Source organism: Rathayibacter sp. VKM Ac-2759, assembly GCF_009834225.1.
Lineage (GTDB): Bacteria > Actinomycetota > Actinomycetes > Actinomycetales > Microbacteriaceae > Rathayibacter.
Genome location: NZ_CP047176.1, coordinates 3,455,372 through 3,509,922 on the forward strand (window position 1 = coordinate 3,455,372; position 54,551 = coordinate 3,509,922).

A 54,551-nucleotide genomic window follows, 5' to 3' on the forward strand; every position below is an offset into this window, starting at 1 on the left:
GCGGACCGGTCGAGGGTCTCGTGCTCCGAGAGCGAGAGCAGCAGCCCGTCGGTGCGCTGGGAGTCGAAGCGCTGCAGCAGCCGACGGGAGCCGTCGATCCCGTCGTCGGGGTAGGTCGTCACGTAGACCGCGAGGCCCATGTCGCGCGCCGTCTCGATGACGGCCTCGGCCAGCTCGGCGAGGTACGCCGCCTTGAGCGTCGGGACCGCCAGGGAGACCGCGTCCGTGCGCCCCCGGGTCAGGCTGCGGGCGGCGATGTTGACCGTGTAGCCGAGCTCCCGCACGGCCGCCTCCACACGCGCGCGCGTCTGCTCCGACATGCGGCCCGTGCCGTTGACGGCGTTCGACGCGGTCTTGAGGGAGACGCCGGCGCTCTCCGCCACCGAGGCGAGGGTGGCCCTCCTGCGGGGTTGTGCCATGTCGTCCTGTCTCCGCTGCCCCGGACCTCCGGCCCGAGTCCTCCAGTATGGCGAAACCGTCGCGTTCGCCCCGGGTCAGCGCGTGAGGGCGCTCCCGGAGTCGCGGCTCAGCCGGGCCGCCGCGACCAGCGGCACGAGCGTGAGCGCGGCCATCGCGAGGAACGCGAAGCGGTAGGGCACGAGACCGGGGCCGAACGCCGAGCCGACGGCCAGCGCGATCCCGCCCGCCGCGACTCCGAAGCCCGCCGCGACCTGCTGGGTCGTCGCGCTCAGCGTGTTCGCGCCCGACATCCCCTCGGGCGGCACCTCGGCGAAGGTGACGGTGTTGTAGGCCGTGAACCCCGCCGAGCGGGCGACGCCGCTGAGCACCAGCAGCGCGACGATCGCCGGGATCGGCACGTCGTCGGTAAGGAACGCCATCGCCGCCATGCAGGCGACCCCGACCAGGTTCGAGACGACCAGCACCGCGCGGAACCCCGCGGTGCGCAGCAGCCAGGTCGTCGCCGGCTTGATCGCCAGGTTGCCGACGAACAGCGCGAGCACGACGGACCCCGCCTGCACCGCGTCCCAGCCGAAGGCGTCCTGGAACAGCAGCGGCAGCAGGAACGGCACCGCGCTGATCGTCGCGCGGTAGAGCGAACCGCTGGCGTTGGCGACGCGGAAGGTGGCGAAGCGGAACGCGTCGAGGCGGACGAGCGGGTGCGGAGTGCGTCGCAGGTGCCGCACCGCCACGAGCGTGACGGCCGCGCCGGCGACGGCGAGGGCCGGGGCGAGCGGGTCGATCCGGTCGGCCGAGACGAGACCGGAGGCGCCGACCAGCGCGCCGAGGCCGACGGCGACGAGCACGAGGCCCGTGACGTCGAGCGGCGGCGGCACCGCCTCGGCCGTCGCCGGGATGATGCGCCGGGCGATCACGAACGCGACCACGCCGAGCGGCAGGTTGATCAGGAAGATCCAGTGCCACGAGGCGTAGGTGGTGAGCAGCCCGCCGACGAAGGGCGCGACGATCGGAGCGACGAGGCCGGGCCAGACGAGGATCGCGATCGCGCGGATGATCCCCTCGCGCGGCGTGACGCGGAGCACCGCGAGCCGGCCGACCGGCACCATCAGCGCACCGCCGACCCCCTGCAGCACCCGTGCCGCCACGAGCAGCGGCAGGGTCGGGCTGAGCGCGCACAGCAGCGACGCGATCGTGAAGACCGCGATCGCGAGCGTGAAGACGCGGCGCACGCCGAAGCGCTCGCTGAGCCAGCCCGAGGCGGGGATGAGCACCGCGACGGTGAGGAGGAACGCGGTGACGGTGATCGCGACCGCCGCGGAGTCGACGCCCAGGTCGGCGCCGATCGCGGGCGCCGCCGTGGTCACGATCGTCGCGTCGAGGTTCTCCATGAAGAAGCAGCCCGCGACGAGGAGGGCGATGGCGCGTTGGCGTCGGGGATCCAGGAGTGCCTCCTCGGCGTGTCGGACAGGGCGAGCGGGAGCCCGGCCTCGGGTAGCGTCGAGCGCATGAGCGACACCGACGAGACCCGGACCATTCAACTCCGCCGCTACGAGCTCGTGGACGGGGTGATGGACGACTTCCTCGCCTGGTACCGCGCGAAGATCATCCCGGCGCGCGAGGCGCACGGCTTCCGGATCGAGTTCGCGTACGCCGATCGCGAGGTGAACGAGTTCGTCTGGGCGGTCAGCGCCCCGGGCGACGCCGCGGCGTTCGGCGAGATCGAGTCGGTCTACCTCGCCTCCCCCGAGCGCGAGGCCGCCTTCGCGGGCGAGCCGAAGCGGGTGGCCGTGCACCACGTGCGCCTCATCGAGCGGATCGTCTGAGCGTCAGGCCCGCGCGCGCCTGACCGCCGCGCTCACCGCGCGCAGCGCGAGCGAGCCCACGGCCACCGAGGCGATCGTGCCGAGCGCGCGCGGCAGGAGGTGCTTCTTCACCGGCATCCCCTCGCGGTCGCGCGGCGAGGCGAGCGCCGCCGGCTCGAGGGTCCGCCCATTGGCGCCCGCCTCGGCCATGTGCGCGAGCCGGCGGAGGGTCTCGATGTTGCGGATCCAGAGGAACGAGTGCAGGAGCGGCTTGGGGATGAGCGTCCCCGGGCCCTTCACCGCGGTCTCGTGGATGCGGACCCGGGAGCCGCGGGCGTGCTCCTCGACCTCGAGCAGCACGCGCGCCTCGCCCATCGGCCAGCCGGCCGCCTGGATGAGGAAGCGACTCGACGGATCCCACTCGAGCACGGTGGTCTCGTCGTCGATGACGAGCGGCCACACACCGAACGAGTGGTGCAGCTTCGAGCCGACGTGCGGCCAGTCGCGGCCGACCTCGCGCATCCTCGACGATCCCACCACCCAGCCGGGGAACAGCCAGCCGTTGGCGAAGACCGCGAAGACGGATTCGGGCGGGCAGTGGAAGACGCGGGTGTTGCGGGACATCGCGGGCTCCTTGTCGTGAGGACGAGCGGGTTCTGGTGTGTGTTCAGGGTGCCAGGTCGGGAGAGCGCCGGATGCCGAACTCGTGGCGCAGCGCGCTCCGGGCGGCGTGCCAGCCGGCCATCCCGTGCACGCCGGGGCCCGGCGGGGTCGAGGACGAGCAGAGGTAGAGGCCCTTCGCGGGCGTGTGCCACGGGTCCGGCGAGGGGACCGGCCGGGAGATCAGCTGGGCGACGCTCGCGCCTCCGGCGGCGATGTCGCCCCCGAGGTAGTTGGGGTTGTACGCCTGCATGTCGCGCGCCGTCATCGACGAGGCGGCGAGGATGCGATCGCGGAACCCGGGGGCGAAGCGCTCGATCTGCGCGGTGATCGCCTCCTTCTGGTGCGCCGGCGAGTGCCGGGGCACGTGGGTGTACGCCCAGAGGACGTGCTTGCCCGCGGGCGCACGACCCGGATCGGCGAGGGAGGGCTGTGCGACCAGCACGTAGGGGTTCTCGCTGTGCCGGCCCTGCGCGACGTCGCGCTCGGCCGCGGCGATCTCGGCGCGCGTGCCCCCGACGTGCAGGGTGCCCGCGCGGGCGAGTTCGGGGTTCGTCCACGGGACGGGCCCGTCGAGGGCGAAGTCGACCTTGGCGACACCGTTGCCGTAGCGGAACATCCGGAGCGCCTTCGCGTAGGCGCCGGGCAGGCGGTCGCTCGCGAGCGAGAGCAGCGCGTCGGGTGTGAGATCGAGCAGCACGGCCTTCGCCTGCGGCAGCTGCGAGAGCGAGGTGACCTCGACGCCCGTCTCGATCGTGCCGCCGTGGGCGCGGAGGTCGTCGGCCATCGCGTCGACGATGGACTGGCTGCCTCCGATCGGCACCGGCCAGCCCCGAGCGTGCGCGTAGGAGCCGAGCGCGAGAGCCGCGGCCGCCGTCGACAGGCTCGGCATCGGGCGGATCGCGTGGGCCGCGACCCCCGCCAGCATCGCCGGGGCGGTGTCCTCGCTGAAGCGCAGGTTCCAGAGGGGCGAGCCCTGCTCGAGCACGCGCAGCCCGAAGCGCAGGAGCACCGACGGATCGGTCGGCACGCGCAGCAGGGCGTCGTTGGTGAAGCCGGCGACGCGGTCGGCCCGCTCGGCGAGCGGAGCCATCAGCGAGCGCCAGGCGGCGCCGTCGCGCCCGAGGCGCCCGGCGGTCCGCTCGATGTCGCGGTAGGCGATGCCGGCCCGGCCGCCGTCGAGCGGATGCGCGTACGAGATCTCCGGCACCCGCAGATCGATCCGCTGATCGAGCGCGAAGCGGCGGAAGAACTCGGACGCGAGCGCCATCGGGTGCACCGCCGAGCAGATGTCGTGGTGGAACCCGGGCAGGGTCAGCTCGGCCGTGCGCGCGCCGCCGCCGATCGTGTCGTTGCGCTCGAGCACGGTGACCGAGAGACCGGCCCTGGCCAGGGTGACCGCGGCGGCGAGACCGTTGGGGCCCGCTCCGACGACGACCGCGTCGACCATGCTCACTTCCTCCGCAGTGCGGCGACGGCCCCGACGGCGCCCGCGGCGACGGCGACGGCCGCTCCCGCGTAGCTGAGGGCCCGGTGCCTGATCATCCAGATCTGCGGAGTCATGGTGTGCGCGCGATCGCTGAACAGCCCGCGGGCGCCGTGGTCGCCGGCGACCGGCTCGTAGACGTTGTTGGGGAGCATCGGCTCCGTCTTGTCGGGAGCCTGCTGCCCGTCGAAGGCGCTGCGGGCGAGGAACCAGTCCATGAAGGCGCCGGCGAAGCGGTCGCCGAGGATCGTCCCGGCCGTCGGCTCGCCGACCCAGGTGCGGCGGCGCGGCTTGTCGGCGACGTCGGCGATCGCGATGGCGCCCACCTCGGGCTCGTAGATCGGCGGCACCGGCTGCGGGTGGTGCGGCAGCTGCGACTTCACCCAGTTGAACTGGATGGTGTTGAGCGCCGGCATGTCGACCTCGGAGAGCTTCACGCCGCTCCTGGAGTGCAGGAGCTCCGCGGTCACCGACTCGGTGAAGCCGCGCGCACCGAACTTGGAGGCGCAGTAGGCCGCCTGCAGCGGGATGCCCCGGTGCGCGAGGGCGGAGCCCACCTGGATGACGTGCCCGCGGTCGCGCGGCGTCATCCGCGAGAGGGCGGCGCGGGTGCCGTTGACGAAGCCGAAGAAGTTGACGGCCACCGCGCGCTCGAAGTCGGCGGGCTCGGTCGACAGGAACTCGCCGAAGACGCCGACCATGGCGTCGTTCACCCACAGCTCGATCGGGCCGAGCTCGGCCTCGACGCGGTCGGCGGCAGACTCGACGGCCTCGCGGTCGGCGACATCGGTCGGGATCGCCAGGCCCCGGCGCCCCGCCTGCTCGATCTCGGCCAGCGTCGCGGCGAGTCCGTCCTCTCCGCGCGCGAGCACGGCGACGTCCCAGCCGCGCGAGGCGAGCTCGCGCACGGTCGCCCGGCCGAGCCCGGCGGTGCCTCCGGTGACCACGGCCACGCCGCGGCTCATGCGGAGACTCCGGAAGCGGAGGGGCGGAGGTTCTGCGTCATGGGTCGAGCTCCTTCGTGAGGGTGCGTCTTCTGCGTCCACGCTAGGCGGGCGGAGACGGGCGCGCGCGGGGTTGCGCGGCGTCTGCCGGTCTGTCGCAGGCTGCGCCGCCTGTGGCGGAGGCGGAGCCGAGCGGACAGCTCTCCTCCGACGCTCAGATCTCCCCCAGAGAGCCGGGCCAGACTGACCGCCGCCGCGCGCCGCGGCGCCCCGACGACTCGACCGGACCGACGCATGACCACACTCCTCGGGCTCAGCCTGCTCTCGGGCCCCCTCGTGATCGGCGTCTACGCGGTCGCCGCGCTCGCCTTCCTCCTGCTCGCGATCGCCTTCGTCCGGGCGCGGCGCCACGGCCGCCGCCGCCGGCTCGTGCTCGCCGCCTCCGTCCTCGTCTCCGCCGCGATCGCCGGCGCGGCCCTCGCCGCGCTGCTCGACGGCACCGACGGGCCGTTCGGCGTCGACTTCACCCCGGTGACGCGGGTCTGGATCGGTCTCGGCCTCGGCGGTCTCGCCCTGGTCGCGGTCGTGCTCGTGCACGCGCTCGCCACCCGGCGCCCGCTCCGGCTGCTCGCCTCCCTCGGGGTCGGCGTGCTCGTGATCGCCACCGCCGCGATGTCGGTCAACATCGACTTCGGCCAGTACCCGACGGTCCGCAGCGCCCTCGGCATCAGCCCGTACCCCACGGTCGGCGATCCGATCGCCGTTCCGAGCGGCGAGCACGCGAGCCTCGCGGAGTGGACCGCTCCGGCCGGGATGCCCTCGGTCGGCACGGTCTCGACCGTGAGCATCCCGGGCACGACCTCGGGGTTCGCCGCCCGCGACGCCGTCGTCTACCTGCCTCCCGCCGCGCTCACCGACGATCCGCCGCTGCTGCCCGTGATGGTGATGCTCTCGGGCCAGCCCGGCTCCCCCTCCGACCCGCTCTCGACCGAGAGCCTGCAGGCCTCGCTCGACGCCTACGCCGCCGCGCACGCGGGCCTCGCGCCGATCGTGGTCTCGCCCGATCAGCTCGGCGACCCCTCCGCGAACCCGATGTGCATCGACTCGCCGCTCGGGAACTCCGCCACCTACCTCACCGTCGACGTCCCCAACTGGATCCGCGCCAACCTGCCGGTGATGAGCGACGCCCACGACTGGGCGATCGGCGGACTCTCGCAGGGCGGGACCTGCGCGATCCAGCTGGGCGCCGGGTACCCGCAGCTGTTCGGCAACATCATCGTCGCCTCGGGCGAGCTCGCGCCGACCCTCGGCGACGACGCGACCACCATCGCGAAGGGCTTCGGCGGCAGCGCGGCGGCCTACGAGGCCGCCAAGCCCGCGAGCATCATGGCGGCGAAGGCACCCTACGCCGACACCTTCGCGCTGTTCGGAGTCGGAGCGAACGACACGTCGTTCCTCTCGGGCGTCAAGACGCTCTACGCCGACGCGCAGGCGGCCGGCATGGACGCCTCCTACATGGAGGTCCCGGACAGCGCCCACGACAAGACGGCCTGGTCGGCCACCTTCGACAAGGGCCTCGAGCTGCTGACCGCGCGCTGGAACCTGGTGCCCGCCTCCTGAGCCGCGCGGAGCCGCCTCAGGAGCGGGCGGCGCTCTCGACCGCGGCGACGGCCGCCGCGACCCCGCCGTTCCACGGCGCGCCGTGACCCGGCAGCACCCAGGTGGCTCCCGTGGGCAGGAGCAGCCGCAGCGAGGCGAGCGCCTGCTCCGGCTCGTCGGTGAACGGAGCCGGCTGCGGCCCGTCCGCGCCGGTCAGCACGTGGCGAGTGGTCAGCCCGTCGCCCACGAACACGGCGTCGGCGAGCGGGACGTGCACGGCGATGCTCCCCGCGGAGTGGCCCGGCAGGCCGATGATCCGGGGCGATCCCGGCAGATCGAGGGTCTCGCCGTCGTTCACCTCGACGACCTCGGTGAGCGGGTGCGACCGGACGCCGCCCTTGCGGAGCGAGTAGGCCGCGAAGCCGAGCACCGGCCCGAGCTTCATCGTCTGCTTGGCGTTCGCCGGCTTGGGGCCGCCCTTCGCGCGGTCGGCGTCGGCCGGGTGCACGAAGACGGGCACGCCGTGGTCGCGGCGGATCCGCTCGGCGAAGCCGAGGTGGTCGGAGTCGCCGTGGGTGAGGATCACGCCGCGCACGTCGTCGATCGAGCGGCCGATCAGGCGGAGCTCGGCGAGGAGCTCCGCCCAGTGACCGGGCAGCCCGGCGTCGATGAGGGTCACCCCCTCCGGCGTGTGGACGAGGTAGAGGGCGACGATGTCGTTGCCGATGCGGCGGAGATGAGGTCCGAGTTCCATGATGGCTACGGTACATAGCCTTCATGGCTACTGTCAATAGCTATACTCGACGCATGCCGACTCCCGAGCGCACCTCCCTCGACGCGATCGTCCGCGCCGCCGCCGACCTGCTCGAGGAGGAGGGACTCGCGGGCGTGACGATGCAGGCCGTCGCCGAGCGGGTCGGCGTGCGCGCCCCCTCCCTCTACAAGCGCATCGAGGGGCGCGACGCCCTGATCCGACGGGTCGCGGAGGCGACGCTGCGCGACTACGCCGACCGCCTCGGCGCGATCGAGACGGCCGAGGGGCTCGCCGACGCGATGCGGACGTTCGGGCACGAGAGGCCGGCCGCGTTCCTCCTGGTGATGGCGCCCGCGCCCCGCACCCCGCTCGCGGCGCAGGAGTACCGCGACGCCGCGAGCGAGCGGCTCCTCGAGATCACCGCGCGGCTGGCCGGCGAGGAGCACGCCCTCGACGCGGCGCGGACGCTGACCGCGTGGGCGACGGGCTTCATCGGCATGGAGATCAACGGAGCCTTCACGCTCGGCGGCGATGTCGACAGCGCGTGGCGGTTCGGCGTGAGCCGGGTCGTCGAGGCGCTGCGCAGCGCCTGATCAGCGCTGCGGCCGCCGCGTCGACCAGAGCGCCCAGGCCACGAGGACGGGCTGGAAGAGCAGGCGCACCGCGCGCTTGCGGTCGGTGTCGAGTCCGAAGGCGCTCGTCTTCGTCAGCCACTGCGAAATGTTGCCCGGGAAGATCGCGGTGAAGAACGCGGCCGCGGCGGCACCCGCCAGCGGGGCCCGGCGACGCGCGAGCACCAGCGAGGCGCCGAGGCCGATCTCGACGACTCCGGAGGCGAGCACCACCGTGTCCTTGTCGAGCGGCACCCACTCGGGGACCTGCGCCTGGAACTCCTCGCGCGCGCGGGTCAGGTGGCTCACCCCGGCGAAGACGAGGGCGGAGCCGAGGAGCACCTTGGCGCCGGTGCGGAGGACGGAGATCGTGGAGGTCGACATGGCCTCCATCGTGGCGGACGCCGCGGGGGCGACTCCGGCGTTCGGGCGATGTCGCACGAACGTGCTCGCTGCGGGCGTGCGGTCTGCAGGACTTGGTGCGGTCTGCAGGACTTCGTGCGGTCTGCAGGGCTTCGTACGATCTGCAGGACTGGGTGCGGTCTGCAGGACTTGAGCTGCGAATCACGCCGATCACGCGGCGATCCGGACACTTCCGGCGCGAAGTCCTGCGAACCGCACCATCTCCTGCAGACCGCACCATCTCCTGCAGACCGCACCGGCACCTGCGAACCGCACCGACGCCCGACACCGTTCCGCGCCGCGTGTCGGAGGGTCGTCCTAGTCTGAGCGCGTGACAGACCGCATCCTCCTCCTCACCACCGGCGGCACGATCGACAAGGAGTACTCGCTCGCGGGCGAGCTCGAGATCGGCGAGCCGACCGCGCCGCGCCTGCTCGAGCCCGTGCTGTCGACTCTCGAGTTCCGCATCGAGCGGATCCTCGCGAAGGACAGCCTCGATCTCGACGACGAGGATCGCGCGCTCCTGCGCGACCGCGTGCTCAGCGCGGAGGAGGACCGCATCGTGATCACCCACGGCACCGACACCATGACGGCGTCGGCCGAGGCGATCGGCACCGTCCGCGACCGCGTCGTCGTCCTCACCGGGGCGATGCAGCCGGCGCGGATGCGCGACAGCGACGCCTCCTTCAACCTCGGCGCGGCCGTCGCCGCCGTCCAGCTCCTCCCCCCGGGCGTCTACATCGCGATGAGCGGCCGCGTCCTGCCGGCCGGCTCCGTCGTCAAGGACCGCGCCGCGGGCGTGTTCCTGCCCGCGTGATGCGAGCTCGCCTCGTCGCCGCGACCCGGCACGGCCGCCGTCTGACGACCGCCGCCGGTCTGATCCTCGTCGTCAGCGGCGTCTGGCAGCTCGGGCTCGCCGTCGCCTACGGCCGTCATCTCCTCCACATCGCCCGGGGTGGCTTCGTCGCGACCATCGGCACGTCGTGGCCCGCGCTCGATCTGCTGGCCGCGACGCTCCTCGCGGCGGCCGCCTGGCTGCTCGTCGGGATCGCGGTCAGCAGCCGCAGCCGGTGGTTCTGGACGGGCCTGCCTGCGGCCCTCCTGCTGGCCACGGTGAGTGTGCGCTGGCAGGCCCGCGACTCCGGCCTGCGACCGATCACCGCCGGCCTCTCCCTCGACGGCTCCGACTCCGCGGAGATTATCGTCGCCGCCGGTGCCCTCCTGGCGGTCGGCATCGCCGCGTTCTCGGCCGTGGTCCTCGCGAGCGGCCTCGTCCTCGGCAGGTGGCGCGCGATCGCCCTCGGCGCGCTCCTGCTCGGCGCCGTGGCCTTCGCCCTGATGCAGGCCCTGCCGCGCGACGACCTCACCCCCGCGATCGCCGCTGCGACGGCCGCCCTCTCCCTCGGCGAGCCTGTCACGACCGTGGTCCTCGGAGTCGTCCTGATCGCCGGAGTGCGCAGCTCCCGGCAGACAGGGCCCAGCAGTGCTCGCCGCATCGTCCCGGTGGAGGTCCTGTCGTGACGGCCCGCCGCATCGGTGTGCTTGTAGCCTCCGCCGCGCTCGCCCTCACCGGGTGCAGTGCCAGCCGAGGTCACGCTCGACGCCACCGTCCTCGACACGGGCTCGGGCCCGATCCTCTGCCGCGGTCTGATCCTCCAGTCCCGCCCGCCGCAGTGCGACGGGTCCGCCCTGCGCGGCTGGAGCTGGGACGCCGTCGAGGGTGCCTCGACCGTCGACGACACCACGTGGGGGGAGTACGCGCTGACCGGCGCCTGGGACGGCGACACGTTCGTCGTCACCCGCCCGCCCGCCGAGAGCGGAGCGACCCCGTGAGGCGCATCCTCCCCTGGATCGTCCCGGCCGCCGGGCTGGCCCTGATCGCGGCGGGCCTGGTCGTCGGCGTCACCGCGCCCAGCGCCGTCAGCTTCGGCTGGTTCGCGTACGCGCCGCTCTCCGAGACCACCTTCTCGCCGGACACCGTCGTCCTCGCGCGTGGCGTCGCCACCGCCTGGGCACTCGCCGCACTCGGCGCGCTGCTGCTGGCCTTCTCGGCCGGCTGGCTCCTCGCCCTCCGCCGGGAGCGGCGACGACTGCCCTGACCCGGGCGCGACGTTCTACGCTCGAGGAATGGCCGCGATCTTCGACTCCCTCGATGGAGTTGTGCACATGCAATCGGCAGTCCAGCTCACTGTTGGTCCTCCCAGGTAAAGGTTTGGCAACGATCAACATCCAGCAGGAATCGGGTTCCATCAGTTGTCCTGAAACCTACGAAGAAGGTCCGCGGACATCTTCCGGAACCTCGGATCTTGCCGGAGTCAAGAACAGCTCAGTCGAACTCCTCGCCGACCATTTACTTCCGTCATTCAGCAGGGCCATATATCGTGAGTGTCCCCAGGGCCAGCGGAGGCTCAACCGATTCCTCTAGAAGCAGGCGGAAACCGGTGTCGTGCGTAGCGCCTGGAAATAGCACAGAAGCAGAAGTCATTGAACCCTGACCAAGCCACTGAAGCGCATCGTCTAGCGCAACCTCAATAACTCCGGCGACCTGCGAATGCATCGAACCGAATGCGCTAGGGCCGGCTTCGAGCCGCCGGGGAGCGAGCAGTGCGCCATGCTGAGCATGCGGCCGCAAATACAAGGACGGCACGCAGTATCGGAGATCCACAAAGCGCACGTCCTCAGAAATCTGATAGCCAGGTATTTCTGTTGGCTGCATGGCTCCCGTGGAAATGACAAGGACGTACGCCATCGCTCCACGTCCTTCTTGCGCTATCGATCGACGGGCATGGTGTGCGTAGCGACCAACACTGACCTGCTTATGGCAGGCAAACCATAGAGCCACCCAGATATTGTCGACGACATCGATCCAGCGGGTGCGCAGTCCGTAATGTTGAAGTAAAGGTTCTACCGCCGCCCGATAGGTTTCATTGAGAAGGGCTCCCCTCGCGGAAACGACCTCCTTACACTCGTGCGAGTGTCCATATTTTCTTACATGCGATCGACAACTACAGGGAGCGCCAACAATCTGATCTATATAGGATCGTAGTGCGGCGGCATGCTTCTGCACGGTCGCCGCTCCAACATTTCCGCTTGCAGATCGAAAGGCCGTTGCAAGCACGTCTGAGTAAAGGATCGACTGCCCTCGAAAAAGGGCAAGTCCAGTCTTGCCCCGAAAACGCAGATAGCCGGAAACCTGCGTAAGTTCCTGCGGACTCCTGACCGTCCAGACATGCCATCCGTGTTCAACACGATGTTGCATGCCGACTGCGAAGTCGGGGAATGAGGTGGAAGCCATAAATAGCGATCTCCTGTGAGCTTTGACCATGAGTGTGAACCAATTAATGCACGCCGATATCGCCGCTTTGTCGCCGCATGATCGCGGTCATCCGCCGGCCTGCACTTCAGAACCACTGCCCAGCATCCCACGAGCGTCTAACAGAAAGAAGAGTGATTGAGCCAGGGAACCACGCTGAACAGCAGCGCCGTCTCCGATACATGCCGACCACACGCGAACACGACCACCAAAGTTTAGACCTAGTTGCCAGAGGCGGAGGGCTGTGACGTCGGTAGATCCTGCTCATCTATCGCAAACCCTAGGTGACAGACACGTTCTAGTTCCCGGATGAGCGAATCGCAGTTGGTGTAGTCCTCTTCACCAAGAGTGGCGGAGCGCCGACGGCTGCCCTGACCCGGGGGCGACGTTCTACGCTCGGAGGATGGCCGCGATCTTCGACTCCCTCGACGAGAACCTGACGACCTGGATCCAGGCGCAGCCGATGTGGTTCGTCGCGACGGCGCCCCTCGGAGCCGAGGGGCACGTCAACATCTCGCCGCGCGGGCTCGACTCGTTCTCGGTGCTCGGGCCGCGCCGGGTCGGCTGGGTCGACTACACCGGCAGCGGAGTCGAGACGATCGCGCACCTGCGCGAGAACGGGCGGGTGTGCCTGATGTTCGCCTCGTTCGGGAGCCGTCCGCGGATCGTCCGGCTGCACGGGCACGGCTCGGTGCACCTCCCCGGCACGCCCGGGTTCGACGAGGTCGTGGCGCTGCACCCCGAGAACCCCAGCACGCGGGCCGTCATCACCGTCGACCTCTCCCGCATCAGCGACGCGTGCGGCTGGGGCGTGCCCGTCATGGAGCTGACCGGCGAGCGCGATCTGCTCCGGCTGCAGGCGGAGAAGAAGGGGCCGGAGGGCATGGCGGAGTACCGGGCGACCCGGAACGCCGTGAGCATCGACGGTCTGCCCGGATTCCCGGTGGAGGGCTGACCCGTGTCCGATGCGGCCGACCGCGCCGCCCGCTACGCCGCGGGCGGGGGCTCCGGTGACGAGCCGGGGCCGACGATCCCCGAGGACGCCCAGGAGCGGGCCGCGTTCATCGAGACCGCGATCCAGCAGGCGATCCGCCGCGGCGACTTCGACGACCTGCCCGGCGCGGGCAAGCCGCTCGAGGGGCTCGGCCAGGTCCACGATCCCGACTGGTGGATCCGCCGCAAGATCGAGCGCGAGAACCTCACCGGTCTCGGCCCGGCCGCGTTCCTGCTGCGCGCCGAGGACCGCCGGCTGAACGACGAGCTCGACCGCCTCGTCCGCGAGTCGGAGGTGCGCGCGGCGCTCGTCGACTTCAACCGCCGCGTCGTCGAGGCGCGACGGCAGCTGCTCGGCGGGCCGCCGGTCGTGACACCGCTCCGCGACGTCGACGCGGAGGTCGCCGCGTGGACCGAGCGGCGCGCGTCGCGAGCGCGCCCCCCGGAGCCGCCGCCGATCCGACGCCGCTGGTGGCGCCGAGCGCAACCCGGCTCCTGATCCGCCCGGCGCTCGTAGGCTCGAGCACATGACGGCATCGCGGACGGACGTGCTCGTGGTCGGCGGCGGGCCGGTCGGCCTGTTCGCGGGCGCACTGCTCGCGGCGGAGGGCCTCGACGTGCAGGTCTGGGAGCGGCGGACCGCCGTCCCGGCCGGCTCCCGCGCCATCGGGATCCACCCGCCCTCGCTCGACGCCTTCGCCGCGATCGACGCCGCCGCGCCGATCCTCGCCGAGGGCGTGCGCGTGCGTGAGGGCGTCGCGCGCAGCCGCGGGCGCATCCTCGGGACCCTGTCGTTCGCGCGCGCCTCGCGGACGCATCCGTACGTCGTCACCCTCGACCAGCACCGCACCGAGCAGATCCTGCGCGACCGGCTCGGTGCCTCGGCCCCCGGGGCCCTGCGCACGGGCGTCGCGATGACCGGGCTGCAGCGGTCGCGCGACCACGTCGACGTGACCGGCACCGCCCGGGACGGCCGACCGGTGTCCCTCCGCGCGTCGTTCGTCATCGGCGCCGACGGGGCGCGGAGCACCGTGCGCGAGCTGCTCGGGATCACCACCAGCGGCCGCGACTACCCCGACCGCTACGTGATGGGCGACTTCGCCGACCCGGAGCCGGCGTCGCGCGAGTCCTCGGCCCTGGTCGACGTCGGCCCCGACGGAGTGGTCGAGTCGTTCCCCCTGCCGGGCGGGCGCCGACGGTACGTGGTGCTGCGCGGCGCGGCCGAGCTGCGCGATCCGGCCGAGTCCGTCGACCCGGAGGCCGCGACGGCCCTCGCCGCGGTCGTCCGCGAGCGGACCGGCGCCGACCCCGACCCGGCGACCTGCACGATGACGAGCGGCTTCGGCGTGCGCCGCCGCGCCGCCGACCGCATCGGCGTCGGGCGCGTCGTGCTGATCGGCGACGCCGCGCACGAGATCAGCCCGATCGGCGGGCAGGGCATGAACCTCGGCTGGCTCGACGCCGCCGAGCTCGCTCCGCTGCTCACCGGCGCCGTCCGCGCCGGCACCGCGGGGCCGTGGCCCGGGTTCGCCCGGCGCCGCACGGCGGTGGCGCGGCGGGCGGCCGACCAGGCGGAGGCGAACATGGCGCTCGGCCGCCCCGTGAGCGGTCTCGGCCGACTCGCTCGCGAGGCGGGGCTGCGCACGGCCCTGGCGCTCCCCTCCGCCGATCTGCTCGCCCGCGTCTACGCGATGCGCTGGTCCTGAGGGCTAGGCGACGAGGCGCGCGCCCGACAGGCCGAGCTCGACCACGAGCACGAGCGACGCGATGATGACCAGCCGGAACAGCGTCCTGCTCGGCGGCCCCGTCAGCACCAGGCGGACGCCGACGGCGGCGAGGGCGATCACGACCAGCGTCCCGGCCACCGCGATCGCGACTCCGGCACCGCGCACCGGCTCGTCGCCGACGACCTGGCCGATCAGGACGAGCACGGCCGCGACGACCAGCGAGCCGAACGCGACCACGCCCGAGAGCCGGAGTCCGAGCCGGTGCGGGAACCCGCGCACGCCGGTCGCCGCGTCGTCGACCAGATCGGGGAGCACGTTGGTGCAGTGGATCGCGATGCCGAAGACGGCTCCGGTCGCGATCGCCCAGGCGGCGGGAAGCTGATCGCCCCCGGCCGCGACGGCCACGACCGGCAGCAGGCCGAACGCGACGACGAACGGAGCGACCGAGAACGCCGTGCGCTTGAGCCCGGCGTCGTAGGCCCAGCCCGCGCCGACGAGCACCAGGTGCGCGACGGCCGCGACCGGCCCGAGCAGGAGCGAGAGCACGACCGCGACCGCCGCAGTGCCGACGGCGGCGGCGCGCACCTCGCCGACGCTGATCGTCCCCACGGCGACCGGCTTGTCGGTGCGGCCGACGGCCCGGTCGCGGTCGGCGTCGATCCAGTCGTTGGCGAGGCCGATCGAGAGCTGCCCGGAGAGCACGGCGAGGGCGACGAGGACGACGATCCCGAGCGCGTGACCGGAGGCGGCGGCCAGCACCGTCGCCAGCACGGTCACGGTGACGGTCGGGCCGGGATGCGAGGACGCCAGCAGGAGGCGCACCCGGGAGGTCATCGGACCAGCCTACGGGCGCACGTGTCATCCCTAGGTGCGCCCGCGCGCTCGCGCACGGAATGCCTCCGCGTCCGCCATCGTTAGGGTCATCGTTCTGAGGAGGACCGCAGTGGACATCGTGAACTGGCTGTTCGACGCGCAGCTCGTCATCGGTGACCAGACGATCCTGTGGCGCGAGGTGATCGGCAACGTCTTCGGCCTGCTCAGCGCGCTCGGCGGCATGCGCCGGAAGGTCTGGGCGTGGCCGGTCGGGCTCGTCGGCAACGCGCTGCTGTTCACCGTGTTCATGGGGGCGCTGTTCGACACTCCGAACCCGGTCAACCTGCTCGGCCAGGCCGGCCGGCAGGTGATGTTCATCATCGTCAGCATCTACGGCTGGTACCGCTGGACGCACCGCCCCGAGGCGGCGACGAGCACGATCGAGCCCCGCTGGGCCTCCTGGCGCACGCGCGGGCTGCTGGTGCTCGGCATGGTCGGCGGCACCGCGGTCCTCACTCCGCTGTTCCGCGCGCTCGGCTCCTACGAGCCGGTGTGGAGCGACGCGTGGATCTTCGTCGGCTCGCTGCTCGCCACCTACGGGATGGCCAAGGGCTGGGTCGAGTTCTGGCTGATCTGGGTGGCGGTCGACCTGGTCGGCGTGCCGCTGCTGTTCTCGGCCGGCTACTACGCGTCCGGGCTGATGTACGTGTTCTACGGCGCGTTCACGCTGACCGGCTTCTTCGTCTGGCTGCGCCAGGCGCGCCGCCCCGTGCCGCCGATCGTCACGGTCGGCTAGCCGGCGTCTACACCGTCGCGCGCGTGCAGTCGGCGCAGAGGCCGAACACGTCGACCACGTGGTGCGCCTCGGTGAATCCGTTCTGCGCCGCGACGGAGCGGGCCCACGTCTCGACCTCGTCGGCCGCGATCTCGACGGTCAGCCCGCAGCGGCGGCAGATCAGGTGGTGGTGGTGCGTGCCCGGCGTGCAGGCCCGGTAGAGGCTCTCGCCCTCGGGCGACTGCAGCGAGTCGGCCTCGCCCTCGCCGGCCAGATCGGCCAGCGCGCGGTAGACCGTCGCGAGCCCGATCGGCGATCCGGAGGCGTGCAGCGCGCTGTGCAGACCCTGCGCGCTGACGAAGTCGTCGCGGCCCGTCAGCGCCTCGCGCACCGCCTCGCGCTGCCAGGTGTTGCGCTTGACCACGGGCGTCCCGTCCTTCTTCTCCACTCGCCCCACGCTACGCGCCGACCCTGAGCCGCACGCCCCGGCGGACCCCGTTGCGGCCGATGATCCGGCAGACCACGTAGATCGCGAACGAGATCGTGGTCACGTAGGGGCTGATCGGGACGGAGCCGCCGAGCGCCAGCAGGATCCCGCCGACGAGCGCGCCGACGGCGAAGAGCACGCTCAGCAGCGGGACGAGCACCGGCGACGCCGAGACGCGCAGCGCGGCGGCGGCCGGAGTGACGAGGATCGCGAGCACGAGCAGCGAGCCGACGATCTGCACCGAGACGGCGACCGCGAGCCCCAGCAGCAGCATGAAGACGATCGACAGCGCGCGCGTCGGGATCCCGCGGGCCGCCGCGACATCGGCGTCGACGCTCGCGAACGTCAGCGGCCGCCAGATCAGCGCGAGCCCGATGACGACGACGACCGAGATGGCGATCAGCCAGCCGAGCTGCGGGTCGTCGACGGCCACGATCTGCCCGGTGAGCAGGCCGAACTTGTTGGCGCTGCGCCCCGGGTACAACGCGAGGCAGAGGATGCCGAGGCCGAGGCCGAACGGCATCAGCACGGCGATGATTGAGTTGCGGTCCCGCGCGCGCGAGCCGAGCAGCCCGATCAGCAGGGCCGCGATGAGCGAGCCGACGATGGAGCCCTGCACGACTCCGACGCCGAGCAGCAGACCGGCGGAGGCGCCCGCGAACGACAGCTCGCTGATGCCGTGGACCGCGAAGGCCATGTCGCGCGACATCACGAAGACGCCGATGAGCCCGCCGACGACGCCGAGGACGGCTCCGGCGATCACCGAGTTCATCAGCAGCGCGAGCAGCGCCCCGTAGTCCGAGAAGTCGAAGATCTGCGACCAGACGTCGTCGGTCATGCGCGCTCCTCCCCGTGCTCGTGCTCGTGGACGTGACTGTGGTCGGGTGCGCCGACCACGATCACGCGGCCGCGGGCGCGGATGACGTCGACGGGCGCGTCGTAGAGCTCGCTGAGGACCTCCGAGCGCAGCACCTCGTCGGGCGTGCCGACGCGGAACCGGCCGCCCGCGAGGTAGAGCACGCGGTCGACCATCCCGAGCACCGGATTCACGTCGTGCGTCACGAAGAGGACCCCGAGCCGGCGCTCGCGGCGGTGCCGGTCGATCAGCTCGCTCACCGCGCGCTGGTGCGCGAGGTCGAGGGCGATCAGCGGCTCGTCGCAGAGCAGGAGCGCGGGATCGCCGGCGAGGGCCTGACCGACGCGGACGCGCTGCTGCTCGCCTCCGGAGAGGCTGCCGATGGGGGCGTCGCCGAAGCCGGTGGCGCCGACCGACTCGAGCAGCGCGTCGACCTGGGCGCGCCGCGAGCGGGAGGGCAGCGGGAGGCCGAAGCGGTGCCCGTCGATGCCGAGGCCGATGAGGTCGCGCGCGCGCAGCGGCGTGCCGTCGTCGGCGAGCTTCTGCTGGGGGATGTACCCGATGCGGCGGTTGCCGCGGTGCACGGGCGCGCCGAGCACGCGCAGCTCGCCCTCGCTGAGAGCCTGCTGGCCGAGCACGGCCTTCAGCAGGCTCGTCTTGCCCGAGCCGTTCGCGCCGAGGACCGCGACGAACTCCCCCGCCTGCACGTCGAGGTCGACGCCGCTCCACAGCTCGCGGTCGCCGAAGCGGAGCCCGGCCCCGCGCAGCTGCAGCACCGAAGGGCCCGCCTCCGGAGAAGCGGGCCCGAGGGTCGAGTCGGTCGGGGTCACGACGAGAGGGCTCCCTCGATCGCGTCGAGGTTCGCGGTCATCCAGCCGACGTAGCCGCCGGCGTCGTCGGGCAGCGTCTCGGTGACGCCGACCGCGGGGATCCCGGCCGCATCGGCGGCGTCGAGCAGCGCGTCCGTCTGGGCGCTCTCGGTCTGCTCGTTGTAGACCAGGGCGTCGACCCTGCCGCCCGTGAAGAGGGCGAGGGTGTCCTGGAGCGTCGTCGCGGGCACGTCGGTGCCCTCCTCGACCGCCTCGCTGAACGCCTCCGGAGTCGCGTTGACGAGCCCCAGCGCGTCGGTCATGTAGAGCGGCACGGGCTCGGTGATCGCGATCGAGCGGCCGCCGAGGGTGCTCGCGAGCGACGCCTCGCGCTCGACGAGGGCGTCGAGCTGCGCGTTCAGGGTCGCGACGTTCGCCGTGTAGGTCGAGGTGTGGCCGGGGTCGATCGTCGAGAGCTGGTCGCCGATCACGGTGACGACGTCGCGCACGGCGGCGAGGTCGTACCAGACGTGCTCGTTGAACTCGGCGTGCTCGTGGGCGGCGTCGGTGTCGTCGGCGGTGTCGTCCGCGGACTCGCCCTCGTGCTCGTGGTCGTGCTCGTCCTCGAGACCGGCGGCGACGGTGGCGGTGATCACGGAGGCGTCGGAGTCGGAGGCGTCGAGCATGGTCTCGATGAACGGGTCGTAGCCTCCGCCGTTCTCGATCACGAGCGCGGCGCCCGAGACGGCGAGCTGGTCGCGGGCGGTCGCCTCGTACTCGTGCGGGTCCTTGTCGGGGCTGTCGATGATGCTCGTGACCTCGACGAGATCGCCGCCCACGCTCGCCGCGAGGTCGCCGTAGACGTCGGTCGAGGCGACGATCTGCACGGGCCCGTCGGTGGCGGCGTCGGAGGCGGATCCGGTGCCGGAGCAGGCGGTCAGCGCGAGGGCGGAGGCGCCGAGCAGGGCGGTGAGCGAGAGGGTGCGGGTCTTCACGGAGGAGCCAATCCAGGGCCGGAGTCGGACGGTCGGTGTGTCCACACGGTACCGGCTATTGATAACGATTGTCAAAATCGCGAGCTCGAGACCCTCCGCCCCTTTCATACAACGTTGTAGGTTGGGGCGATCCCGGCCGACGGCGATCCGGGTCGGCGGAGGAGGAACGTGGCGGTCACCCTGCACGACGTCGCCCGCGCGGCGGGGGTCTCGATCAAGACGGTCTCCAACGTCATCAACGACTACCCGCACATCCGGCCCGCCACCCGCGCGCGGGTCGAGGCGGCGATCGCCGAGCTCGGCTACCGCCCCAACCTCTCCGCCAGGAGCCTCCGGCGCGGGCGGACCGGCGTGATCGGGCTCGCCCTGCCCGAGCTGAGCCTCCCGTACTTCGCCGAGCTGGCCGACAGCGTCATGCGCGCCGCCGACCAGCGCGGACTCACCGTGCTGATCGAGCAGACCGAGGGCGATCCCGCGCGCGAGCGCAGCGTGCTCACGAGCGCGCGCCGCCAGCTCACCGACGGGCTCCTGTTCAGCCCCCTCGGGCTCGGAGCGGCCGACGAGGAGGAGCTCGCCGTCGAGTTCCCGCTCGTCCTGCTCGGCGAGCGCCTCTTCACGCCGCACCTCGACCACGTCACCATGCAGAACGTCGCGGCGGCGCGCGCGGCGACCGCGCACCTCCTCGAGTCGGGGCGCAGGCGCATCGTCGCGCTCGGCTCCTACGGCGGCGAGGGCGTCAGCACGGCCTCGCTCCGTCTGCAGGGGTACCGCGAGGCGCTCGAGAGCGCGGGGCTCGCCGTCGACCGGGCGCTGATCGGGAGCTCCGGCCCCTGGCGCCGATCGGGCGGCGCGGAGGCGATGCGCCGTCTCCTCGAGGCGGGAGTCGACTTCGACGGGGTCTTCGCCCTCAACGACACCCTGGCGCTCGGAGCGATGAGGGCACTGCAGGACGCCGGTGTGCGCGTGCCGCACGACGTGGCCGTGATCGGCTTCGACGACATCGACGAAGCGCGGTACTCCTCCCCCAGCCTGTCGAGCATCGACTCGGGCCGCGACGAGATCGCGCGCACCGCCGTCGACGTCCTGCAGGCCCGCATCGACGGCACGGCGACCGAGCCTCCGGCGCTGTTCGAGGCGTCCTTCCGCGTGGTCGCCCGGGAGTCGTCCGCGCGGGCTTGAGCCGCTCCGGCCCGGACAGCTCCGGCGCGAGCCGTCAGCCGCCGGCGCAGATCTCGCGGCGGATCCACTCCGCGGCGTCGGCGACGGCCAGCTCGCGGCGGCGCAGCAGACGGCTCCACTGGGCCGCGCGCCGGGTGAGCCGGTCGTCCGCCGAGCCGTGGGCGTCGCCGCCGACCGTGCGCATCAGCAGATGGGCGAGCCCGCCGCCGAGGTAGAGGGTCGCACCGGCCACCCCGGCGAAGTGCCGCGCCTGCCCGCGGGTGCCGTCGTCGTAGCGCCGGTGGAAGCCGCGGCCCCGGACGCGATCGGATCCGCCCCCGGCCAGGTCGAGGAGGCCGAGCGGGAAGCGGCGGATGCCCGCCACCTCCTCCGCGAGGGCCGCGATCAGCGCGCGGGGGCGGGGATCGGCGGCGGCGAGCGCGTCGACGCGATCGGCGAGGATCGAGCAGGCATCGGCGGGAGGCACCCTCCCAGTCGAGCACACCGCGGCTGAGCGGAGGCGGACAGTGCCGCGCTTGACAGCCGGGCGCCGACCCCGGAGCATCTTCTCTACAACGTTAGAAACGACGGGCGGCCTCACCGACGAGCGCCTCCTCCGCACTCGCCGGAGCCCGCCGACGCCCCGGAGAGGCCCACCATGACCGACGCCCCCGCCGCCGCCTCGGCGCACATCGCCCTCGACCCGGCCGCCGTGGTCGCGCCCGTCAACCCGCGGCTGTTCGGCTCGTTCGTCGAGCACCTCGGCCGGTGCGTCTACGACGGCATCTACGAGCCCGGGCACCCGACCGCCAACGAGGACGGCTTCCGCCTCGACGTGGTCGAGCTGGTCAAGGAGCTCGGATCGACCACGATCCGCTACCCCGGCGGCAACTTCGTCTCGGGCTACCGCTGGGAGGACGGCGTCGGCCCGCGCGCCGAGCGCCCCCGCCGCCGCGACCTCGCCTGGCACTCGCTCGAGACCAACGAGGTCGGCCTCGACGACTTCGCCAAGTGGGCGAAGCTCACCGGCAGCGAGATCATGTACGCCGTCAACCTCGGCACCCGCGGGGTGATGGAGGCGCTCGACGTGCTCGAGTACGCGAACGGCCCCGCGGGCACCGCCCTCGCCGACCAGCGCATCGCGAACGGTGCGACCGAGCCGCACGACATCCGGATGTGGTGCCTCGGCAACGAGATGGACGGCCCCTGGCAGGTCGGCCACATGAACGCCGACGACTACGGCAAGCTCGCCTCCCGCACGGCCAAGGCCCTCAAGATCGCGGATCCGTCGCTCGAGCTGGTCGTCTGCGGCTCGTCCGGGTCGAGCATGCCCACGTTCGGCGAGTGGGAGCGCGTGGTCCTCGAGCACGCCTACGACGACGTCGAGTACGTCTCGTGCCACGCCTACTACCAGGAGTACGCCGGCGACCTCGGCTCGTTCCTCGCCTCCTCCCTCGAGATGGAGTACTTCATCGCCACGGTCGCCGCGACCGTCGACCACGTGAAGTTCAAGCTCAAGAAGACCAAGGACATCAAGCTCTCGTTCGACGAGTGGAACGTCTGGTACCTCGAGGAGTGGCAGGCCAAGGAGAAGGCCGACGCCGAGGGCGACCAGAGCACCCGCGAGTGGGAGTACGCCCCGCGGCTGCTCGAGGACGTCTACTCCGTTGCCGACGCGGTCGTCGTCGGCAATCTGCTGATCACCCTGCTGAAGAACTCCGACCGCGTCACCTCGGCGTCGCTCGCGCAGCTCGTCAACGTGATCGCGCCGATCATGACCGAGCCCGGAGGTGCCGCGTGGCGCCAGACCACGTTCTTCCCGTTCGCGACGACCGCGCGCCTCGCCTCCGGTTCGGTGCTGAAGCCCCGCGTCGAGGTCGGCACCTACTCGACCGCCCGCCACGGCGACGCACCGCTCGTCGACGCCGTCGCGACCCTCGACGAGGGGCGCGCGTCGGTGTTCCTGGTCAACCGCTCGATCGCCGAGCCGCTCGAGGTCTCGGTCGACGTCAGCGGCCTCGGCGTCTCGAGCGTCGCGGAGGCGGTGGCCCTCTTCGACGAGGACCCGTACGCGAAGAACACGAAGGACGACCAGGAGCGCGTCGGCCTGCGCGACGCCTCCGCGACGCTCGCCGACGGCGTGCTGACGATGACGCTGCCCCCGGTGTCGTGGACGGCGGTCGCGCTGACGGCGTGATGCGCACCTCCGGCTCGTGAGATCGCGTCCGGCTCGTGGGAATCCTGAATTCCTGCGAGCCGGACGTGTTTCTGCGAGCCGGACGTCGTGTCGCCGATCTTCGGCTCGTGGCATCCGGTTCGGCTCGTCAGAACCCGTGGATTCCGCGAGCCGGACGTGTTTCTGCGAGCCGGACGTCCGCCGGAGACGGAGAGGCGAGCACCGCCGTCCTCACAGATGAGGCTGAACGGCCGATTCCTCCGAATTCCGGGCGATCCGCGCGCCTCAGCCTCAGTTGTGAGGCCGTCAGCGACGTGCCTCGACCAGCTCCACGAGATCGCGCACCCCGCGCCCCGCGAGCGTCGGCCAGATCGTGCGGCCGGCGCCGGGGGCGAGCACCGCGTCGTGCGGCACCCCGATCGGGACGGCACCGGAGGCGACGGCCGCGGCCAGTCCGGTCGGCGAGTCCTCGATCGCGACGCAGCGCGCGATGTCGACGCCGAGGGTCGCGGCGGCCAGGAGGTAGGGCTCGGGGTGCGGCTTGCCCCGCGTCACGTCGTCGCCGGTGACGAGGGCCGCGAGCGGCACCTCCGGAGCGAGCGCGTCGGCCACGACCTCGGCCATGACACGCGACGAGGTGGTGACGATCGCCTGCGGGACTCCCCCGCGGTGCACCTCGCGCAGGAGCTCGCGGGCGCCCGGCCGCCAGGAGAGCCCCCGGCGCATCTCGGCGAGGACGTCGCGCTCGAGGGCCGCCTCGATGTCGGAGTCGGCGAGCGCGACGCCCGCGGCCTGCAGGGCCCGCACCGTCTGCTCCATCGTGCTGCCGATCAGGGCGAGCGCGTCGGCCGGCGTCCACGCGCAGCCGAACCGGGCGGCGAGCGCCCCCTGCGCCCGCACCCAGGCGGGCTCGGAGTCGACGATCGTCCCGTCCATGTCCCACAGCACCGCCACGATCACGCGGCGGCCCCCGCTCGGCGGCGCGGGCTGAGCACTCCCGCGAGCAGCACGGCCACCATCCCGGCGAGCGGCACCACGAGCAGCCCGGCGCGCAGGCCCGCACTGTCGGCGACCAGGCCCACGAGCGGTGGCGACAGCAGGAAGCCGAGCCGCATCAGCCACGAGACGAGCGTCACGCCCGTTCCCGCGCGCAGGCCCGGGATCTCGTCGGCCTCGTGCATCGCCGCGGGCACCGTGGTCGCGAGCCCGAATCCGGCGGCCGCGAAGCCGAGGATCGTGCCGGGGACGGAGGGGAGTGCCAGCGCCGCCCCCATCCCGATCACGGCGATCGCGCCGCCGACCCGCACGACCGTGCGCTGCCCGAAGCGGTCCACGAGCCGGTCGCCGATGATCCGGCCGACGAACTGGGCGCCGACGAGGGCGACGAAGCCGTAGGCGGCGACGGCCGCGGTCGCTCCGAGGGAGCCGTTGAGGTAGACGGCCGCCCAGGTCGACGCGGCGTCCTCGACGAGGGTGCCCGCGATGGCGACGGCGACCAGCGCGGCCAGGAGGAGCACCACGCGGGGCCCGACCCGCCCGCGCACCGGCGTCGCCGCGGCACCGGGCCCGGCCTCGGTCTCGTCGTCGCGACCCGGGAGGCAGAACCGCAGCGCCACGAGCGAGACGACCGCGAACAGCACGCCCGAGATGCTCAGGTGCACCGCGCGCGGCAGTCCGAGCGTGATCGCGCCGGCCGCCATCGAGCCGCCGAGCACCGCGCCGATCGACCAGATCGCGTGGAAGGAGTTGATGATCGAGCGTCCGTAGCGGCGCTGCACCCGCAGGCCGTGGGTGTTCTGCGCCACATCCGTGATCGCGTCTGTCGCCCCCGCGAAGGCCAGCGCAACGGCGAAGACGAGCAGGGACGGAGAGAACCCGGCCAGCACCGTGCCGATCGCCGTGAGGATCGTGCCGGCGACGGCCGCGCGCCCGCTGCCGAGCCTGCGGATCACGACCGCCGCGGCGAGCCCCGCGACGACCGCTCCGGCCGGGAACGCCGCGATCGCGACTCCGTAGGCCGCGTTGTCGAGCCCGAGATCGGCCTTGATCTCGGGGTAGCGCGGGACGAGGTTGGCGAACAGCGCGCCGTTCGTCAGGAACAGCGCGGCGACGGCGCCGCGGGCGCGGCGGACCTCGGGGGTCGGCGGCGCGAGATCGGTGGCGGTCATGCGTACGAACGTACACGTACTGTGTACGATCGTGCACATGGACCACTTCGCCGGAGACGACCGCACCAATCGCGAGCGGATGCTCGCCGGCGACCTCTACATCGCCGACGACCCCGAGAACGCCCGCCTCGCCCAGCGCGCCGTGCGCCTCGCCGACGCCTACCACCGCGCGGCCGTCGAGGACGAGGCCGCCGCCCGCCCGCTGCTCGACGAGCTGATCGGGTCGCTCGGCGACGGCGCGTTCGTGAAGCCTCCGCTGTTCGTCGACTACGGCGAGAACATCACGATCGGCGCGCGCACCTTCGTCAACTACAACCTCACCGCGCTCGACGTCGCCACGATCACGATCGGCGAGGACTGCCAGATCGGCCCGAACGTGCAGCTGCTGACCCCGACGCACCCGGTCGAGCCCGGCCCGCGCCGCGACAAGCTCGAGGCGGCGCTGCCGATCACGATCGGCGACAACGTGTGGCTGGGCGGCGGGGTGATCGTCTGCCCCGGCGTGAGCATCGGCGACGACAGCGTCATCGGGGCGGGCTCGGTCGTCACGCGCGACATCCCCGCCGGGGTCGTCGCGGTGGGCAACCCCGCCCGCGTGCTGCGGAGCATCGCCGAGTGAGCGCGGAGCGCTCCCCGCGGCGCACCGACCCGCACCGGCGCGACCGGATCATCGACGCCTGCCTCGACGTGATCGCGGAGGCGGGGGTCACCGGCACCTCGCACCGCCGCGTCGCCGCCGCGGCCGACGTGCCGCTCGGGTCGATGAGCTACCACTTCACCGGCATGGACGAGCTGCTGCACGAGGCGTTCACGCGCTTCGCCGACACCGTCGCCGCGCAGACGCAGCGCCGGATGGACGACGCGAGCACCCCCGACGAGGCGCGACAGGCCGTGATCGACGTCGTCGTGCACGACATCTTCGGCAGTCGGCGCGAGCTCGTGCTCACCCACGAGCTCTACACGCTCGCCGCGCGGCGGCCGGAGTACCGCGTCATCACGCACACCTGGATGGCCCGCTCCCGCGCCGCCCTCGAGCAGCACTTCGACCCGCTGACGGCGAGGATGATCGACGCGCTGACCGAGGGCCTGACGATCCACCGCGCGCTCGACGACCAGCCCGCCGACGACGCCGTCGTCGAGGAGGCGGTGCGCCGGATCATCGGCTGAGCCGCACCCAGCCGCCCCTGTCACAGTGGAGCGATGAGCGCACTCCCCGATCCCCTCGCCTTCGACCTCGACGAGCTGCGGGAGCGCGTGCTCGAGGAGAGCGGCGGCGCCGTCGACGACAGCATCCCCGAGCTCGCCGCCGCGGACCCGGGTCTCTGCGCGCTCGCCCTCGCGCTCCCCGACGGCACGGTGCGCACCAGCGCCCAGTCCGACGCGCCCTTCAGCATCCAGTCGGCGGTCAAGCCGTTCCTCTTCGCGCTCGCGCTGCTCGACACCGACGGCGGCGCGCTCGATCGCGTCGGCATCGAGCCGACCGGCGAGGCGTTCGACGCGCTGAAGCTCGAGAGCGGCACGGGCCGCCCGCCGAACCCGATGGTCAACGCGGGCGCGCTGCTGACGGCCGCTCTGGTCGACGGAGGCGACGAGCGCGGCCGCAGCGCCCGCATCCTCCGCGGACTGTCGGCCTTCGCCGGCCGTCCGCTCGACGTCGACGAGAGCGTCGCCTGCAACGAGCACCTCCTCGGCGACCGCAACCACGCCCTCGCGCACCTGATGCGGGCGGAGGGGACGCTGCACCTCGGCGCCGACGACGCGGTCTCCGCCTACGCCCGCGCGTGCGCGGTGCTGGTCGACGCGTCGGCGCTCGCGGTCATGGGCGCGACGCTCGCGCTCGGCGGCGTTAACCCGGTGACGGGCGAGCGCGTGGTGCCCGCGCGGGTCGCCCGCGACGTCGTCTCCGTGATGGCGACCTGCGGCGTCTACGACGGCTCCGGCCGGTGGATGCGCGCCGTCGGCATCCCCGCCAAGTCCAGTGTGTCCGGGGCGATCGTGCTCTCGGCGCCCGGCCGCCTGGGCGCCGCCGTGGTCAGCCCGCCGCTCGACGAGCAGGGCACGAGCGTCCGCGGCGCCCTCGCGAGCGAGCTGCTCAGCGCCGGGCTCGACCTGCACTCGTTCGGCACGGCCACGGACTGATCCTCGCGCAACATCAGCGGAGACGACCCGGCCTCCGCTGCCGGCCGAGCGACCCGCTTCTCCGCTGATGATGCGCCGGCTAAGCGCGTTCGAGCGATTCGTCGTGCCGATACGCGACACGCCCTCGGGAGCGTCACCACCTCGAAGAGCCGACCGCGCGGAGATCGACGAGGAACGAGGAGACCGACCTGCGAGCTCAGTCCAGCAGCAGCGCCGGCTCCTCGAGCACGCTGGCGACGTCGGCGACGAAGCGGCTGACGACGTCGCCGTCGACCACGCGGTGGTCGAAGGATCCGCCGACCGTGGTGACGAAGCGGGGGCGGACCTCGCCGTCGACGACCCAGGGCTTCTGCTTGATCGTGCCGAGGGCGATGATCGCGACCTCGCCGGGGTTGAGGATCGGGGTGCCGGTGTCCATGCCGAACACGCCGATGTTCGAGATGGTGATGGTGCCGTTCTGCATGTCGGCGGGCTGGGTCTTGCCGTCGCGGGCCGAGAGCGTCAGCGACTCGAGGGCGCTCGCCAGCTCGAGGAGGCTCATCGACTGCGCCTCCTTCACGTTGGGGACCATGAGTCCCCGCGGGGTCGCTGCGGCGATCCCGAGGTTCACGTAGTGGCGCACGATGATGTCGGAGTCGGTCCACGCGGAGTTGACGGTCGGGTTCCTGCGGACCGCCCAGATCACGGCCTTCGCCATGATCAGCAGCGGCGAGACCTTGACGCCGGCGAAGTCGGGCGAGTTCTTCAGGCGCTTGACGAACTCCATGGTGCGGGTCGCGTCGACGTCGACGAAGACGCTGACGTGCGGCGCGGTGAACGCGCTGTGCGACATCGCGGCGGCGATGGCCTTGCGGACGCCGCGGACGGGGATCCGCTCCTCGCGGGAGTCGCCCCACTCCGGGGTCTGGATGTTGCGGAACACGCTGGCCTGCGACGCGTGCCGGATGACGTCGTCGCGGGTGACCTCGCCGGCGAGTCCCGTCGCCTGCACCTCGAGGAGGTTCACGTCGAGGTCCTTCGCGAGCTTGCGGATGGGCGGCTTCGCGATGACGGGGAGCGCTGCGGCCGCGGGGACCGACGCGGGCCGCACGGGAGCGGCGGGGCGGGCCGGTGCCTCCGGAGCGGACGCGGCGGGGCGGCGCCGGCGCGTCGCGACGTGCCCGCCCGCGGTGCCGTAGCCGACCAGCGCGGCCCCGGAGCCCTCGCCGGGCTCGGTGGTCGAGGGCGCCGGCGGAGTCGCGGGTGCCGCCTGGGCGGGCATCGCCGGGACCTCGGATCCGACCGTTCCGGCACCGGAGCTGACCGTGATGATCGGCGTGCCCACATCGACGGTCTGGCCCTCGTCGACGAGCACGTCGACGACGGTGCCGCTGAACGGCGAGGGCAGCTCGACGAGCGACTTCGCGGTCTCGATCTCGACGAGCACCTGGTTGACGGCCACCTCGTCGCCGACCTTGACCTTCCAGGCGACGATCTCGGCCTCGGTGAGACCCTCGCCGACATCGGGGAGGAGGAACTGCTCTGTCATCGTCGGGACTCCTGGCTGTGCCGGTCGTTCATGAAGTGGGGGCGCGTCAGTACGCGAGCGAGCGGTCGACGGCCTCGAGCACGCGGTCGACGTCGGGGAGGAAGAGCTTCTCGACCTTGGCGGGCGGGAACGGGGCGTCGAAGCCGGCGACCCGGAGGACGGGTGCCTCGAGCGAGTAGAAGGCCTTCTCGGTGACCGTCGCGGCGATCTCAGAGCCGAGGCTGACGTTCGCCGAGGCCTCCTGGGCGACCACGAGTCGGCCGGTCTTGCGCACGGAGGCGAGCAGCGGCTCCCAGTCGATGGGAGCCAGCGAGCGCAGGTCGACGACCTCGACGCTCGTGCCCTCCTCGCCCGCGAGCTCGGCGGCCTGCAGCAGGACCGAGACCATCGGGCCCCAGCCGACGAGCGTGACCTCCTCGCCCTGGCGCACGACGCGCGAGGCGTGCAGCGGCGCGGCGGAGGAGCGCAGGTCGACGTCGCCCTTGGGCCAGTAGCGGCTCTTCGGCTCGAAGAACATCACCGGGTCGTCCGAGGCGATCGCCTCCTGGATCATCCAGTACGCGTCGTTCGGGGTGGAGGGGCTGACGGCCCGGAGCCCCGCCGTGTGGGCGAAGTAGGCCTCGTTGCTCTCCTGGTGGTGCTCGACGGCGCCGATGTGCCCGCCGTAGGGCACCCGGATGACGACGGGCATCGTGAGACCGCCCTCGTGCCGGTTGGTCATCTTGGCGAGCTGCGAGGTGATCTGGTCGAACGCCGGGTAGATGAAGCCGTCGAACTGGATCTCGCAGACGGGCCGGAACCCGCGCATCGCGAGTCCGATCGCCGTGCCCACGATCCCCGACTCGGCCAGGGGCGTGTCGAGCACGCGCTTGGGTCCGAACTCGGCGTGCAGGCCCTCGGTGATGCGGAACACGCCGCCGAGCGGGCCGATGTCCTCGCCCATGAGCAGGACGCGGTCGTTCTCGGTCATCGCGCGGCGGAGGCCGGCGTTGAGCGCCTTGGCCATGGACATCGACTCCAGCTGGACCTCGGAGAGGGCCGGCTGGAGCGTCGTGGTGCTGGTGTCGATCGTCATCACTCGCCTCCGAACGATTCTTCGTAGCGCTGGAGCCACGCCTTCTGCTCCTCGAGCTGCGGATGCGGCTCGGAGTAGACGTGATCGAAGATCACGTCGGTGGGCGGCGCCTCGAGCGCGAGGAGCCGGCGGCGGATGTCGGCGGCGAAGTCCGCGGCCTCCTCGTCGACCTCGTCGAAGAACGACTGCGGGGCGCCCTCGGAGCGGAGGTAGGCGGCGAAGCGGGTGATCGGGTCCTTGGCGACCCACGAGGCGAGCTCGTCGTCGGTGCGGTACTTGGTCGGGTCGTCGCTCGAGGTGTGCGCGCCGATGCGGTACGTGAGTGCCTCGATGAACTGGGGACCGCCGCCGGAGCGCGCGTCGTCGAGGTGCTGGGCGGTGACGGCGTAGCTCGCGAGCACGTCGTTGCCGTCGATCTGCACACCCGGGATGCCGAATCCGGAGGAGCGGAGGTAGAGGGGGCTGCGCGACTGGGTCGCGACGGGCACCGAGATCGCGTAGTGGTTGTTCTGGAGGAAGAAGACCTCGGGCGTGCGGTAGCTGGCGGCGAAGACCATCGCCTCGGAGACGTCGCCCTGGCTCGAGGCGCCGTCGCCGAAGTAGACGACGACCGCGGCGTCCTTCTCGGGGTCCCCGGTGCCGGTCGCGCCGTCGAAGGTGAGGCCCATCGCGTAGCCGGTCGCGTGCAGCGCCTGCGAGCCGAGGACCAGCGTGTAGAGGTGGAAGTTGCCGTTCGCCGAGTCCTTCGGGTCCCAGCCGCCGTGGGTGACTCCGCGCAGCAGCGCGAGGACTCCGAGGAGGTCGATGCCGCGGATCTTGCCGACGACGTGCTCGCGGTAGGAGGGGAAGACGTGGTCCTGCGGGCGCAGCGCGAAGGCGGAGCCGACCTGCGCCGCCTCCTGGCCGTGGCTCGGGACCCAGAGCCCGAGCTGGCCCTGCCGCTGCAGGTTGGCGGCTTCGATGTCGAACCGGCGGACGACCGCCATCTCGCGGTAGAAGGAGCGGTGCTGCTCCTCGCCGATCCCCTCGAGCCGGGACGCGTACTGCTCGGCGGCGGGGGTCGGTGCGAAGCGACCGTCCGCGGTGAGGAACTGGACCGTCGGCGACTGCGTGCTGGTGGCTACCACCCGACTAACCTATCCGCCTGGCCGGATGGCCCTCGGGGAGGGTCTCGACAATGTCCGCCGCCGCGGAGAGGAGCTTGTCGACAGAACTCGCCTCGCCGACGGACACGCGGATGCCCTCCGGCGGGAACGCCCTGACCACGACGCCGGCCCGCTCGAACACCCCGGCGGCCCACTCCGTCTCGTCGCGGGTGTCGAACCAGAGGAAGTTCGCCTCGGACTTCGGGAGGGTCCAGCCCTGGTCGAGGAGCGCCTGCCAGAGCTGGTCGCGCAGCAGCACGATGCGGTGCACCCGCTCGAGCAGCTCCTCCCGGTGCTCGAGCGAGGCGATGGCGGCGGTCTCGGCGAAGCGGGTCACCGAGAGCGGGATGGCGGTGGAGCGCGCGGCGTCGAGGATGCGCGGGTGCCCGATCGCGTAGCCGACCCGCAGGCCCGCGAGGCCGTAGGCCTTCGAGAAGGTGCGCGCGATCACCAGGTTGGGGTGGCGGGCGAGGAGGGTCGTGCCGTCGACGGCGCGCTCGTCGCGGACGAACTCGGCGTAGGCCTCGTCGAGGAGGACGAGGACGTCGGAGGGGACCCGGTCGAGGAACGCCGCCACGTCGTCGGCCTGCGCGACGGTGCCGGTGGGGTTGTTGGGGCTGCAGATGATCACGAGTCGCGTGCGCTCGGTGATCGCCTGCGCCATCGCGTCGAGGTCGTGGGTGTCGTCGGGGCGGAGCGGGACGCGGACGCTGGTCGCTCCCGCGGTGGTCACCAGGGACGGGTAGGCCTCGAACGAGCGCCAGGCGTAGAGGACCTCGTCGCCCTCTCCGGCGGCGGCGCTGATGAGCTGGGCGATGACGGCGACGGATCCGGCTCCGACGATGACCTCGTCGATGCCGACGCCGTAGCTCTCGGCGAGCGCCGTCCGCAGCGCGGTGGCCGCGGCGTCGGGGTAGCGGTTGAAGTCGTCGACTCCGCGCACCCGCTCGAGCACCGAGGGCAGCGGATCGAACGGGTTCTCGTTCGAGGACAGCTTGAACGCGTCGGCGGAGGCCGCTCGGCCCTGGCGGTACGCCGGGAGGGCGAGGATCTCGGGACGGAGTCGGACGGGAGGCCCCTGCTGATCGGTCACCCGCCCCATGCTAGGCCGAGGGGCCGACAGGGCCGCGGCGCGCTCGGCGCGAGGATCACGATCGGGTGTCGAACGCTCGGCGTCCCCCTTCGAGGGGCGCCCGCCGGCGATCCCCCCGATTAGGGTTCAATGATGCGGAGTCGATGGCGAGCCGAGCGGCAGCACCCTGTGCGGGGACCGCTCGCGCGCGCCACTGCCGCCCTGGTCGTCGCGGCGGTCGCCGTCTCCCTCGCCTCCTGCGCACCCTCGAGCGACGGCGCCGAGCCGACTCCGACCGCGCGCGTGGTCTCGGTCGAGGTGTCCGCCACCGCCGAGTTCACGGCGGCGAAGGAGCAGGGACTGGCGACCCGCGACGACGCGCTCGCCCTCCTCACCGCCACCGACTCCACCGTCGAGGGCGCGGTGCGCAGCACCCTGCTCTCGGCCGTCGCCGCGCTCAACTCCGCGCTCGGCGGGGTCTCGGCCGAGGCGATCGTCGAGGCGACCACGGCGACCACGGAGGCGGAGCTCGCGCTCGCCGACCGGGTGCGCGGTCTCGGCGAGGCCGCTCTCGCCACCGGCCGCGGCTCCTCCGCCCGGCGCGCGGCGCTGACCGCCGCCATCGACCGGCTCGAGGCGGCCGTCGAGGCGCGCGCCGGTCTCTCCGGTGCGGCGCAGGAGGTGCTCGACGCTCGCGATCCGCTGATCCCGCCTCCCGGGAGCGGTGGCGGCCCGCCCGCGCCGCAGGCCCCGCAGCAGCCCGCGCCCGCGACGACCGCGCCCGCACCGACCGTCCCTCCGGAGCCGGTCGAGCCGCCACCGGCTCCCGCGCCCGCCCCACCGCCGGCGACCGACGCCCCCGCGCCCACGGCGGCCCCGACGCAGCCCGCGCCGGAACCCGAACCGGAGCCCGAGCCGACCGCCGTGCCCGTCCCCGACTGCAGCACCGATCCCGACCTCTGCGTGCCGGCGCCGACTCCGTCGATCGACGACCCCGTCACCTGAACCTCTCGCGGCCGGCCCGTCCGGCCGCGATAGTGGAGGCATGCGCAGACTCCTCCTCGGACTCCTGACCAACGCCGTCGCGATCTGGCTGACCACGCTGGTCGTATCCGGCGTCCGCGTGGATCCGTACGAGGAGGGGGCGACCGCCGCGATCCTCACGTACCTCCTGGTCGCCGTGATCTTCGGAGTCGTCAACGCAGTGGTCGGCGGCGTGGTGCGCGTGGTCGCGTTCCCCCTGTACATCCTCACGCTCGGCCTGGTCGCCTTCCTCGTCAACGGGCTCCTCCTGCTGCTGACCGCGTGGGTCAGCGGGCTCTTCGGCTTCGGTCTCGTCGTCGACGGCTTCTGGTGGGGCGTGCTCGGCGCCCTCGTGCTCGCGATCGTCAACTGGTTCATCGGGCTGCTCGTCCGGCCGTTCCTCGGGCGTCGCGAGGACTGACCGGCACCGTCGTCAGCCGCATCGCGACCCTCGAGTCGGGTGCCGCGCGCCAGAGTCCGAACAGAGCGGCACCGGTGGCGGCGAGCCGCGGCTCGGCGTCGAGCGCCTGCGCCGTCGCCACGTAGGAGTCGAGCGCGTGCGCCGGCACGGCCCCCTCCTGCAGCGTCGAGTCTGGTGAATCGCGCTCGACGACGATCACCCCGGGCTCCTGGGCGGCGGTGCGGCCGAACCCGCTCAGCGCGGGAACGAGGTCGTCGGAGTGCTCGATCGACACCGAGCGCGTGCCGCTGGGCAGATCGAGACCGCGGATCGGACTGCCGAACGCGACCACGTCGTGCACGTCGTAGCGCCCCGACTGCGCGACCCGGAGCGCGACGAGCCCGCCCTGGGAGTGCGCCGCGATCGTCACCGGGGCGCCGTCGGGGATCCCCGCCGCCTCCATCGCCGCGAGCGTCCCCGCGACCGACGCCGAGCCTCCGCCGCTCATCGCCTTCAGGTTCGACGCGGCACCGAACGCCTGCTCGGGGTCGCTGCTCCAGTCGGTCGTCCCCGAGACCGTCACCAGCCACTCCTCGCCGAAGCGCTCGATCACCACCTGGGGCCCGTCGGGGTCGCTCGGCGGGATGCGGCCGGCCAGCTCGCCCCAGCTCGCGGGCGGCGTGGCCGCCGACCCCAGCCGGACCGGGGGCGGATCGACCGACTCGACGCGCACCCGGCGCTCCCCCGGCGCCGGGATCGCGCCGAAGAGGGTCGCGAGGACCACGAGCACGCCCGCCGCCGAGCTCACGCCGCCGCCGATCACCTCGTCGGCGGGGCGTCCCCCGAGGGCGGCGCTGACCGGCGGCGGCAGCAGCAGGACGCCGATCTCCGTGCCGAGCCCGATCCCCGAGATCATCGCGCGCAGGCCCTCGACGACGAGCGGATCGCCGAGCAGCGCGCGCACGAGCTCCTCCTTCTCGGCGGAGAGCTCGGCGCGGGCGCCGTCCTCGCCCGCCAGCACGCGCACCGCGGCGCCGATCGAGCCGAACACCGCCTCGGCCGTCGCCCCGACCAGCACCGCGGCGTCCTCGCGCGCGCCGGGCACACGGCGGGCGAACGACTCCGCCGCCCGGAGGCCGGAGCTCACGACGGCGACGAGCGGCGCCACGCGGCCGGGGATGAGGACCGGCCGCTCCTCGAGCCCCTCCTCCGCCCGCGTGTACGCCGACGCGGCCTCGCCCAGCGCGTCGCGCAGCAGCACCGCCTCGGCCTCGAGCCCGTGCAGGCGCCGGGCGAGCATCTCGAGCTCGCCGGCGCGCTCAGGAGCGGCGGAGGCGACGGCGGGAGCCGCCCGCGCCGCGGCACCCGTGCACTCGCCGAGGCCACGGAGCACCGCCTCGAGCGCCCTCCGTCGCTCGTCCAGCTCGCCGGTGTCGACGCGGCTGAGCAGGGCCGCCCTCACCGCGCACCCCCGCCCATCAGGCCCCGCGCCGCGCCCTCGGCGACCGCGAGCCCCGCGAGGAGCTCGCTCGCCCGTTCCGCGAATCCGCGCGCCGCGTCGTCCTCCCAGTCGGCGTCCGGCAGGAGGCCCGCCGCCGCCGCACGGACCCCGCCGATCCCCTCGGCGAGCGCGGTCAACTCCGCGCTCGGCCACGCCGTCGCCCCCGCCGGCTGCTCGATCACCATCCGCACCGCCTCCGTTCCGTCCTCGTCCGGGCCAGCTTCGACGGGAAGCGCCGGGCCGCGGGGCCGCCTCCGCCCGACCCGTGGACAGCGGCCGGATCGGCCGGGTGTGGAGGAGCCGCGGTGCGCCACAATGGGCGGGTGACCCCCCGCTCCTCGACGCCCTCGGCCTTCGCCGTGTGCTTCGTCTGCACCGGCAACATCTGCCGGTCCCCGATGGCCGAGGTGGTGCTGCGGTCCCTCGCGGAGCGCGCGGGGCTCGCCTCCGTCATCGAGATCAGCTCGGCCGGGACGGGCGAGTGGCACCTCGGCGAGCACGCCGACCACCGCGCGCTCGACGCGCTCGAGCGGCGCGGCCTCGACGGCGGCCTGCACCGCGCGCAGCTCTTCGACCCCGCCCGCTTCGACGAGTTCGACCTCGTCGTCGCGCTCGACCACGGCCACGAGCGGGCGCTGCGCTCGTGGGCGCGCACCGATACGGACCGGCAGAAGGTGCGCCGCCTGCTCGCCTTCGAGCCGTCGCTGTCGCCGCAGGGCGACGTCCCCGACCCCTACTATTCCGATGCGGCGGCGTTCGACCAGGTGCTCTCGCTCATCGAGAGCGCGTGCCGGTCGCTCTTCGCCCAGATCGAACCGGGGCTGCGCGGCAATCGCGCGACCCGCCCCGACTCCCCCGACGCGCGCTCCGCCGCCGTCGCCGGCTCCGCGGCCCGCGCGGACCACCGTCACCCGGAAGGCCCCACCGCATGACCTCGCTCCCCACCCAGCCGCTGAGCCCCCTCGACGGCCGGTACAGCGGCGCCGTCTCGTCGCTCGGCGAGTACCTCTCCGAGGCCGGCCTCAACCGCGCGCGCGTGCACGTCGAGGTCGAGTGGCTGCTCGCCCTCACCGACCGGAGGCTCTTCGGCTCCGAGCCGGTCGACGCCGCCACCGCCGAGGAGCTGCGCCGCCGCGCCCGCGACTTCGGCCAGGCCGAGATCGACGAGCTCGCGACCCTCGAGGCCCGCACCCGCCACGACGTGAAGGCCGTCGAGTACCTCGTGCGCCACTGGCTCGCCGACCTCGGGCTCGACCGCATCGCCGAGCTGACCCACTTCGCCGCCACCAGCGAGGACATCAACAACCTCTCCTACGCGATCGTGGTGCGGCAGGCGGTCGGCGAGATCTGGCTGCCGAAGCTCCGCTCGGTCGTCGACTCCCTGCGCGGGCTCGCCGTCCGCTACCGCGACGAGGCGATGCTGAGCCGCACCCACGGCCAGCCCGCGACGCCCACCACGATGGGCAAGGAGTTCGCCGTCTACGCGTTCCGGCTCGAGCGGGTCATCACGCAGATCGAGGCGACGGAGTACCTGGGCAAGTTCAGCGGAGCGACCGGCACGTTCGCGGCGCACCTCGCGGCCGACCCGGACACCGACTGGCCGGCGCTGGCCGCCGAGTTCGTCTCGTCCCTCGGCCTCGTCTTCAACCCGCTGACGACGCAGATCGAGTCGCACGACTGGCAGGCCGAGCTCTACGGCAGGGCGGCGCACGCGAACCGGATCCTGCACAACATCTGCACCGACGTCTGGACCTACATCTCGCTCGGCTACTTCCGGCAGATCCCGCAGGCGGGGGCGACCGGCTCGTCGACCATGCCGCACAAGATCAACCCGATCCGCTTCGAGAACGCCGAGGCCAACCTCGAGCTCTCGAGCGCCCTGCTCGACTCGCTCGGTCAGACCCTGGTCACCTCGCGGCTGCAGCGCGACCTCACCGACTCGACGACCCAGCGCAACATCGGAGTCGCGTTCGGCCACTCCCTCCTCGCACTCGACAACATCGCGCGCGGCCTGCTCGAGATCGACCTCGACCCGAAGGCCCTCGCCGCCGATCTCGACACCAACTGGGAGGTGCTCGCCGAGGCGATCCAGACCGTGATCCGCGCCGAGGTGGTCGCCGGCCGCTCCGACATCACCGACCCGTACGCGCTGCTCAAGGACCTCACCCGCGGCAAGCGCCTCGGTGCCGAGGACCTCGCCGCGTTCGTCGGCTCGCTCGACATCGGCGAGGCCGCGCGGGAACGGCTGCTCGCACTGACCCCCGCCGCGTACACGGGCGTCGCCTCCGCCCTGGTGGACCGCCTGCCCTGACCCGCTCCTGCCACGAGGACGCGGTGTCGGAGGTCGCGCGTAGCGTCGGAGGATGAGCGGCTGCGCGATCGACGGGTGCCGGGCGGGCGCCGACGCGCGCGCACCGCTCCCCCTCTGCCCGGGGCATCTCGAGCTCGCGCACGACTGGGTCGCCCGCGAGAGCGGCGTGGTCGACGCCCTGCCGTCGCCGTGCCCCGTCTGCGGCTCGCGGCTCGGCGTCCACCTCCCCTCCGCGTGGCTCTGCGCCGCGTGCGAGTGGCGGTTCGGCGACGTGCCCGACGGCGAGCTCGCGCCGCCGCGGATCGACGTCGTCTACTACATCCGCTTCGGCGAGCGCATCAAGATCGGCACCAGCGGCAACCCGCGCCAGCGCCTGCACCGGCTGCGGCACGAGGAGCTGCTCGCCTTCGAGCGGGGCGGCCGCGCGCTCGAGCAGCACCGGCACGCGCAGTTCGCCGCCGAGCGGCTCGAGCGCACGGAGTGGTTCACCAGGAGCCCCGCGCTCGACCGCCACATCGAGGCGGTCGCCGCCGGCGAACCCGACCCGTGGGCGCTGCACCGCCGCTGGTGGAGCGAGGCGCTCGCCCTGCGCACCTGAGGGCCCTGCGCACCTGAGGCCCGTGCACCCGAGCCGTCAGTGCACCCGAGCCGTCAGCGGGTCCAGGAGGCGACCAGCAGGTCTCCCCGGATCAGCCGCAGCTCCTCGAGCACCCGGTCGACCACGGCGGCCGAGACCCCCGAGGCGGTCACGTCGTGCGGTCCGAGCGGCAGGAGGCGGCCGGTGCGGATCCGCACGACCTCCCAGCCCGCCGACCGCAGCGCGCGGTCCTTCCGCCGGTCCGCCTCCTCGCGGCGGCCGACGTGCTCGAGGCCGTGCCGGCCCGTGGAGTCGTACTCGATCGCGACGCGCAGCTCGCCGAGGACGATGTCGGGCCACGCCTCCAGATGGTCGAAGAACGGCCGCCCGAGGCGGACCGCCGTGAACCCGGCCTCGAACTCGAGGCGCGCGGCGAGCATCGCCCGCAGCCGCGCCTCGACGGCCGAGGCGGGCGGAGGCGCGCACCGGCTCGCGAACGGCTCGCCGACGGGGAGCTCGGGCGTCTTCGCGCAGATCCGCGGCCCCCTGGCGGGTCTGCTCGGCGGCGCGTCGCTCTGCGGCGCCCGCGGGGTCCGCGGCTGGGCGAGCGCCGCGCACTCGGGGCACCAGGAGGAGCGGCGTCGCTCGCGGCCGGGACGGTGGCGCTGCTCGTCGGGAGTCGCGACGAAGAGGTGTCCGGAGTCGCAGAGCCAGCAGAGGTAGACATCGGCCGCCGGCGGGATCTGGCTCAGCACGATGCCGTCGTTGTACTCGGGCCGGTACTGCCGCACCAGCACGGGGAACGACGACCACGCCTCGCGGTACCGCCCGACCTCGTAGGGCACGTCGACTCCTCGCGAGAACCGCCGCCGCTCCCACCACCGCCCGATCGCCTCCGCCATCCCCGCACCGTACGTCCGACCACCGACGCCCGCCGAGGGACGAGGCCGCACACCTCGCCTCCGGCACTGGTGGATCTCGATACGCCCGCTGCGCGGGCTACTCGATCAGCAAGTAGCCGCACACCGTCGATCGCGGTTGCGCTGTCATCGAGGGAACCCCGAACCGTCGAGGGAGACCGGGTTTCCAGGCGGCCTCGACGCTCCGCGGTTCCCTGGCTGCCGCCACGAGGCCCAGGCCCGACCTGCCGCGCAAGCCGGCCCCACGAGCGCATCGCGGAATCGCGTGCCAAGCGATTCCGCGCAGCGGACGCAGGACGCTCTACGACACCCGGCCACCTGCACGAGCCGACCGCGGGACAGGGCGGCGATGCCGCCCTGTCCTAATGAGCGGAGTCCTGCTCGTCGAGGTCGGCGATCTCGGCGTCGTCGGGCTTGAAGGTCAGCGAGAACATCGCGATGGCGACGAGGACGACGATGAACGCGACTCCGAACGAGACGGCGGCCACCACCGGCTCGCGGGTCGACAGCAGCACGACGAGGCCCACGAACGCCGCCATGCCGGCCGAGAACCCGATGAGCTCGAGGGGGCGGAGGCGGTCCTTGCGGGTCGGCTGGAAGGTGCGCGGCGTGAAGTCGTCGGGCTGGCCTTCGGGGGTCTGGCCTTCGGCGGTCATCGGTCTCCTCCGGTGGTCGGTGTCGAGGTGTCGACGGCATCGGCACCGGCGGCCCACTTGAGAGAGAACGCGGCGATCGCGAGGTAGACGCCGACCATCACGGCGTAGGCGCCGAGCAGCCCGACCGTGACGACCGGGTGCGGCGGGAGCAGGGCGAACGCGGCGCCGAGCAGCACGGTCCCGGCGCCGACGACGACCGCGTCGCGGGCGGCGAGGCCCTGCCCGCGGCGTCCGCTGGTGATCTCGAGCGAGCCCGAGACCAGGGCCCAGCCGGCGACGAGGGCGACGAAGAGCATCAGGGTGGCGACGGGCAGGGCCACGAGGGCCAGGACCCCGGCGAGCAGCGTGACGCCCGCCGAGACGACGGCGGGCCGCTTCCCGCGGTCGTCGCCTGCTCGGAGCGCGCGCAGGAGCGAGACGGCGCCGGTCGCGAGGGCGAATCCGGCGAAGACCGCGAGCCCGAACGCCGGGCTGTGGTCGGGGGAGAAGGTGACCACGCATCCGGCGGCCGCGGCGACCGCGGCGCGCGCGAGCGCGAGGGTCCAGGAGCTGGCCCGTTCGGCGGTGTCGGCGGCGTGGGCCACGGTCGAGCCTCTCTGGTGGTGCGGTGGGTCGGGGGTCGTGAGGGACCGAGCGACGCCGCCGGGTCCGTCGGCGCTGATCGCGCGATCCGGAGGCGGGGAGGGCCCTGCCGGGCCCGTCTGCTCCGCGGACTGTCCGATTTTACGCTCTCCGCGAGCCGCGGGGCGCTCCGGCGGCGCTCCGGCGCCCGATCCTCGGCGAGCCCGCAGCAATCCGCACCGTGTCGGTCCTGTTACCACAGGGTTACAACACTGCGGCCTCCGGGGCCGCGGACTCGCCCTGTACGGGTGACGCTCGCTATCGTGGGTCCGTTCCCTTCCCCGTGCGATGCCCGCGCGCCCCCGCCCCCCGACACAGGCGCTGAACGCACCCGCCGTTCTGCACGCCGCTCGAACCTGGAGTTGATGCCTTGAACGGACTGGATCTCGCGATACTCGCTCAGCGGGCCCGCGATCTGGCCTTCAGCAAGCTCGTCGCCGGTGGCTTCCACCGGTTCGGGAAGGGCTCCCGCATCTGCCTTCCGTTCCGGATCGGAGCCGGTCAGGGCAGCCGCATCTCGATCGGCGAGAACGTCCTGATCAGTGCGAACTGCATGCTGATGGTCCCCTCCTCCGACGCTCCGACGCCGGCTCTGATCATCGGTGACCGCGTCCGGATGAACATGTCGGCGATCACGGCCGTGAAGAGCGTCATCATCGAGGACGGCGTCGGCATCGCGCGCGGCTGCTACATCTCGGACCACTCCCACGGCTTCTCCGACGCCGGCACCTTCGTCCGCGACCAGCCGATCGAGCGCATCGCTCCGGTGCGCATCGGCCGCGGCGCCTGGCTCGGCGAGAACGTCGTGATCATGCCCGGCGTCACCGTCGGCCGCGGTGCGGTCATCGGAGCGAACGCCGTCGTCCGCGAGGACGTGCCCGACTACTCCGTCGCCGTCGGGGTCCCCGCGCGCGTCATCCGGACCTTCGCGTGAGGACACCGCCTGTGGGCAACCAGACCGGGGACGGCCTCGTGCGCGACGTCGTCTTCACCTTCTCCTACGAGACGTACACCGACGCGGCGCGCCGGGGCATGATGCGTCCGCCGGACCGCATCCTCACCTCGCTGATGGAGAGCCCCCAGGTGGGGCGCCTGATCGTGGCGAACCCGTTCCGCTTCCTGCCGACCGCCCTGGTCCGCTCCACCCTCGGCAAGGAGGTGGAGTTCCCGGGCACGCCGACGCGCGTCCTGCACACTCCGCTGCGCCTGCGCCGGAGCGACCCGACCGACATCGCCGGTCTCGAGAAGGAGTACCGGGCGTACGACCGCGGCATCGCGAAGCTGGCCGACGAGCTCGAGCTCGTCCGCCCCGTGGTCGTCACCACGAGCCCCGTCGTCGCCGGCTTCTCGCCCTTCGAGTGGGCGGAGCACGTGATGTTCTTCGCCCGCGACGACTGGACGACCTCCACCCGCTGGAAGAGCCACTGGCCCGCGTTCCAGGAGGCGTACCGCCGCGTGGCGACCTCCGGTCGCTCGGTGACCGCCGTCTCGCAGGAGATCATCGACCGCATCGCCCCCACCGGCCCGCACGCCGTGGTGCCGAACGGCGTGGCTCCGGAGGAGTGGGGCGGCCCGGTCCCCGACGCCCCCGAGTGGCTTCAGCGGATCCCCGGCCCGCGCGCCCTGCACGTGGGCACGCTCGACGACCGGCTCGACGTCGAGGGCATCGTCGCGGTCGCGACCGCGCATCCCGCGCTGCAGATCGTCCTGATGGGCCCGCAGCCCGATCCCGGCTACCTCGCCCCGCTCGCGCGCTTCTCGAACGTGCACCTGCACCACTCGGTGGGGCGGCGCGAACTGGTCGCGACGATGCGCAACGTCGATCTGTGCCTCCTCGCGCACCGGCGCACCCCGCTCACCGAGGCGATGAGCCCGCTGAAGCTCTACGAGTACGTCGCGAGCGGCTGCCCCGTCATCTCGGTCGACCTCCCGCCCATCCACGGGATCAGCGACCGCATCCGGATCGTGCCGACGATGGCGGAGTTCGCCTCCGTCGTCGACGACGCCCTCGCCGACGGCCACGCCACCGAGGAGGACCGCCTGGAGTGGGTGCACGCCAACTCGTGGGCCGCCCGGCACGGCACGGTCCTCGACATCCTGCTCGACCGCGGGGGCGCCCGCTCGGGCGAGGTCGTCTCCGGCTGACCTCCGGGTCGCCTCCCCCGCTCCACCACGATCTCCCGTCACATTCAGCATCCGCCCGGGCCGGCCATCGGCTCCCCGGTCCGGAGGAGGGCCCCATGTCCGAGTTCCTGTTCGTCTGCTCCGGCGGAGGGCACCTCAAGCAGCTGTTCACGCTCTCGTCCCGGTTCGGGATCGATCCGGCCGATCAGCACTGGGGCACCTTCGACAACGGCCTGAGCCGCTCGCTCCTCGAGGGCCGTCGCGTGACCTTCAGCCGCTTCGCCGCCCCGCGGGACACCCTGCCGATCGCGCAGAACGCCCTGCTGGCGCACCGCATCATCGGCAAGGGCGACTACTCGGCGGTGTTCAGCACCGGGTCGAGCCCGGCGGTGTCCTTCATGCCGGAGGCGTCGCTGCGCGGCATCGAGTGCCACTACATCGAGAGCGCGGCCCGGGCCGACGGCCCCTCGATCACGGGGCGGATCATGTCGCGCCTGCCCGGGGTGAACACCTACAGCCAGTACCCGGTGTGGGCCGACGACCGCTGGAAGTTCGGCGGCTCCATCTTCGACGCCTTCACCACCGGCCCCGCGAGGGAGGTCACCGGGATCCGCCGGGTCGTCCTCTCCGTCGGCACCCAGGACCTCTACCCCTTCGACCGGCTGATCGCCGCCGCCGTCCCCCTGCTCTCGGGCGCGGAGGTGCTCTGGCAGACCGGCCTCGCCGACGTCTCGCCGTACGGCATCGAGGGCCGCGTCAGCGTCCCCCACCACGAGCTGCAGGAGGCGGTGGACGCCGCGGACGTGGTCATCGCGCACGCCGGCACGGGAGCCGCCATCACCGCCATCGAGGCGGGCAAGGTGCCGATCCTGGTCCCGCGCCTCGTCGCGCGCGGCGAGCACATCGACGACCACCAGATCCAGATCGCCCGCGAGCTCGACCGCCGCGGACTCGCGATCGCCGCGTCGCCCGAGGAGCTGACCGAGGAGCTGCTGCTCCGGGCCGCCGCCCTCTCGACGCGCGTCGTCGAGGACGTGGCCCCGTTCCGCTTCACTCCGGCCCGAGCGCGCCTGCGCCGCGGCCGGACCCGCGTCGCGTTCGGCGACCGCGCCGTCTAGGGCGTCAGCCCGCGTTCGCGAGGAGCGCCGGCCACAGCGCGTCGGCGATCTTCCCCTGGCCCTGGATGGACGGGTGGAAGTGGTCGACGAGGGAGATGTCGTCGCTCGTCACCGGCATCGAGTGCAGCGCTCCGCCGTCCGAGACGCAGTTCGCCACAGCGGCGCACTCCTCGGCGAGGATCGTGTTGTACTCGTCGATCGTGTCGCCCACGGCCGCGCGCCGCGCCACGTCCTCGTCGGCGTCCGACGCGGGGTTGTAGAGCAGCGAGTTGCAGTTGGGGCTCTGCGCCCAGCGCGACACCGCCTCGGAGTCCGTCCGCTCGGCGTCGAAGAAGGCGAGCAGGTCGGGGATGGACGCGACGAAGACCGTGGCGTCCGGGGATCCGGCCGAGAGGGTCTGCAGGGTCGACGCGATCGCCGCGCGGAAGGTGTCGGGGGGCGTGATCTCGGCGACCTTCTTGCGGCAGACGTCGTTCGCGCCGATCAGGAGGAGCACCAGGTCGGGGTCCGCGGCGACGGCCTTCTCGGCCTGCAGCGGCATCCGGTCCGAGGTGGCGCCCTTCGAGGCGATGTTGTCGATGGTCGGCACGGCGCCGACGGTCTCGCCCGCCCGCCGTGCGATCGAGTCGACCGTCTCGTCCTCACCGGTCGCCCAGGAGGCGCTCGGGCAGGCCTTGTCCTGACCGCAGGCCGCGACGGCCGCCGTCATCGAGTCGCCCATGGCGACGATCGTCCCGGACTCGAACGGCAGGGCGCCCGAGGGGGCCGGCTCGGTGGTCTCCTCCGGAGCGGGCGAGGACGTGCAGCCGGCGAGGAGCACGGCGGCGACGGCAGCGGCGGCGGCGAGCCGGAGGCCGCGGTGACGGGTGGAACGGGTCATGCTGCGCCTCCATCGGCGGCCGGGGTGGGTGCGGGGGTCTTCGGGCCCTTGGGCTTGGGCTTCCTGACCTGCTTCACGAACGCGAGGATCTGCTGCAGGTCGCGGCGGTAGGCGGGGATCAGCATCGCGAGCGCCAGCGGCACGAGCGAGGCGAGACCGCCGAGCAGCAGGTGCAGGACCGAGGGGATCACGAGGGCGATCTCGGCGGGGAGGGCCGAGATCAGACCGCCGAGGGCCTGATCGGTGAACGCGGGCAGATCGGTGTACTGCCCGACCGCCCAGGCCGCCCCGAACATGAACGGCACGATCAGCGCCGGGCGCAGCACCGGCATCAGGATGTCGGAGGAGCGCACGAAGGTGCCGCGGATCGCGAGCCCGAAGCCCGGGACCAGGAGCGCGAGCGTCGTGAGCCCGTAGAGCAGCGCGAGGCCCTCGACGCCGTTCCACCAGATGCCGAGGAAGAACGAGCCGATGACGATCGGGCGGGTGACGACGTAGTACACGAGCTGGCGGTGCACGCGGCCGAGCGAGATGTAGATCCAGCCCTGCACGTTGCCGATGCCCTGGGCGATGCCGGCGATCGACAGCAGCGACAGGATCGTCGCCGAGGCCGACCACTGGGCGCCGAGCAGCAGGTCGACGAGCGGGCCCGAGAGGGCGGCGAGGACGCCGAAGGTCGGCAGGGTCAGGTAGCCGACCACCAGCAGCGCGCCGCGCACGTAGCGGCGGTAGCGCTCGCCGTCGTCCTGCAGCGAGGAGAGCACCGGCAGGGCCACGCGGCCCAGGGGTCCGTTGAGCTGCTGGAGCGGGAGGAGGAACAGCGAGTAGGCCCGCGAGTACTGGCCGAGCACCCCGTCGCCGAGCTGGCGGCCGACGATGACGTTGTCGAGGTTGCGCGCCGCGTAGTTGAGCAGCTGCACGCCGAAGATGCTCCCGCCCGTGGTGACGAGCGGAATGACCTCGCGGGCGATCCGCGGGCGGCCGAAGGTGGGCCGGGCGGCGACCCAGAGTGCGATGAAGCGGTAGACCAGCGCGCCGCCCTGGAGGACGACCAGCGACCAGACGCCCCAGCCGAGGAACGCGGCGATGATCGAGCCGACGACCCCGACGAACATCGACACGACGTCGATCTTGGCCATCAGGCCGAAGCGCATCTCCTTCTGCACTCGCGCCTGGAGCGGCATGCAGAGGCTGTTGACGAGCAGGGTCGGAGCGACCGCGAGCGTCAGGACGATCAGGCGGTCCTCGTTGTAGAGGGCCGCGATGAGGGGCGCGCAGGCCGCGATGACGATCGTGCCGACCACGCCCAGGGCGACGGACAGCCACAGCACCGAGCGCCAGACCTCGTCGCTCATCTTCTTGGACTGGATGATCGCGCCGGTCAGTCCGAAGTCCCGGACCAGGTCGGCGACGCCGACGATCGCGGTGACCATCGCGAGGAGGCCGAAGTCGCTCGGCGCGAGCAGACGCGCCAGGACGAGCGTCGAGATCAGCTGGATCGCCGTCTTGCCCCAGAGGCCGCCGAGGGTCTGCAGGACTCCGCGGCTCGCCGTGTGCCCGAGCGAGGGCTTGGGCGGCAGGTTGGGGCCGTCGCCGACCGTCGGCGACTGCGCGATCGCATCGGTCGCGAGCGTCTCGGTCGTGTGGGCGGTGTCGTCGATCGCCGCCTCGATCTGGTCGTCCGTGGCGCGGGACCGGGCGGAGGCGCCGCCGGAGGGGGTGGACGCCGTCACGCGCGCGTCGTCTCGTCGCGATTCCATTCGGGTACGCCTCCTCGAGCGATGATCGACCGCGCCTCGAGGCGCGGTCGCAGATAGCCGTACCAGTACACGGGGAAGGCCGGCCACAGGGCGGGGCGGCGCAGCACGCGCTTCACGAGCGCGGCGATCCCTCCGCCCGCCGGCCGATCGGGGACGAGCCCCGAGGCGGCGAGCTGCGCGTTGCCGATCGCGATGCGCACCGTGCGCTTGATCTGGCTGCGCATCCGCCGGGGCGCCTTCACCGAGAAGGAGTGCCCGGCCAGGGTCATCCGCTCCTCGGGGGCGAAGAGCTGCTGCACGAAGCGGTCGTCGGCGATGATCTCGGGGAACTCGCCGAAGCGGCGCCGGCCCTCGGCCGAGAGGCCGTAGATCCCGGAGCCGACCAGCCCGCTCACGCGGTAGTCGGACAGCTCCCAGATCGAGTAGTGGGCGCGGACCGGCCAGCTCGCTCCCGTGGTGTCCACGTGGAACTCCGGAGCGGCGACCAGGGGCCCGTCCGGGCGGGCGAGCTCGTCGCCCAGCGCGAGCAGCGTCTCGGCCGAGACGCTCACGTCGGCGTCCACGTAGATGCGGGGGAAGACGGTCGCGACGCCGTCGGCCGCGTTCAGACCGGCGATCTTCGAGGCCCGCTCGGTCTCCGCGACCAGGATCCGAGGATCCACGGCGCGGGCGACCGCCGCGGTGCCGTCGGTGCAGCCGTTGGCACCGACGACGATCTCGAGTCGCCCCTCGGGATCGCCGTCCACGAGCGCGCCGAGGAGCCGCCCGATCACCGCCGCCTCGTCGTGCGCGGGGATGATCACGCTGACGCGCGCGCTCACGACTCGATGGGTGCGGGTCTGCGGACGACGTGGTCGGCGGAGTGGCTGCCGATGTGCGCGCCGAGGGCCGGCCCGTTCTCGGTGGCGTGCGGTCCGGAGCGCCTGAACGCCGAGACGTGCCCGGCGTCCTCGGACGCGAGCCGCCTGCGCGCCGACTTCCGCGGCGCCTCCGTGATCGTCCACGCCCCGACGGCCATGAACACCCAGAAGAGCATGAACGCCTGGTAGAAGCCGAACGCGTCGTAGAAGTAGGCCGAGACCGTGTACCCGACGAGCACGATGGCGACGGCGAACGCGAGTCCGGCGTACTGCGGCGTGGACGTGCGGCCGAACGAGTAGCGCAGCAGCATCACGATCGGTGCGAGGAAGAGGATCGCCAGCCCGAGGACCCCGACGGCTCCGGCGTCCATGAGCGTGCCGAGCCACTGGTTGTCGAGGATGAACGAGTTCGCCTCGGGGCCCACCACGATGCGGCTGCCGACGCCCGTCCCGAAGAACGGATGCTCGCGCACGATCGCCATCGCGGGCTCGAGGTCGGCGAGGCGACCCGCACCGGCCATGCCGGCGGAGGTGTACTGCGAGGCGATGAGGGCCTCGGGGTCGAGGAAGGAGCCGATCATGTCGGTCAGGATCTTGGGGATCAGGACGAAGCCGAGGCCCAGGACCGGGATCGCGCCCAGCAGCAGGTACCCGCCGATCTTCGGCCGCAGGATCAGCGTCACGAGGAACATCACGCCGAGCGTGACGATCGCGGTCCGCGAGACCGCGGTGACGACGCCGACCAGCAGCGCGAGGACGCAGCCGTAGTAGATGATGCGGCGGTTGATCTCGTTGAAGGGCCAGCGGGCGTACTTCGAGAGGTAGACCGCGATCGGGATCATCATCGTGAACATCACGGCGAGCGCGATCGGGTGCTGCGACGAGCCGAACGAGCGGAAGCCACCGGCGCGGTACGCCTCCTGCTCGGCCCCGAGCTTCTCGAGCGGCAGGAACTGATCGAGCCTGGTGAAGATGTTCTGGTGGGTGACGCGCTCGATCACGGCGAAGAAGGCCACGAGGACGGCCGAGAAGACCAGCACCATCAGGAACGACTCGACGATCTTCTCGCTGCGCATCACGAGGCGCGAGACGAAGAAGAGGGAGAGGACCAGCAGGTCGATGATGATCGCGCCGATGACACCGCTGCCGAGGCCGCCGTCCGAGATGAACTGGACGTTGGCGGCGACCGACACGATGCTCGAGGCGATCCAGATGCCGATCGGCCAGCCGAACGCGGCGGGGCGCCAGACGAACTTCGGGTCGATCATGAGCGCGACGACCGCGGCGACGACCATCGCCACGATCATGAGCCGGTACGGCTCGAGCGCGAACCCGATCGGGATCGGCAGCGAGTAGTAGCGCGCCGGGATGAACATCACGACGGCGAGCAGCACGATGAAGCCGCCGGTCCAGTTGAAGACCAGCTTGCGCGTGAGGTAGAGGAACGAGATCCCGAACAGGACCGCTCCCGCGATCAGCGGGTTGAGGTAGTAGACGGCCGCGACGGCGACCGCCGAGAGGAGCAGGGTCGCGAGCGCCGAGCGGACCGTGAAGGTCCGCCGGACGAGGATCTCGCCCGCGTACGGGTCGTCGCTCCCGGGGACCCCGATCGGGGTCCCCTTCATCGTCTTGGTGCTCATCTGCGAACCCCGCGTCAGGTGGCGCTGCGCTTCCCGGAGGAGGCGAGCTCACCCGCCCCGGGAGCCGGCTCGGCGGAGGATCCGAGGGCCGCGGGACGCGGGTTCTCGGCGGTGCCGGAGCCGGTGATGGCCGGTCCGCGGCGGAACGACTCGCCACGGCGGACGGTGGCGCGGTTCGCGGTGACGCGCTCACGGGAGATGCGGATGTTGTAGAGGATGAACGCGAGGGCGATGAACGCCAGGAACACGCCGAGGCCGGTGATGGCGATCGGGATGATCGGGTTCGAGCCCTCCTGCTCGACGACGTTGCCCTGGTCGGTGACCGACAGGGTGACGCGCTGGTCGGGAGCGGTTCCCGCGGCGTCCTGCTGGGCGCCCACGTAGGTCTGGAAGATCGTCGACGCGGTCTCGGAGATGAGGGTCGCGCGGGCCGGGTCGGTCGAGACTCCGACGATCGCGAGGATCGGGAGGGAGAAGCGGCCCGGGTTGGTCTCGGAGCCGGAGGGCTGCGTGGTGCGGCGGAGTCCGCTGAGCTCCTCGCCCTCGTTGAAGCCGCCGATGGCGGCCTCGACCTGCGCGCGGATCTCGGATCCGCTGACGAGGTACGCGTAGATGACGGCGGTGTTCGTCAGGTCCAGCTGCTGGGCAGCGGTCGTGCCCTCCTGGAGGGTCTGGCCGGGCCGGACGGCCGCGAACGGGTTCTGAGTGCCGCCTCCGAGCAGCACGGTGGTCTCGGACTGGTAGGTCGACTCGACGCGCGAGACGATCTCACCGTCCTTGACGGTGTATCCGGCGACCATCGCGGCCAGCACCGAGACGACGATGCCGACGGCGAGGAGCCATTTGTAGCTCCAGAGCACTCGGAGGTAAAGGGGAACGGACATCTCGGTCTCGACTTCCAGACGGCGAGGTGTGGGACCTCGGGCGACGCGCCGCGTGCTCGGAGGGTGCAATGCTGCTGCAGACGATGGAGCAACGCCTCCGTCCATCACGGCGGTAATGGCGGAACGGGTGGTGTGGCGGTCGACGTCGGGATGACGAGGACGGAACCTGGTGCGTAGTGCGGTGTCGAACGTGCTCTCGCTGCGTCCGCACCGTCCTCCGGGCGGTCGGCCAGGGGGGTCGGAACGGGCAGAGAACCGGGACCCCGCGAGTGCGGTGCCCCGACACACTCATTGTGACCATAACCCACGGCACGCGGATGCCGGAAGTATTGCGGGTGTGTTAAGTCTGCCGGGCGTGCGACCCGCCCAGCAGGGCGTGCACTTGCTTTCCTCTCAGGCAGTCGAGGATGGTAGTCCTTGTTCATTCCTGAGCGCGCCGCCCTCACGACAGGAGACGCATGGATGACGAGCACCAGTGCTCCACCACTGCCGAAGACCTAGCCCACCACTCCGCGACCATCGAGTCGGCCCTCGACGACCGTCCGTCGACGTCCGTCGACCTCGTCGCGCCCGCCGGGCGGGACGACGCTCCGCTGTCGGTCCTCTACTCGTTCCCGCACGGGATCGGCTCGCCCGGGATCGGCTGGACCGCCCTGCACCAGGTCCGCGCGCTGACCGAGGCCGGTCACCGGGTGACCGTCGTCGCCGCGTCGATCACCGCTCCGCTGGGCCCCGTCGCCCGGGCCGTCACCACGCTGACGGTCGCCGGCGTCCGGCTCCCGCACCGACTCTTCGGGCGCAGCCGCTCGATCGCGCACCACGACCGCGTGACCGCGCGGATCCTGGCCGAGGGCGACTACGACGTCGTCCACGGCTGGCCGTGGGGCTCGGCCCGCACCTTCGACGAGGCCGCCCGCCAGGGGGTCCCGTCTGTCCGCGAGGCGCCGAACACCCACACCGCCCACGCCTTCGAGGTCGTCGCGGAGGAGTACGAGCGCCTGGGGATCACCCCGCCGCCCGGGTCCCCGCACACCTACAACGCGGTCCGGCTGCGCCGCGAGGAGCGCGAGTGGGCCGCCGCGACCGCGATCCTCGTCCCCTCCGCCTCGGTCGAGCGCACGTTCCTCGAGAAGGGCTTCTCGCCCGAGAAGCTGCTGCGCCACCGCTACGGTGCCCTCGTCGACACCGACCGCGTCGTCGATCCCGATCCGCGCGACGCCCCGGATCACGTGTTCACCGCCGTCTTCGTGGGCCGGATCGAACCGCGCAAGGGCCTGCTCTACGCGCTCCAGGCCTGGAAGGCCTCGACGGCCAGCAGCACGGGCCGGTTCCTGGTCTACGGCGAGTTCACCCCCGGCTACCGTGAACGACTCGCGGACCTGCTCGATCAGCCCGGTGTGGAGCTGCGCGGCTTCACCGACGACGTCGCGGGCGTCTTCCAGTCGGCCGACGTGCTGATCCTGCCGACGATCGAGGAGGGCAGCGCCCTGGTCACCTCCGAGGCGCAGGCCGCGGGCTGCGTGCCGCTCGTCTCGTCGGCGGCCGGAGCGAACCTCGAGGACGGCGTGCAGGGGCTCGTGCACGAGCCGCGCGACGTCGCGGCTCTGACCGCCCACCTCGATCTCGTCTCCTCGGACCGGGAGCTGCTCGCGCGCCTGCGCCGCGCCGCCCTCGCCAACCGGAGCGAACTGACCTGGACGCGGGCGGGCGTCGATCTCGTCGCCGCCTACCGCTCCGCCATGCGGATGGTCGGCACCGCGACCGCCCCCGCCGACACGTCGAGGAACCAGCACCCGTGAACCCCCAGGACGTCTCGATCCTCCTCTGCACGCGCGAGCGGCCCGACATGCTGCGGGGGGCACTGGCCGCGATCGCCGCGGGCACCCACCCCGACGTCGAGGTGATCGTCGTCGACTCGGCCTCGACCGACTCGCGCACCCGCGAGGTCGCCGAGGCCGCCGGTGTCCGCTACGTGCGCACCGACACCAAGGGGCTCTCGATCGCGAGGAACCTCGGTCTCGCCTCGACCACCCGCCCGGTGGTCGTCTACACCGACGACGACTGCTCCCCCACCCCGGGCTGGATCGAGGCGCTCCTGCGCGCGTTCGACGACGAGCGCGTGAGCGTCGCCACGGGACGCATGCTCGACCACACCCTCGTCGACACCGACGTGCCGCCGACCGACCGCATCACCTACCGCACGACGGTGCAGGGACTCGACGCCGGGCACGGCGCCGTGATGGCGTTCCGCCGCTCGACGCTGCAGACGCTCGGCGGCTTCGACGACACGCTCGGCGCGGGCCGGTACCTCGCGGGAGCCGAGGATCTCGACATCTTCTGCCGCGCGCTCGCGGCGGGCACGATCGCCGTGTTCGTCCCCGACAGCGTCGTGCTGCACGTCAACACCCGCAACCCCGCCGCGTACCGCCGCCTGATGCGCGGCTACGGGCTCGGCCTCGGCGCGCTCGTGGGCAAGTGGTGGCGGATGTCCCCCCTCGTCGGCGCGCGGATGAGCGCGACGCTCGCCGTGCGCAGCGGCCGGCGCCTCGTGCGCTCGGCGAAGAAGCGCGGGCGCGGAGCGCGCGACGAGCTCGCGATGATCGAGGGGATCCTCCGCGGCTACCTGCGCTCGCGCCACCTCCGGCTCTCGGGCTCGACCTTCGTCGACGAGCACCCCCCGACACCGATCCGGCTTCCCGCCGACGCCAGCGCCGGGCGCACCTCCGAGTGAGCGCGATCGCCTCGACCGTCCCGACTCCGACCCGCCCGCAAGGAGCCCGACCATGACCCGCCTCCCCCGCCGATCCGGTCGAGCGCACGCAGAACCGCTGCGCACGCTCGACGAGAAGTTCGTCTCCAACGCCATCGCCTACGAGGCCGCGCGCCCCGTGGCCACGATGGTCGTCGACAGCACGCCCTTCCGGCGCGAGGACGGCTCGCTCGACCGCGAGCTCATCCTCACGGCCTGGGAGAGGTTCATCGTCGCCTCGCCGCCGCAGCGGCAGCGCCTCGTCCGGGCACCGCTCGGGCTGTTCACGCCGTCCTGGGTCTTCGCGGACTCGGTCGACGTGCGCGACCACGTGCGCTTCCACCCCGGAGTCGTCGAGTGGGACCCCCGGCGCACGGAGCTGCTGACCGGCCTCTTCAACGGCCCGATGGATCCGAGCGGGCCGCTCTGGGACATCCTGGTGGTCGAGCTGTCCACCGGGAAGCTGGCGTTCCCGATGCGGATCCAGCACGTCATGGGCGACGGCATGTTCGGCCTGATGCTGTTCACGACCTTCACCGAGGAGCAGCCGTACGAGATCGCCCCCTCGGGTGGCCGGCCCCTGCGCTTCCCCGCCGACCCGCCCGCTCCCCGGGGTCCCCTCGCCCTGACCCTCGCCGCCCGACGATCGATCGCGGCGTCGTACGACTCGTTCGCCGAGGAGTGGGCCGACTGGAAGCGCAAGCCGCTGAAGAAGCGCCTGCGCCGCGTGGCCGGCCGCCTGATCCGCGCCCCGCGCGACGTCTGGATCCGCCGGTCCGGCCTCCTCGAGCGCACGGTGAAGCCCAAGGACGCGGCGATCATCACCGTGCCGCTGCAGGGGGCGAAGGCGGCCGCCCGGGCCTCCGGCGGCACCGTCTCGGACCTGACCGTCGCCCTCGCGCTGCACGCGTTCTCGGCGATGCACCCCGAGCGCACCGAGATCGCGACTCTCGTGCCGATCTCGCCCCAGCGCGACCGCACGGCCGAGAAGCGCAACCACATCACGATGGCGCGCGTGGCCGTCCCGGTCGACCTGGGGCTCCGCGAGAGCATCGCCTCCGTGCACGAGCAGATCGTGCACGCCATGGAGACGGGCGAGTCCGGGATCACCCGGGGCGTGCGCGACTGGCAGGGCTACGCCTCGTTCCTGCCCGTGTTCCTCCGCCCGCGCTACTTCGCCACCGCGGCCGTCGACTCGTTCACCCTCTGGCCCACCACCGAGCCGGAGGACGAGGCCGCGCTGTTCTCGAGCTCGTACGTGAAGCGCCTCGACTTCGCGGTGCAGGTGCGCGCCGACCACGACTCCCGCGCCTTCGTCGACTCGGTCGTGCGCTCGCTGCGAGAACTCGGGCTGCCACCGGTCGACTGGCCGGCCGACGAGCCCGCGGAGATGAACGGGAGCACCCGATGAGCCAGGGCGGCGGACCGCTGCGCACCCTCACGAAGGTGCGCACCTACCTGCAGGCCGTGCGCCTGCTGCACTTCCACGCGTACAGCCACGCCGACCAGGTGCCGAGGCTGACCCGCGGAGCCGATGTGTCGTTCGCTCCGAACGTGTCGTTCAGGAACGCCGAGCGGATCACGATCGGCGCCGGCACCCACATCGGCGAGAACTCGATCGTCTGGGCCGGCAACACGAGCGGCCGCATCACCTTCGGCGAGAAGTGCCTGCTCGCGCCGAACGTCACCGTCACGGCGTCGAACTACGGCATCGTGCAGGGGACCCCGGTGATGGACCAGGCGAAGATCGAGCGCGACATCGTGATCGGCCGGGACGTCTGGCTCGGCGCGAACGTCGTCGTGGTCGCCGGAGTCACGATCGGCGACGGCGCGATCGTCGGCGCGGGAGCGGTGGTCACCAAGGACCTCCCCGCGAACTGCATCGCCGGCGGCGTGCCCGCGAAGGTCATCGGAGCACGACCGGAGGCGAACGGTGCCTGATCCCCGGAGCACGACCGACACGAGCCTCGCGATCGTCGTCGTCAGCTACAACACCCGCGAGAAGACCCTCGCCTGCCTCGCCTCGATCCCGCGGGGCGACGCTCCGACCCCGCCGCACGTGATCGTGGTCGACAACGGCTCCGTCGACGGCAGCGCGGAGGCGATCCGCGCGGCGCACCCCGACGCGACCGTGATCGAGGCGGGCGACAACCTCGGCTTCGCCCGCGGCGTGAACCGCGGAGTCGCCGTGGCGACCGAGCGCTACGTGCTGCTGCTCAACCCCGACACCCTCGTGCTCGACGGCTCGTTCCGCGCCCTGCTGGACTTCGCGGTCGCGAACCCGCGCTACGGCGTCTACGGCGGGCGCACCCTGCGGCCCGACGGCTCCGTCGACCCGTCGTCGTGCTGGGGCGCGCCGAGCCTGTGGTCGCTCGTGACCTACGCGACCATGCTCTCGACCGCGTTCCGCGGCAGCCCGCTGCTCGATCCGGAGTCGCTCGGCCACTGGCAGCGCGACACGGTCCGTGAGGTGCCCATCATCACCGGCTGCCTGCTGCTGATGGAGCGCGCGCAGTACGAGCGCGTCGGCCGGCTCGACGAGCGCTTCTTCCTCTACGGCGAGGACGCGGAGTTCTCGATCCGCGCCCGCCGCGCGGGCCTCGCACCGGTGATCGTGCCG

Annotated in this window: 59 protein-coding genes (2 of these 59 running past the window's edge); 29 read left to right on the forward strand and 30 right to left on the reverse strand. The window is 72.5% G+C overall.

The genetic code is table 11. From position 1 onward, the window contains the following. Together GSU68_RS16155 and GSU68_RS16160 are read right to left on the reverse strand one after the other, a co-directional pair. Positions 1 to 419, reverse strand: partial view of a LacI family DNA-binding transcriptional regulator gene (locus GSU68_RS16155; RefSeq protein WP_159909675.1) — the 5' end (the start) only. 628 nt of this gene lie to the left of the window's left edge; the window shows 419 of its 1,047 coding nt (coding positions 1–419); it begins with the start codon at positions 417 to 419; its stop codon lies off the left edge, out of view. A gap of 75 nt (positions 420 to 494) precedes the next feature. Beyond that, entirely contained in the window at positions 495 to 1,862 is a 1,368-nt protein-coding gene (locus tag GSU68_RS16160) for an MFS transporter (RefSeq protein ID WP_279631070.1), read from the reverse strand. Between the two features lie 63 nt (positions 1,863 to 1,925). On the opposite strand from GSU68_RS16160, the gene GSU68_RS16165 reads away from it, so the two are divergent. Further along, complete coding sequence (locus tag GSU68_RS16165) at positions 1,926 to 2,243, forward strand: hypothetical protein (protein ID WP_159909677.1); 318 nt, start codon at positions 1,926 to 1,928, stop codon at positions 2,241 to 2,243. A 3-nt stretch (positions 2,244 to 2,246) separates the two neighbouring features. On the opposite strand, the gene GSU68_RS16170 is transcribed toward GSU68_RS16165, so the two are convergent. From GSU68_RS16170 to GSU68_RS16180, 3 genes are read right to left on the reverse strand one after another with little or no spacing between them, the layout of a single operon-like run. Then, complete coding sequence (locus tag GSU68_RS16170) at positions 2,247 to 2,846, reverse strand: SRPBCC family protein (RefSeq protein ID WP_244259313.1); 600 nt, start codon at positions 2,844 to 2,846, stop codon at positions 2,247 to 2,249. 43 nt (positions 2,847 to 2,889) lie between these two features. After that, a complete protein-coding gene (locus GSU68_RS16175) occupies positions 2,890 to 4,332 on the reverse strand; it encodes an NAD(P)/FAD-dependent oxidoreductase (RefSeq protein WP_167305289.1) in 1,443 nt (480 codons plus the stop codon). A 2-nt stretch (positions 4,333 to 4,334) separates the two neighbouring features. Beyond that, the gene (locus GSU68_RS16180; protein WP_159909679.1) at positions 4,335 to 5,333 is read right to left on the reverse strand and encodes an SDR family oxidoreductase; all 999 of its coding nucleotides are present in this window, start codon (positions 5,331 to 5,333) and stop codon (positions 4,335 to 4,337) included. 273 nt (positions 5,334 to 5,606) lie between these two features. Here GSU68_RS16180 and GSU68_RS16185 point away from each other — a divergent pair, with 273 nt between their 5' ends. After that, a complete protein-coding gene (locus GSU68_RS16185) occupies positions 5,607 to 6,932 on the forward strand; it encodes an alpha/beta hydrolase-fold protein (protein WP_159909680.1) in 1,326 nt (441 codons plus the stop codon). Between the two features lie 16 nt (positions 6,933 to 6,948). Here the strand turns inward: GSU68_RS16185 and GSU68_RS16190 are convergent, their stop codons facing one another. Then, a complete protein-coding gene (locus GSU68_RS16190; protein ID WP_159909681.1) occupies positions 6,949 to 7,665 on the reverse strand; it encodes an MBL fold metallo-hydrolase in 717 nt (238 codons plus the stop codon). A 53-nt stretch (positions 7,666 to 7,718) separates the two neighbouring features. Here GSU68_RS16190 and GSU68_RS16195 point away from each other — a divergent pair, with 53 nt between their 5' ends. Next, positions 7,719 to 8,258, forward strand: coding sequence for a TetR/AcrR family transcriptional regulator (locus GSU68_RS16195; RefSeq protein WP_159909682.1), 540 nt, complete (start codon positions 7,719 to 7,721; stop codon positions 8,256 to 8,258). On the opposite strand, the gene GSU68_RS16200 is transcribed toward GSU68_RS16195, so the two are convergent. Continuing rightward, on the reverse strand, positions 8,259 to 8,660 hold the full coding sequence (locus GSU68_RS16200) for a hypothetical protein (protein WP_208544597.1): 402 nt from the start codon (positions 8,658 to 8,660) through the stop codon (positions 8,259 to 8,261). Positions 8,661 to 9,009: 349 nt separating this feature from the next. On the opposite strand from GSU68_RS16200, the gene GSU68_RS16205 reads away from it, so the two are divergent. The 4 genes from GSU68_RS16205 to GSU68_RS16220 are packed head-to-tail and all read left to right on the forward strand — an operon-like array spanning position 9,010 to position 10,777. Next, positions 9,010 to 9,495, forward strand: coding sequence for an asparaginase domain-containing protein (locus GSU68_RS16205; protein WP_159909683.1), 486 nt, complete (start codon positions 9,010 to 9,012; stop codon positions 9,493 to 9,495). After that, positions 9,492 to 10,199, forward strand: a complete 708-nt coding sequence (locus tag GSU68_RS16210) for a hypothetical protein (RefSeq protein WP_159909684.1) — start codon at positions 9,492 to 9,494, stop codon at positions 10,197 to 10,199. The genes GSU68_RS16205 and GSU68_RS16210 overlap by 4 nt, the downstream gene beginning before the upstream one ends. Before the next feature lie 57 nt (positions 10,200 to 10,256). Beyond that, positions 10,257 to 10,511, forward strand: coding sequence for a hypothetical protein (locus GSU68_RS16215; protein ID WP_159909685.1), 255 nt, complete (start codon positions 10,257 to 10,259; stop codon positions 10,509 to 10,511). Beyond that, a complete protein-coding gene (locus tag GSU68_RS16220) occupies positions 10,508 to 10,777 on the forward strand; it encodes a hypothetical protein (protein WP_159909686.1) in 270 nt (89 codons plus the stop codon). The genes GSU68_RS16215 and GSU68_RS16220 overlap by 4 nt, the downstream gene beginning before the upstream one ends. Before the next feature lie 260 nt (positions 10,778 to 11,037). On the opposite strand, the gene GSU68_RS16225 is transcribed toward GSU68_RS16220, so the two are convergent. Beyond that, on the reverse strand, positions 11,038 to 11,973 hold the full coding sequence (locus GSU68_RS16225; protein ID WP_159909687.1) for an FRG domain-containing protein: 936 nt from the start codon (positions 11,971 to 11,973) through the stop codon (positions 11,038 to 11,040). A gap of 421 nt (positions 11,974 to 12,394) precedes the next feature. Between GSU68_RS16225 and GSU68_RS16230 the strand changes: the two genes are divergently transcribed. From GSU68_RS16230 to GSU68_RS16240, 3 genes are read left to right on the forward strand one after another with little or no spacing between them, the layout of a single operon-like run. After that, positions 12,395 to 12,946 carry a pyridoxamine 5'-phosphate oxidase family protein gene (locus GSU68_RS16230; RefSeq protein WP_159909688.1) on the forward strand — a complete coding sequence of 184 codons (552 nt, stop codon included), beginning with the start codon at positions 12,395 to 12,397 and terminating at the stop codon, positions 12,944 to 12,946. A 3-nt stretch (positions 12,947 to 12,949) separates the two neighbouring features. Beyond that, a complete protein-coding gene (locus GSU68_RS16235) occupies positions 12,950 to 13,483 on the forward strand; it encodes a DUF1992 domain-containing protein (protein WP_159909689.1) in 534 nt (177 codons plus the stop codon). Between the two features lie 28 nt (positions 13,484 to 13,511). Continuing rightward, on the forward strand, positions 13,512 to 14,690 hold the full coding sequence (locus GSU68_RS16240) for an NAD(P)/FAD-dependent oxidoreductase (RefSeq protein WP_159909690.1): 1,179 nt from the start codon (positions 13,512 to 13,514) through the stop codon (positions 14,688 to 14,690). Positions 14,691 to 14,693: 3 nt separating this feature from the next. Here the strand turns inward: GSU68_RS16240 and GSU68_RS16245 are convergent, their stop codons facing one another. Then, positions 14,694 to 15,545: a UbiA family prenyltransferase gene (locus GSU68_RS16245; protein ID WP_159909691.1), complete on the reverse strand. Its 852-nt coding sequence runs from the start codon at positions 15,543 to 15,545 to the stop codon at positions 14,694 to 14,696. Between the two features lie 109 nt (positions 15,546 to 15,654). Between GSU68_RS16245 and pnuC the strand changes: the two genes are divergently transcribed. Then, on the forward strand, positions 15,655 to 16,320 hold the full coding sequence (gene pnuC / locus GSU68_RS16250; RefSeq protein WP_159909692.1) for a nicotinamide riboside transporter PnuC: 666 nt from the start codon (positions 15,655 to 15,657) through the stop codon (positions 16,318 to 16,320). Between the two features lie 7 nt (positions 16,321 to 16,327). Here the strand turns inward: pnuC and GSU68_RS16255 are convergent, their stop codons facing one another. Genes GSU68_RS16255 through GSU68_RS16270 form a run of 4 tightly spaced genes read right to left on the reverse strand, consistent with a single transcriptional unit; the run spans position 16,328 to position 19,446 of the window. Then, positions 16,328 to 16,723 (reverse strand): transcriptional repressor, encoded by a 396-nt coding sequence (locus GSU68_RS16255; RefSeq protein ID WP_159910350.1) that lies wholly within the window; start codon positions 16,721 to 16,723, stop codon positions 16,328 to 16,330. Positions 16,724 to 16,757: 34 nt separating this feature from the next. After that, a complete protein-coding gene (locus GSU68_RS16260) occupies positions 16,758 to 17,624 on the reverse strand; it encodes a metal ABC transporter permease (RefSeq protein WP_159909693.1) in 867 nt (288 codons plus the stop codon). Next, positions 17,621 to 18,472 carry an ATP-binding cassette domain-containing protein gene (locus GSU68_RS16265; protein ID WP_159909694.1) on the reverse strand — a complete coding sequence of 284 codons (852 nt, stop codon included), beginning with the start codon at positions 18,470 to 18,472 and terminating at the stop codon, positions 17,621 to 17,623. Before GSU68_RS16265 ends, GSU68_RS16260 begins: the two co-directional genes overlap by 4 nt. Next, positions 18,469 to 19,446 (reverse strand): zinc ABC transporter substrate-binding protein, encoded by a 978-nt coding sequence (locus GSU68_RS16270; RefSeq protein ID WP_244259314.1) that lies wholly within the window; start codon positions 19,444 to 19,446, stop codon positions 18,469 to 18,471. The genes GSU68_RS16265 and GSU68_RS16270 overlap by 4 nt, the downstream gene beginning before the upstream one ends. Positions 19,447 to 19,614: 168 nt before the next feature. On the opposite strand from GSU68_RS16270, the gene GSU68_RS16275 reads away from it, so the two are divergent. After that, complete coding sequence (locus GSU68_RS16275) at positions 19,615 to 20,625, forward strand: LacI family DNA-binding transcriptional regulator (protein WP_159909696.1); 1,011 nt, start codon at positions 19,615 to 19,617, stop codon at positions 20,623 to 20,625. Between the two features lie 34 nt (positions 20,626 to 20,659). On the opposite strand, the gene GSU68_RS16280 is transcribed toward GSU68_RS16275, so the two are convergent. After that, a complete protein-coding gene (locus tag GSU68_RS16280; protein ID WP_159909697.1) occupies positions 20,660 to 21,091 on the reverse strand; it encodes a hypothetical protein in 432 nt (143 codons plus the stop codon). A 171-nt stretch (positions 21,092 to 21,262) separates the two neighbouring features. Between GSU68_RS16280 and GSU68_RS16285 the strand changes: the two genes are divergently transcribed. Next, positions 21,263 to 22,801, forward strand: a complete 1,539-nt coding sequence (locus tag GSU68_RS16285; protein ID WP_159909698.1) for an alpha-N-arabinofuranosidase — start codon at positions 21,263 to 21,265, stop codon at positions 22,799 to 22,801. A gap of 285 nt (positions 22,802 to 23,086) precedes the next feature. On the opposite strand, the gene GSU68_RS16290 is transcribed toward GSU68_RS16285, so the two are convergent. Next, the gene (locus GSU68_RS16290) at positions 23,087 to 23,740 is read right to left on the reverse strand and encodes an HAD family phosphatase (RefSeq protein WP_244259315.1); all 654 of its coding nucleotides are present in this window, start codon (positions 23,738 to 23,740) and stop codon (positions 23,087 to 23,089) included. Next, positions 23,737 to 24,948 (reverse strand): MFS transporter, encoded by a 1,212-nt coding sequence (locus GSU68_RS16295; protein ID WP_159909699.1) that lies wholly within the window; start codon positions 24,946 to 24,948, stop codon positions 23,737 to 23,739. The genes GSU68_RS16290 and GSU68_RS16295 overlap by 4 nt, the downstream gene beginning before the upstream one ends. A gap of 31 nt (positions 24,949 to 24,979) precedes the next feature. Here GSU68_RS16295 and GSU68_RS16300 point away from each other — a divergent pair, with 31 nt between their 5' ends. From GSU68_RS16300 to glsA, 3 genes are read left to right on the forward strand one after another with little or no spacing between them, the layout of a single operon-like run. Then, positions 24,980 to 25,567 carry a sugar O-acetyltransferase gene (locus GSU68_RS16300; protein ID WP_159909700.1) on the forward strand — a complete coding sequence of 196 codons (588 nt, stop codon included), beginning with the start codon at positions 24,980 to 24,982 and terminating at the stop codon, positions 25,565 to 25,567. Next, positions 25,564 to 26,115 carry a TetR family transcriptional regulator gene (locus GSU68_RS16305; RefSeq protein ID WP_159909701.1) on the forward strand — a complete coding sequence of 184 codons (552 nt, stop codon included), beginning with the start codon at positions 25,564 to 25,566 and terminating at the stop codon, positions 26,113 to 26,115. The genes GSU68_RS16300 and GSU68_RS16305 overlap by 4 nt, the downstream gene beginning before the upstream one ends. 33 nt (positions 26,116 to 26,148) lie before the next feature. Next, positions 26,149 to 27,087 (forward strand): glutaminase A, encoded by a 939-nt coding sequence (gene glsA, locus GSU68_RS16310; protein ID WP_159909702.1) that lies wholly within the window; start codon positions 26,149 to 26,151, stop codon positions 27,085 to 27,087. 196 nt (positions 27,088 to 27,283) lie between these two features. On the opposite strand, the gene GSU68_RS16315 is transcribed toward glsA, so the two are convergent. The 4 genes from GSU68_RS16315 to hisC are packed head-to-tail and all read right to left on the reverse strand — an operon-like array spanning position 27,284 to position 31,928. Beyond that, positions 27,284 to 28,615 (reverse strand): dihydrolipoamide acetyltransferase family protein, encoded by a 1,332-nt coding sequence (locus GSU68_RS16315; RefSeq protein WP_159909703.1) that lies wholly within the window; start codon positions 28,613 to 28,615, stop codon positions 27,284 to 27,286. 46 nt (positions 28,616 to 28,661) lie between these two features. Continuing rightward, positions 28,662 to 29,690 carry an alpha-ketoacid dehydrogenase subunit beta gene (locus tag GSU68_RS16320; protein ID WP_159909704.1) on the reverse strand — a complete coding sequence of 343 codons (1,029 nt, stop codon included), beginning with the start codon at positions 29,688 to 29,690 and terminating at the stop codon, positions 28,662 to 28,664. After that, positions 29,690 to 30,817 (reverse strand): thiamine pyrophosphate-dependent dehydrogenase E1 component subunit alpha, encoded by a 1,128-nt coding sequence (locus GSU68_RS16325; protein ID WP_159909705.1) that lies wholly within the window; start codon positions 30,815 to 30,817, stop codon positions 29,690 to 29,692. Before GSU68_RS16325 ends, GSU68_RS16320 begins: the two co-directional genes overlap by 1 nt. 4 nt (positions 30,818 to 30,821) lie before the next feature. Further along, positions 30,822 to 31,928 carry a histidinol-phosphate transaminase gene (hisC, locus tag GSU68_RS16330; RefSeq protein WP_244259316.1) on the reverse strand — a complete coding sequence of 369 codons (1,107 nt, stop codon included), beginning with the start codon at positions 31,926 to 31,928 and terminating at the stop codon, positions 30,822 to 30,824. Between the two features lie 168 nt (positions 31,929 to 32,096). On the opposite strand from hisC, the gene GSU68_RS16335 reads away from it, so the two are divergent. Beyond that, entirely contained in the window at positions 32,097 to 32,912 is an 816-nt protein-coding gene (locus GSU68_RS16335) for a hypothetical protein (protein ID WP_159909707.1), read from the forward strand. 40 nt (positions 32,913 to 32,952) lie between these two features. Further along, positions 32,953 to 33,351, forward strand: a complete 399-nt coding sequence (locus GSU68_RS16340) for a phage holin family protein (RefSeq protein WP_159909708.1) — start codon at positions 32,953 to 32,955, stop codon at positions 33,349 to 33,351. Here the strand turns inward: GSU68_RS16340 and GSU68_RS16345 are convergent. Together GSU68_RS16345 and GSU68_RS16350 are read right to left on the reverse strand one after the other, a co-directional pair. Continuing rightward, complete coding sequence (locus GSU68_RS16345; RefSeq protein WP_159909709.1) at positions 33,305 to 34,792, reverse strand: hypothetical protein; 1,488 nt, start codon at positions 34,790 to 34,792, stop codon at positions 33,305 to 33,307. The genes GSU68_RS16340 and GSU68_RS16345 overlap by 47 nt on opposite strands. After that, the gene (locus GSU68_RS16350) at positions 34,789 to 35,016 is read right to left on the reverse strand and encodes a hypothetical protein (protein ID WP_159909710.1); all 228 of its coding nucleotides are present in this window, start codon (positions 35,014 to 35,016) and stop codon (positions 34,789 to 34,791) included. Before GSU68_RS16350 ends, GSU68_RS16345 begins: the two co-directional genes overlap by 4 nt. A 138-nt stretch (positions 35,017 to 35,154) precedes the next feature. Here GSU68_RS16350 and GSU68_RS16355 point away from each other — a divergent pair, with 138 nt between their 5' ends. Genes GSU68_RS16355 through GSU68_RS16365 form a run of 3 tightly spaced genes read left to right on the forward strand, consistent with a single transcriptional unit; the run spans position 35,155 to position 37,740 of the window. Continuing rightward, the gene (locus tag GSU68_RS16355; RefSeq protein ID WP_348272498.1) at positions 35,155 to 35,763 is read left to right on the forward strand and encodes a low molecular weight protein-tyrosine-phosphatase; all 609 of its coding nucleotides are present in this window, start codon (positions 35,155 to 35,157) and stop codon (positions 35,761 to 35,763) included. After that, positions 35,760 to 37,142 carry an adenylosuccinate lyase gene (gene purB / locus GSU68_RS16360; RefSeq protein WP_159909711.1) on the forward strand — a complete coding sequence of 461 codons (1,383 nt, stop codon included), beginning with the start codon at positions 35,760 to 35,762 and terminating at the stop codon, positions 37,140 to 37,142. Before GSU68_RS16355 ends, purB begins: the two co-directional genes overlap by 4 nt. A 52-nt stretch (positions 37,143 to 37,194) precedes the next feature. Continuing rightward, entirely contained in the window at positions 37,195 to 37,740 is a 546-nt protein-coding gene (locus GSU68_RS16365; protein ID WP_159909712.1) for a GIY-YIG nuclease family protein, read from the forward strand. Between the two features lie 53 nt (positions 37,741 to 37,793). Here the strand turns inward: GSU68_RS16365 and GSU68_RS16370 are convergent, their stop codons facing one another. The 3 genes from GSU68_RS16370 to GSU68_RS16380 form a co-directional block, all read right to left on the reverse strand. Continuing rightward, positions 37,794 to 38,621, reverse strand: coding sequence for a hypothetical protein (locus tag GSU68_RS16370; RefSeq protein ID WP_159909713.1), 828 nt, complete (start codon positions 38,619 to 38,621; stop codon positions 37,794 to 37,796). A gap of 380 nt (positions 38,622 to 39,001) precedes the next feature. Continuing rightward, the gene (locus GSU68_RS16375) at positions 39,002 to 39,295 is read right to left on the reverse strand and encodes a hypothetical protein (RefSeq protein ID WP_244259317.1); all 294 of its coding nucleotides are present in this window, start codon (positions 39,293 to 39,295) and stop codon (positions 39,002 to 39,004) included. After that, positions 39,292 to 39,879: a DUF308 domain-containing protein gene (locus GSU68_RS16380; RefSeq protein WP_159909714.1), complete on the reverse strand. Its 588-nt coding sequence runs from the start codon at positions 39,877 to 39,879 to the stop codon at positions 39,292 to 39,294. The genes GSU68_RS16375 and GSU68_RS16380 overlap by 4 nt, the downstream gene beginning before the upstream one ends. 407 nt (positions 39,880 to 40,286) lie before the next feature. Between GSU68_RS16380 and GSU68_RS20095 the strand changes: the two genes are divergently transcribed. The 3 genes from GSU68_RS20095 (at position 40,287) to GSU68_RS16395 (ending at position 43,158) form a co-directional block, all read left to right on the forward strand. Next, the gene (locus GSU68_RS20095; RefSeq protein WP_159909715.1) at positions 40,287 to 40,850 is read left to right on the forward strand and encodes an acyltransferase; all 564 of its coding nucleotides are present in this window, start codon (positions 40,287 to 40,289) and stop codon (positions 40,848 to 40,850) included. 11 nt (positions 40,851 to 40,861) lie between these two features. Beyond that, the gene (locus GSU68_RS16390; protein WP_159909716.1) at positions 40,862 to 42,061 is read left to right on the forward strand and encodes a glycosyltransferase; all 1,200 of its coding nucleotides are present in this window, start codon (positions 40,862 to 40,864) and stop codon (positions 42,059 to 42,061) included. A 95-nt stretch (positions 42,062 to 42,156) separates the two neighbouring features. Further along, entirely contained in the window at positions 42,157 to 43,158 is a 1,002-nt protein-coding gene (locus GSU68_RS16395; protein ID WP_159909717.1) for a glycosyltransferase, read from the forward strand. A 4-nt stretch (positions 43,159 to 43,162) separates the two neighbouring features. Here the strand turns inward: GSU68_RS16395 and GSU68_RS16400 are convergent, their stop codons facing one another. Genes GSU68_RS16400 through GSU68_RS16420 form a run of 5 tightly spaced genes read right to left on the reverse strand, consistent with a single transcriptional unit; the run spans position 43,163 to position 49,182 of the window. After that, positions 43,163 to 44,038, reverse strand: a complete 876-nt coding sequence (locus GSU68_RS16400) for an SGNH/GDSL hydrolase family protein (RefSeq protein WP_159909718.1) — start codon at positions 44,036 to 44,038, stop codon at positions 43,163 to 43,165. Beyond that, positions 44,035 to 45,798, reverse strand: a complete 1,764-nt coding sequence (locus GSU68_RS16405; protein ID WP_159909719.1) for a lipopolysaccharide biosynthesis protein — start codon at positions 45,796 to 45,798, stop codon at positions 44,035 to 44,037. Before GSU68_RS16405 ends, GSU68_RS16400 begins: the two co-directional genes overlap by 4 nt. Beyond that, positions 45,768 to 46,619 (reverse strand): glycosyltransferase, encoded by an 852-nt coding sequence (locus GSU68_RS16410; protein WP_159909720.1) that lies wholly within the window; start codon positions 46,617 to 46,619, stop codon positions 45,768 to 45,770. Before GSU68_RS16410 ends, GSU68_RS16405 begins: the two co-directional genes overlap by 31 nt. Further along, positions 46,616 to 48,298 carry an O-antigen ligase family protein gene (locus GSU68_RS16415; protein WP_159909721.1) on the reverse strand — a complete coding sequence of 561 codons (1,683 nt, stop codon included), beginning with the start codon at positions 48,296 to 48,298 and terminating at the stop codon, positions 46,616 to 46,618. Before GSU68_RS16415 ends, GSU68_RS16410 begins: the two co-directional genes overlap by 4 nt. Before the next feature lie 14 nt (positions 48,299 to 48,312). Beyond that, positions 48,313 to 49,182: a hypothetical protein gene (locus GSU68_RS16420; RefSeq protein WP_159909722.1), complete on the reverse strand. Its 870-nt coding sequence runs from the start codon at positions 49,180 to 49,182 to the stop codon at positions 48,313 to 48,315. A gap of 458 nt (positions 49,183 to 49,640) precedes the next feature. Between GSU68_RS16420 and GSU68_RS16425 the strand changes: the two genes are divergently transcribed. The 5 genes in view from GSU68_RS16425 to GSU68_RS16445 are tightly spaced (at most 52 nt apart) and all read left to right on the forward strand, a layout consistent with a single transcriptional unit that may run on beyond the window. Next, complete coding sequence (locus GSU68_RS16425; RefSeq protein ID WP_159909723.1) at positions 49,641 to 50,981, forward strand: glycosyltransferase family 4 protein; 1,341 nt, start codon at positions 49,641 to 49,643, stop codon at positions 50,979 to 50,981. After that, a complete protein-coding gene (locus GSU68_RS16430; protein WP_159909724.1) occupies positions 50,978 to 51,913 on the forward strand; it encodes a glycosyltransferase in 936 nt (311 codons plus the stop codon). The genes GSU68_RS16425 and GSU68_RS16430 overlap by 4 nt, the downstream gene beginning before the upstream one ends. Positions 51,914 to 51,965: 52 nt before the next feature. After that, entirely contained in the window at positions 51,966 to 53,342 is a 1,377-nt protein-coding gene (locus GSU68_RS16435; protein ID WP_159909725.1) for a wax ester/triacylglycerol synthase domain-containing protein, read from the forward strand. Further along, positions 53,339 to 53,872 (forward strand): acyltransferase, encoded by a 534-nt coding sequence (locus GSU68_RS16440; RefSeq protein ID WP_159909726.1) that lies wholly within the window; start codon positions 53,339 to 53,341, stop codon positions 53,870 to 53,872. The genes GSU68_RS16435 and GSU68_RS16440 overlap by 4 nt, the downstream gene beginning before the upstream one ends. Continuing rightward, positions 53,865 to 54,551, forward strand: the 5' portion of a protein-coding gene (locus tag GSU68_RS16445) for a glycosyltransferase family 2 protein (protein ID WP_159909727.1). The gene runs 330 nt beyond the window's last position; the window shows 687 of its 1,017 coding nt (coding positions 1–687); it begins with the start codon at positions 53,865 to 53,867; the stop codon falls past the right edge of the window. Before GSU68_RS16440 ends, GSU68_RS16445 begins: the two co-directional genes overlap by 8 nt.

Bases quoted from the DNA above. Each gene is read 5' to 3' on its own strand.
- GSU68_RS16165 (WP_159909677.1), top strand. From the start codon at position 1,926: ATGAGCGACACCGACGAGACCCGGACCATTCAACTCCGCCGCTACGAG.
- GSU68_RS16320 (WP_159909704.1), bottom strand. From the start codon at position 29,690: ATGACGATCGACACCAGCACCACGACGCTCCAGCCGGCCCTCTCCGAG.
- GSU68_RS16405 (WP_159909719.1), bottom strand. From the start codon at position 45,798: ATGGAATCGCGACGAGACGACGCGCGCGTGACGGCGTCCACCCCCTCC.
- GSU68_RS16185 (WP_159909680.1), top strand. From the start codon at position 5,607: ATGACCACACTCCTCGGGCTCAGCCTGCTCTCGGGCCCCCTCGTGATC.
- GSU68_RS16315 (WP_159909703.1), bottom strand. From the start codon at position 28,615: ATGACAGAGCAGTTCCTCCTCCCCGATGTCGGCGAGGGTCTCACCGAG.
- GSU68_RS16400 (WP_159909718.1), bottom strand. From the start codon at position 44,038: ATGACCCGTTCCACCCGTCACCGCGGCCTCCGGCTCGCCGCCGCCGCT.
- GSU68_RS16230 (WP_159909688.1), top strand. From the start codon at position 12,395: ATGGCCGCGATCTTCGACTCCCTCGACGAGAACCTGACGACCTGGATC.
- GSU68_RS16350 (WP_159909710.1), bottom strand. From the start codon at position 35,016: ATGGTGATCGAGCAGCCGGCGGGGGCGACGGCGTGGCCGAGCGCGGAG.
- glsA (WP_159909702.1), top strand. From the start codon at position 26,149: ATGAGCGCACTCCCCGATCCCCTCGCCTTCGACCTCGACGAGCTGCGG.
- GSU68_RS16340 (WP_159909708.1), top strand. From the start codon at position 32,953: ATGCGCAGACTCCTCCTCGGACTCCTGACCAACGCCGTCGCGATCTGG.
- GSU68_RS16435 (WP_159909725.1), top strand. From the start codon at position 51,966: ATGACCCGCCTCCCCCGCCGATCCGGTCGAGCGCACGCAGAACCGCTG.
- GSU68_RS16375 (WP_244259317.1), bottom strand. From the start codon at position 39,295: ATGACCGCCGAAGGCCAGACCCCCGAAGGCCAGCCCGACGACTTCACG.
- GSU68_RS16195 (WP_159909682.1), top strand. From the start codon at position 7,719: ATGCCGACTCCCGAGCGCACCTCCCTCGACGCGATCGTCCGCGCCGCC.
- GSU68_RS16180 (WP_159909679.1), bottom strand. From the start codon at position 5,333: ATGAGCCGCGGCGTGGCCGTGGTCACCGGAGGCACCGCCGGGCTCGGC.
- GSU68_RS16225 (WP_159909687.1), bottom strand. From the start codon at position 11,973: ATGGCTTCCACCTCATTCCCCGACTTCGCAGTCGGCATGCAACATCGT.
- GSU68_RS16175 (WP_167305289.1), bottom strand. From the start codon at position 4,332: ATGGTCGACGCGGTCGTCGTCGGAGCGGGCCCCAACGGTCTCGCCGCC.
- GSU68_RS16440 (WP_159909726.1), top strand. From the start codon at position 53,339: ATGAGCCAGGGCGGCGGACCGCTGCGCACCCTCACGAAGGTGCGCACC.
- GSU68_RS16190 (WP_159909681.1), bottom strand. From the start codon at position 7,665: ATGGAACTCGGACCTCATCTCCGCCGCATCGGCAACGACATCGTCGCC.
- GSU68_RS16285 (WP_159909698.1), top strand. From the start codon at position 21,263: ATGACCGACGCCCCCGCCGCCGCCTCGGCGCACATCGCCCTCGACCCG.
- GSU68_RS16425 (WP_159909723.1), top strand. From the start codon at position 49,641: ATGGATGACGAGCACCAGTGCTCCACCACTGCCGAAGACCTAGCCCAC.
- GSU68_RS16395 (WP_159909717.1), top strand. From the start codon at position 42,157: ATGTCCGAGTTCCTGTTCGTCTGCTCCGGCGGAGGGCACCTCAAGCAG.
- purB (WP_159909711.1), top strand. From the start codon at position 35,760: ATGACCTCGCTCCCCACCCAGCCGCTGAGCCCCCTCGACGGCCGGTAC.
- GSU68_RS16245 (WP_159909691.1), bottom strand. From the start codon at position 15,545: ATGACCTCCCGGGTGCGCCTCCTGCTGGCGTCCTCGCATCCCGGCCCG.
- GSU68_RS16295 (WP_159909699.1), bottom strand. From the start codon at position 24,948: ATGACCGCCACCGATCTCGCGCCGCCGACCCCCGAGGTCCGCCGCGCC.
- GSU68_RS16365 (WP_159909712.1), top strand. From the start codon at position 37,195: ATGAGCGGCTGCGCGATCGACGGGTGCCGGGCGGGCGCCGACGCGCGC.
- GSU68_RS16260 (WP_159909693.1), bottom strand. From the start codon at position 17,624: ATGACCGACGACGTCTGGTCGCAGATCTTCGACTTCTCGGACTACGGG.
- GSU68_RS16420 (WP_159909722.1), bottom strand. From the start codon at position 49,182: ATGTCCGTTCCCCTTTACCTCCGAGTGCTCTGGAGCTACAAATGGCTC.
- GSU68_RS16170 (WP_244259313.1), bottom strand. From the start codon at position 2,846: ATGTCCCGCAACACCCGCGTCTTCCACTGCCCGCCCGAATCCGTCTTC.
- GSU68_RS16240 (WP_159909690.1), top strand. From the start codon at position 13,512: ATGACGGCATCGCGGACGGACGTGCTCGTGGTCGGCGGCGGGCCGGTC.
- GSU68_RS16415 (WP_159909721.1), bottom strand. From the start codon at position 48,298: ATGAGCACCAAGACGATGAAGGGGACCCCGATCGGGGTCCCCGGGAGC.
- GSU68_RS16370 (WP_159909713.1), bottom strand. From the start codon at position 38,621: ATGGCGGAGGCGATCGGGCGGTGGTGGGAGCGGCGGCGGTTCTCGCGA.
- GSU68_RS16200 (WP_208544597.1), bottom strand. From the start codon at position 8,660: ATGTCGACCTCCACGATCTCCGTCCTCCGCACCGGCGCCAAGGTGCTC.